Here is a 52,180-nt window from a genome sequence, read left to right as displayed (position 1 = left end):
CAAAAGAACATTGTGGTTGCCGGGGGGCCCATCAACAATCACCCCCCCCCCCCGGGGGCCCCGGCGCCGGGGGGGGGGCCCCCCCCCCCCCCCGGGGGCCCCCCACTGCCGTTGCGCTCCTCGGCCCCTCCTCCGCGGCCCCGGCAGGGGCGGAGGAGGGCGGTGCCGGACCCGGGGATCAGACCTCGGTGCGGTGGAAGTTCAGGTACGAGCGGGACGGCGTCGGGCCGCGCTGGCCCTGGTAGCGCGAGCCGTACCGCTCCGAGCCGTAGGGGTGCTCGGCCGGCGAGGACAGCCGGAACAGGCACAGCTGGCCGATCTTCATCCCCGGGTACAGCTTGATCGGCAGGGTGGCGACGTTCGACAGCTCCAGCGTGACGTGGCCGCTGAAACCGGGGTCGATGAAGCCGGCCGTGGAGTGCGTCAGCAGGCCGAGGCGGCCCAGGCTGGACTTGCCCTCCAGCCGCGAGGCGACGTCGTCCGGCAGCGTGATCACCTCGAACGTCGAGGCCAGCACGAACTCGCCCGGGTGCAGGATGAACGCCTCGTCGCCCTCCGGCTCGACCAGCCGGGTCAGGTCCGGCTGCTCCTCGGAGGGATCGATGTGCGGGTAGCGGTGGTTCTCGAACACCCGGAAGAAGCGGTCCAGCCGGACGTCGATGCTGGAGGGCTGGACCATCTTGGGGTCGAACGGGTCGATCACGACCCGGCCCTTGTCGATTTCGGTCCGGATGTCCTTGTCAGAGAGCAGCACGCAGTCGAGGTTAAAGGCAACGCGGGGCCCCGGACGAATCAGGTACCTGTCGTCCGGGGCCCGCGGCCGTGCCCGAACACCGTCAGGTGAGGAACTCCACGGCCTCCAGCCGCATCGCGCGTGCCAGTTGCGCCCCGGACAGCTCGCTCACGTCGGCCGGCACCGAACTCCGCAGGCGTCCGCACTGCGGACAGCGGATGAGTCTGCCCGGGCCGAGCCGGGCGGTGCCGAGATTCTGCATCGGGAACGTGGCCGTGCTGAACAGGTGCCCCTCGGCACAACGAACGACGGTGCGCTGCTCCATCGATCCCCTTCCCATACTTCCCCGTGGTCCCCGTCCGCCTCGCGCCCCCGGCACGGCCCGCCCGGTCCGTCCGGTCCGTCCGGTCCGTGCGGCGGGCCCGGGCGAAGGACTGCGCCGCGGACGCCAGCGTCACATTAGGGGATGTTCCGGACGTCACCCGCGGCGGCTCGCCGTCCCGCGCGGCCGGAACGGCCCACACAGTACGCCCCTCGGAGACCCCCTCGCACCGGGCCGGCGGCGCGTTCACGCCATGCCCCGTGCCGCTCCGCGGATGGGGTACAGTGGTGCTTGATCGGGCGACCCGTGACGGGCCGTCAGATGCGGGCGTAGTTTAATGGTAGAACATGAGCTTCCCAAGCTTAGAGCGCGAGTTCGATTCTCGTCGCCCGCTCCAACCGGAAACCCCAGGTCGCTGACCTGGGGTTTCTGCTGTGTCCGGGGTTCTCCGGGGCCGCGCACCCGGTCCTGGCCCGCACGGTACGGTTCGGCCGACGGCCACCGGGAGGGGGAGGGATGAAGGCCCGGATACGCGCGTGCCGGAACGTGCTCTGGAGGGTGATCTGCCTCGCCGGCTTGAGCGCCGAGGTCTTCGCCGGTCACGCTTGGTGGCGGCCGCTGGCGGCGGTGACCCTGCTCCTCGGCGTGGTGACCACGGTCGTCGAACTGCGGGACCACGTCGACGGGCGGCGGTCCGGGGCACGGCCGGGCGTCCGATGAGGCTCCGTCACGACGTCTCCCCGGGCAGGGCTACTGCTCGCTGCACCACTGGCTCGGACTGACGCCGAACTGGATGCGGAACCAGCGGGAGGACGCCCTTGCGGTGGTGAAGCCGAGGAGCGGGGCGATCTCCGCGAGCGGGCGCCGGGTGTCGGCGACGAACCTCGGTGCGAGGTCGACCCGGGTGGCGTTGAGGAGCGAGGTGAAGGTCCGGCCGGACTGCTCCAGGCGCCGGTGCAGGGTGCGGCGGTCGATCCCCATGCTGCGCGCCACCTGGCTCGCGGTGCACCGGCCGGCCGGCAGGAGGGCCTCCATGACCTTCTGCCGCACTCCCGTGACCCGCTCCGGCCCCGCGTCGCCGGGTGGGCGGCTCAGTCGCGGGTCGCGCGGTCGACGGTCGGGCGGCGGCCTCCGTACGAGGCGAGCAGGGCGTCGGCGACGGCCGCCGCGTCCGCGTCGGCCGCCTCGGCCGGGTACTCCGGCAGCAGGTCGTCCCAGACCGGCAGCCACGACCCGTAGAGCTGGGCCTGCCCCGCGGGCCGGGCGAAGAACCAGATGTGCAGGTGGGCGGCGCCGTCCCCGATCCGGTACACGTGGGCGCGGGAGACGTGCGGCAAGGCCTGCACGTGGCGGACGACGTGCGTGGTGAGCACCCCGAGTTCGGCGGCCAGTCCGTCGGGCAGGTCCGCCATGTCGTGGTGGTCGCGGGGGTACAGCATCAGGACCAGTGGCACGCCGACGCCCGGGATCCGGGCCAGCCGCCAGTGGTCGTCGAGCCAGATGCCCTCGTTCCGGTCGCGGCACATGTCGCAGTCCGCCGGGTCCTCGCCGTGCCGCGGCGGCTCGGGCAGGACGGGCGGGCGCAGCGGCGCGACCCGGAGCCCGTCCTGCTCGAACGGGCTGATGTCCCAGCCGGTCATCCGTGCCAGCGGAAGGCGCTGGTCACCGTCGGTGGCGGCACGTGCGTGCTCGTAGAACTCGTCAGGTCGCAGGGCCATGATCGAAAGACTAGACCCGCCCGCCCGGCCCCTGCGCCCCGGGGTGACGCGGGAGGTGGCGCGAAGTCAGCAACGGATCCGGTGTCGGGCGCCTCGTCCGCGAGGGATGCAGCGCGGGCCCCGAGGCGAGGAGGGCGCGTGGAGAACCCGTTCCGGGACGGCGGTCCGCTGGACAAGCCATGCCGTACTGCCAGTTGGTCGTGTCCGTGGCCCTGCTGGACGACGGTCTGTCCCGGTGGCGCCACGGCGGCTCCGTGCTCTGGGTTCTGCTCGGGGGTCTCCTGGCGGCGGCCGCCTGTTTCGAGATCTACAAGCAGTTGCGGTCGCGCTTCCGTCGGTAGGGCGGCGCGGGCCCGGGTACTGAGCACCGGGGCGCTGGAGTTGATCGAATGGTGCTCGCATGCGAGCGACACGGACCGTGTCGATCTCGTGACGGTGCGTGTGTTGGGTTCCGTGCGAACCGGCACAGATGACCCCGGCGGTGCGGCAACACCCCGGGGCACGGCACCAGGAGCGAACACTCCCCATGCACATCCATCGTACCGAACCGGCAGTGAACTTCACGGTATTGCCGAATGTCACCCTGCAGGACCGGCGGCTGAGTTACGCCGCACGAGGGCTGCTTGGCGACCTCCTCTCGCGGAAGGACGGCTGGCGCGAGGACGGCCGGAGCATGGCCGACAACTGCGTGGAGGGCCGGATCGCCGTCGCCAAGGCGCTTCGCGAGCTGACCGCGGCGGGCTACTACTGGGTCGTCAAGTGCCAGGGTGCCGACGGCAGGTGGTACAGCACCGTCCACGTCTACGACACGCCGCAGCAGGTCGCACCGGCTGCCGATGTTCCGGGGTCCGGTCGGCGGGGCAGGGGTGGACCTGGCGCTCCTTTAAAGAACCTGGACAAAGAACCCACCCTCCCTGTCCCGCCGTTGGAACCGGAACCGGTGGAGGAGGGTCCGGTCGAGGCCGAGCCTGCACCGACGGAGTCCGGGCCTTCGCCGACAGAGGCCGAGCCCGTACTCGCGGAGCCCGGGCCGACGACCCGCAGGCGGGCCGTCGTGCGGTCGGACGACCGCACGGACGAGGCCGTGTCGGTGCTGTTCCGGGTGATCCGGCCGGAGCCCCGGCTCCGCCTCGGCCGGGCCGAGGCCCTGCGGCTGGCGCCGCTGGTCGCCGGCTGGCTGGAACGGGGCAGCAGCCCCGCCGACCTCGCCCAGGCGCTGCTCCAGTGCCTGCCCGCCACGATCCACTCGGCGTTCGGCGTGCTGCGGCACCGCCTCACCCGCAAGATGCCCCCGGTGCCGGAGGCCCGGCCGCCCGCGGTCGCCCGGTACGCGGAGTGCGACAGGTGCCACGACCCGGTGCCGCGGCCCGGGATCTGCCGCGCCTGCGCCGGTCTCGGCACCAGAACGGTCGCGGTCGGCACCGGTGAGGCGGCCACCCGGCGGGGCGCGGCCCTGGTCCGTGCCGCCATGCGGAGCGCGAGCGGTGCGGCAGCCGCGACCGGCTGGGGCGATGCCTCGACGGTGACGCCCCTCGCGCCCCTGGGGTGACCATCCGGGCGCCTGCGACGACGGACGTCGGACGACAGGCGTCAGACGCGGGGGTGGAGCTGGACGAGGGCGTGGGTGCCTGCGGTGCGCCAGGCGGGGTCGGTGGTGTCGAGACGGGTGACGGTGGCCTGCGACAGGCCCGTCACCACGTCGGACTTGAGGGTGCGCAGGGCGGCGACGGGGGAGGGGAAGTGACCCGCCACATCGGCGAAGGGCGTGGTCGGCGGCCAGTGGCGGTCGCCCACCAGACGGCGGTAGTTGAGATCGCCCTTGAGGACGGTCAGGGCGGCGACGGAGAGTTCGGCGCGCAGGTCGGCCGGCATGTCCCGGTAGGGCAGCGGCGCGCAGGAGAACGGGTGGGCCGCCACCCGCAGGGTGCCGCGCTCCACGGCCCGCCAGAGGCGCTCGCCGACCGCCCGGGCCGCGGCCCCGTCCGCCGCACGGAGGCGGTCGACCGCGGCGAGGACGTCCGCCATGGTGGCGTCGGAGACGAAGTACGGCTGCGGCTTCACGTGCAGCACGACCCGGGTGGCCGCGTCCGCGGCCAGCAGGTGGTCGATCAGGACGAGGTCGGGCAGCAGCTCCCGGGCGGCGTTGTCGGCGATCAGGCAGACCGTGCCGCCCCGGGCCCGGGCCAGTGCGGCCAGCAGCGGTTCGCTGTCGTCGGCGACCGGGGCGGGGACGGCCGCGCCCTCCGTCCCGGCGGCCATCCGGAAGCCGAGGTCGGCGCGGTTGCCCCAGAGGGCGGAGGAGAGCAGGGCCCGGGTGCGTTCCTCCTCGGGCAGGTCGGCGAGCGCGTCGAGGGCGGCGAGTTCGCCGTCCACGGCCTCGCCGGCCAGTTCGGCGTCCTTGAAGGGCGCGTAGGGGTCGATGCCGTGCCAGGGTCCGGGCCGGAAGTACCCGGTGGCGTCGAGCAGCCGTCGGTGGAACCAGCTCTCCGCCCACAGGAAGGGCGCCTCGCTCCACGGCCGGCCCCAGAGCCCCACGCCCCGGGCGAGCCACGCCTCGCGGTCGTGGAGCCAGGGGCCGGGCGGCTCCAGCAGGCCGTCGGTGCTCTCGGCGAGCAGCGCTTCGACCGCCGCCCGTTCGGCCGGCCCGTACGGCCGCGCCGCCAGCACCTGCCGGACGAGCTCGGGGTGCCGTTCGTGGAAGACGCCCCACGGGAAGGAGCCGGGGACGTCGATGCGGATCACGGGCGCGGTCGGCACGGCGGGCCTGTCTCTCGGCGGTCGGACGGCGGTCCTCCCCGACCCTAGGGCAGCCGCGCCCGCAGCGCCGGGACGGCGCCGTGCACCGGGTGCCCGTGCCGCGTACGGTGAGCCGGAGGAGCGACCGCACCGGCATCCGCACCCCGACGGGAGCAGCCCGGGATGACTCGGCAGTTGATCACCAGCGCGCTTCCGTACATCAACGGGATCAAGCACCTGGGCAACATGGCCGGGTCGATGCTCCCGGCGGACGTCTGCGCCCGGTACCTGCGCCAGCGCGGGCACGAGGTGCTGTACATCTGCGCCACCGACGAGCACGGCACCCCGGCCGAGCTGGCGGCCCAGGAGGCGGGCCTGCCGGTCGCGGAGTTCTGCGCGCGGGCCCACGAGCGGCAGAAGGAGGTCTACGAGGGGTTCGGCCTCTCCTTCGACCACTTCGGCCGCAGCTCCTCGCCGCAGAACCGCGGGATCACCCAGGAGATCGCCCGGCAGCTGCACGCCAACGGCTTCGTCGAGGAGCGGGCCGTCCGCCAGGTGTACTCCGTTGCGGACGGACGCTTCCTGCCGGACCGGTACATCGTCGGCACCTGCCCGCACTGCGGGTACGAGCGGGCCCGCGGCGACCAGTGCGAGAACTGCACCCGGGTGCTCGACCCGACGGACCTGCTGCGGCCGCGGTCGGCGATCAGCGGCAGCGCCGACCTGGAGGTCCGTACGACGAGGCACCTCTTCCTGCTCCAGTCCGCGCTGACCGGCGAGGTCGAGCGCTGGATCGACGACCGCGCCGACTCCTGGCCGGTGCTCGCCTCGTCGATCGCCCGCAAGTGGCTGGCCGAGGGCCTCCAGGACCGGTCGATCACCCGTGACCTGGAGTGGGGAGTGCCGGTGCCGGCCGACACCTGGCCGGCCCTGGCCGCCGAGGGCAAGGTCTTCTACGTCTGGTTCGACGCGCCGATCGAGTACATCGGCGCCACCGAGGAGTGGGCCGACGCCGCCCCGCCCGGCGAGGTCCGGGACTGGACGTCCTGGTGGTACGAGGCCGACGACACCGTCCGCTACACGCAGTTCATGGCGAAGGACAACGTCCCCTTCCACACCGTGATGTTCCCCGCCACGCTGCTCGGCTCGCGCCGCCCGTGGAAGAAGGTCGACCGGGTCAAGGCCTTCAACTGGCTGACGTACTACGGCGGGAAGTTCTCCACCAGCCGGAGGCTCGGCGTCTTCACCGACGCCGCGCTGGAGCTGCTGCCGGCCGACCACTGGCGGTGGTTCCTGATGGCGCACGCCCCCGAGTCGGACGACTCCAGCTTCACCTGGGAGCTCTTCGGGGCCGTGGTCAACAAGGACCTCGCGGACACCTTCGGCAACCTGGTCAACCGGGTGCTCTCCTTCTCCCACCGGCGGTTCGGCGACACCGTCCCGGCAGGCGGCACCCCGGGGGAGGCCGAGCGGCGGCTCGGCGAGCGGGCTGCGGAACTGCTCGCCGGGTACGAGTCCGCACTCGACGCGCTGGAGTTCCGCAAGGCCGTCCGCGCCCTGCGCACGCTGTGGAGCGCGGGCAACTCCTACCTCGACGCCGAGGCGCCCTGGCAGCAGGTGAGGACCGACCCGGAGGGCGCCGCGCTCACCCTGCGCACCGCGATGAACGTGATCCACCTCTGCGCGGTCGTCTCCGAGCCGTTCGTGCCGGCCGCCTGCCGGACGGTACGGGACTGCTTCGCCGCGCCGGGGGGCTCAGCCGCCCGGACCCGGCGCTGGATCGGCCCCGACGAGGCCCGCTCCCTCGACCTGCTGCCCGCGGGCACCGGCTTCACCGTCCCGCCCGTCCTCTTCGCCAAGGTCACCGACGAGCAACTGGCCGCTTGGACGGCCCGCTTCGGTGGCGGGGCCGTCGACGGACGCCCCTGACACGGCGACAGGACCCGGCCGGACGCACGGAAGGACGGTCGCGAACGGCCCGCCTCGGGTAGGGTGGCGGCACTCCAGCAAGGGACGGATCGAGGAGGTGGGACCCATCGACGCAGGTGCAGGCTGGGTGCTCTCCTCGTACGGCCGGACGGCACGACCGCGGTAGCGGTCGCGGGAGCGCCCCTCGGCGGTTCCCGAAAGGCTCCCGTTGTCCTCTCATTCCTCCCGCAGTACCGGTTCTTCCGACCTCCTCCGCTCGCTCCCCGGATTCCCGCCCGTGGTGGTGCGGCTGCGCGCCGCCGGCTGCGTCTTCGCCGAGGACGAGGCGGAGCTGATCCTCGCCACCGCCCGCTCGGCGGCCGAACTCGACACGATGGTGGCCGCCCGGGCCGCCGGCCGGCCGCTGGAGCACGTGCTCGGCTGGGCGGAGTTCTGCGGCCTGCGGATCGCCGTCGACCCGGGGCTGTTCGTCCCGCGGCGGCGCACCGAGTTCCTCGTCCGGCAGGCGGCGCTGCTGGCCGGCCCCTCCGCGGTGGTGCTCGACCTGTGCTGCGGCGTCGGAGCCCTGGGGGTGGCGCTCGCCGCCGCCGTCGGCCCCGGGGTCGAACTGCACGCCGCGGACGTCGACCCGGCGGCCGTCCGCTGTGCCCGCCGCAACGCCGCCGCGGTCGGCGGCACCGTCCACCTCGGCGACCTCTACGAGCCGCTGCCGGCCGACCTGCTCGGCCGGGTCGACGTGCTGCTCGCCAACGCGCCGTACGTGCCGACCACGGCGATCGGGCTGCTGCCCGCGGAGGCCCGCGAGCACGAGCCGCGGGTCGCCCTGGACGGCGGCGCGGACGGCCTGGACGTGCAGCGGCGGGTGATCGCGGACGCGCCGCGGTGGCTCGCGCCCGGCGGGCACCTGCTGGTGGAGACCAGCGAGCGGCAGGCCCCCACCACCCTGGCGGCCTGCACGGCGGCCGGGCTGACCGCCCGGACCGCCGTTTGCGGGGAGCTGGACGCCACCGTCGTGATCGGCACGCGGTGAGCCGTCCGGCGAGGGCTCAGGAGGAGCCGGTGATCAGGCCGAGCCGGCCGTCGAACCGCCGGTAGAGCACCCGGCCGCGGCCGTCGCCGGGGTGGGCGTAGAACAGGAAGGGCAGCTCGGCGCCGGCCAGCCGCTCCACGGCCTGCCGGTCGTCGAGCGTGGGCGCGCCGTGCGGGCTGACGGTCAGCGGGGCCGTGCAGCCGCGCGGCGGGGCGGCGGCGATCGTCCTGGCCAGCCGGTAGCCGGTCGGGCCGACCCGGTAGACGACGGCGTCGGTCTCGGTGGCCGGGTCGGTGAACAGGTGGATCCGGTAGTCCATCGCGTCCAGGGTGCGGGCCGCGGCGTCCGGCGAACACCACACCAGCGACGGCGACTTGACGCGGGCGATGACCTGCGGGCCGGCCGCGGCCGGGATCGGCGGCAGCGGCGACCGGGACGGCTGCGGCCAGGCCCGCGGCGTCCAGGTGCCGGTGACGGCGGTGATCCGGCGGCGCAGGCCCTCGGCCAGCCGGTCCAACGCCTCGCCGAGGCCGCGCGCGGTCTCCTGCACCCGGATCCGCCGGCCGTCGACCTCGGCGTTGACCTGCGCCAGCCCGGCGGGGGTCAGCCGGACCCGCAGCGACTCGACGAGCGCGTTGGCGCAGTCCGCGGCGGCCGCGATCCGGCCGCGGGCCTCGTCGAGGACCTCGCGCGGGACGCCGTCGAAGGCCTGAACAGTGATCGCCTCGGTCATGTGGACCGCTCCTCCTGCCACTGGTGTCGGACGACTGGACGCACCCCTGTCCTTACCCAACTCCGCGCCCCTGCCCTCCGAAAGGGCCGAACGACCCGGTCACGGGCTCGTCCGGCCGGTCCGGGGCCCGCCCTTCCGGGCCTGCCGGGGGACGGCCACCGGTGCGACGGCCGCCCAGGTCCGCTCCGCCTCGCGCAGTTCGGCCTCCCGCCGGATGCACCCGGCGAACCACAGGGCACCGCCCGCGACCGCGGCCGGAGCGAGCACGGCGAGCCCGAGGAGTCCGGGTGCCGGGGTGAACCAGAGCACGGCGGTGAGCGCGGTGCCGAGCCACCAGGTCAGGCAGCCGAGCGCGGCCGGGCGGGCGGAGCGCGGGCGGTCGTCGCCGGCCCGCAGGTCGGCCAGGGCGGGCAGCCACCAGACGTTGCCGGCCGCCGCGAGGGCGGCCGCGCCGATGGCCGGGACGATGTGGCTCACGGCTGCTCCTTGCTCGTACGGGGGACGGTGGTGGGACCGCCCCCGCCCCGACGGGGGAGGACGGGGCGGGGACGGGGACTTCGGGTCAGTCGCCCTGGCGGTGGCGCCGGCCGACCGGTGCGTCGTAGGCCGCCGGGGCGACACCGGCGAGGTGCTCGGCCGGCCTGCCGTGGTGCTCCAGGTGGTCGCGGGCGGCGATGTCGGGGTGGTGCAGGTCGAACGCCGGGGATTCGGAGCGGATCCGGGGCAGTGCGGTGAAGTTGTGCCGCGGCGGCGGGCAGGAGGTCGCCCACTCCAGCGAGCGGCCCCAGCCCCACGGGTCGTCCTCGGTGACCTTCTCGCCGTACTTGGCGGTCTTCCAGACGTTGTAGAGGAACGGCAGGATCGACAGGCCGAGCAGGAACGAGCCCACGGTGGAGACGGTGTTCAGCGTGGTGAAGCCGTCCGAGGCCAGGTAGTCGGCGTAGCGGCGGGGCATGCCCTCCGCGCCGAGCCAGTGCTGGACGAGGAAGGTGCTGTGGAAGCCCGCCGTCAGCGTCCAGAAGGTGATCTTCCCGAGCCGCTCGTCGAGCATCTTGCCGGTCATCTTCGGCCACCAGAAGTGGAATCCGGCGAACATCGCGTACACCACCGTGCCGAACAGCGTGTAGTGGAAGTGCGCGACGACGAAGTACGAGTCGGAGACGTGGAAGTCGATCGGCGGGGCGGCCAGCAGCACACCGGTGAGGCCGCCGAACAGGAAGGTGACCAGGAAGCCGGTCGTCCACAGCATCGGGGTCTCGAAGCTGAGCGAGCCCTTCCACATGGTGCCGACCCAGTTGAAGAACTTCACCCCGGTCGGCACCGCGATCAGGAAGGTCATGAAGGAGAAGAACGGCAGCAGCACCTGGCCGGTGACGTACATGTGGTGCGCCCACACCGTCACGGACAGACCGGCGATCGCGATGGTGGCCGCGATCAGGCCGGAGTAGCCGAACATCGGCTTGCGGCTGAAGACCGGGACGACCTCCGAGACGATGCCGAAGAACGGCAGCGCCAGGATGTAGACCTCGGGGTGCCCGAAGAACCAGAACAGGTGCTGCCACAGCATGGCGCCGCCGCCGGCCGGGTCGAAGACGTGCGAGCCGAACTTGCGGTCGCACTCCAGGGCGAGCAGGGCCGCCGCGAGCACCGGGAAGACGATCAGCACCAGGACGGCGGTGAGCAGCACGTTCCAGCAGAAGATCGACATCCGGAACATCGTCATGCCGGGGGCGCGCATGCAGATGATGGTGGTGATGAAGTTGACCGCGCCGAGGATGCTGCCGAAGCCGGACAGCGTGACACCCATGATCCACATGTCGGCGCCGACGCCGGGGGAGTGCACCGCGTCGGAGAGCGGCGCGTAGAGGAACCAGCCGAAGTCGGCGGCGCCCTGCGGGGTGGCGAAACCGGCCGCGGCCATCAGCGAGCCGAACATGAACAGCCAGTACGACAGCATGTTGAGCCGGGGGAAGGCGACGTCCGGGGCGCCGATCTGCAGCGGCATGATCCAGTTGGCGAAGCCGGTGAACAGCGGCATCGCGAACAGCAGCAGCATGATCGAGCCGTGCATGGTGAACGCCTGGTTGAACTGCTCGTTGGAGAGCAACTGCGTCCCGGGCCTCGCCAGTTCGGCCCGCATGACCAGGGCGAGCACGCCGCCGATCAGGAAGAAGCCGAACGCGGACCACAGGTACAGCGTGCCGATCGCCTTGTGGTCGGTGGTCGTCAGCCACCGCACCAGCCGGGCCCCCGGGCGCTGCCGCCCGCGGGCGGGCCCGCCGGCCGTCCCCTCCGTCGCCTCGATGGCAGCCACCGGACGCTCTCCTTCGCTCGCTCGCCGAACCCTTGACCGCCGCACGGCGGTTCGGAGCTGTGGCAAGCGGGTGCAGGGGCATCCGGGTGCGCTCCGGCCGGCGGCGCTCCATGCTCCGCCGCGGCCGGGCCGGCGTCCCAGGGCCGTTGGACCCCGCGGCCCCGGGCCCACCGTCCCCGGCGCGGTGACGTTCGGCTCCGCCGTCCGACCCAATGCTGCGCATGCGAACCCATAGGGGCGGGGGGAAGGTCAGCGGCGGTCGGCGGCCACCTGGGTGGCCAGGACGGCGGCCTGCACCCGACGTTCCACGCCCAGCTTGGCCAGCAGCCGCGAGACGTGGTTCTTGACGGTCTTCTCGGCCAGGTAGAGCCGCTCGCCGATCTGCCGGTTGGTCAGCCCCTCGCCGACCAGCTGGAGGATCTGCGTCTCGCGTTCGGTGAGCGCCGGCAGCGGGGACGGCTGCGGGGCGTCCGCCCGGCGGCGCAGCCGGGCCATCAGCCGGCCGGTCGCGCCCGGGTCGAGCAGCGACTGCCCGGCGGCCACCGTGCGCACGGCGGAGACCAGGTCGGTGCCGGAGATCTGCTTCAGCACGTACCCCGAGGCGCCGGCCATGATGGCGTCGAGCAGTGCCTCCTCGTCGTCGAAGCTGGTCAGCATCAGGCAGGCCAGCTCCGGCATCCGGGAGCGCAGCTCCCGGCAGACGGTGACGCCGTCGCCGTCCGGCAGGCGGACGTCGAGGACGGCCACGTCCGGGCGCAGCGCCGGGACGCGGGCGAGCGCCTGCTCGGCGGTGGCGGCCTCCCCCACGACGGTCAGCCCGGGGTCGGAGTCGAAGAGGTCCTGCACACCCCGGCGCACCACTTCGTGGTCGTCGAGCAGGAAGACCCGTACCGGACCCCCGGCACCCGTCCGTACCGTGCCGTCGAGCATGGCACCTCTCCTTCCCCGGCCCGTCCGCCGTGGAGGGGCCACCGCATTCTCCCCGGCCGCCCGCGCCCGCCGACAGGGCCGGACGGCCCTGCTTGCGGCACCCGGCGGGCGGGCGGAGATTGGAGGTCGGAGCACGCCGCAACCGGCGCGGCGGCAGCGAACCGAGGAGGACCGGAGATGGCGGTTCTCGTACAGGTCGACCTGCCCGGGGCGACCACCGAGGAGTACGAAGCGATCCACGCGCGGCTCGGCCGGGAGGACGGCATCTTCGCCGGCTGCCTGGCGCACGTGGCGGCCGTGACGGGGGACGGCATGCGGATCATCGACCTGTGGGACTCGGAGGCGTCGATGAACCGCTTCTCGGAGCGGATGCGGGAGCTGGGACTGGCCCGGCCCGGCGGATCCTGGTCGGCCGTCCCGGTGCACGGCTACGACCTGTCGCCCCAGGGCTGACCGGCCGCCGGGCCGCGCGCCGCGGCCCGCACGGCTCCGGTCCGATCAGGCCGGGCAGGTCAGCGCCAGCCGGATCGCGTCAGCCAGCCCCTGGCGGTGGCCCTCGCGGAACTCCTTGGTGCGGGAGGCCAGCAGGGAGACCGTCCACTGCATCCGCGGCACGCCGGGGATCGGCGCCAGACCCGCGCCGTACGGCTGGGCGGCCAGGCCGGTGGGCAGCATCGCGCAGCCGAGCCCGGCCGTCACGGTGGCGTGCACCCCGTCCATCGAGCCGAGTTCGAGGCTCTCCGGCGGCTCGCCGCCGCGCAGCCGGAGGAACTCCGGCAGCCAGCGCTGCGAGGGGCAGTCCGGGTCGGCGACCACGACCTGGTGGCAGGCGAGCGGCGGGCGCGCCCCGGCGCTGGTGCTGGGGGTGAACTCCAGGTCCTGGACGGGGATCTCGGTCGGCGCCTCGGGCCGCTCGCGGACGGCCGAGGCGCGCTCGGCGAGCACCGCGGTGCGGGCCCGGTCGGCCGCCCGGCCCGGGGCCCCGCTGAGGACCGGAACGGGCGCGGCCGGCGCCGGGCGGTGCTCGCGCCCGGTCAGCAGGATCGCGCCGTCCAGGCCGCCGGCCCGCAGGGCCGCGTGGATCTCCGCGGTGCCCATCACCCGCAGCGCGAGCTGCACGTCGGGCAGCAGGCGGCGGCCGAACTGGGCGATCCTGGCGAGTTGTTCGCCGTACGCCAGGGCCGGCACCAGGCCGACCCGCAGCCGCGGCGCGGTGGCCGAGGGGCCGCGCAGGGCCTCCTCCATCTCGCCCACCAGGGTGAGCAGTTGGCCGGCGTATCCGCGGAGGGTGGAGCCCGCCGGGGTGAGCCGCACCCCGTTGGGCAGCCGGTGGAAGACCGGAGCGCCGACCTGCCGCTCCAGGGCGCGCATCTGGGCCGTCACGCTCGACTGGGAGTAGCCCAGCCGGTGGGCGGCGCTGGTGAACGAGCCGGTTCTGATGACCTCGCAGAACGTTCTCAGGGTCTTGACGTCGATGTCCACTGCTGCTGCTCCCGCATGCCGCCCGTGTGGTGCCGGTGTGGTGGTGGAGGCGGCCGCCGGCGGGCGGCGGGGGCGCCGGAGTGCTGGCTCCGGCGCCCCGCGACCGCCGCGGCCGTCAGGCCAGGTCGTGGGCGTCGACCAGCGGGAAGTCGAGCTCCGGCTCGGCGACGTGGTTGAAGAAGTTGGACAGCACGTTCAGCGCGACGTGGCCGACGATCTCGGCGATCTCCGCGTCGGTGACGCCGGCCGCGCGGGCCTCGGCCAGCACGGTGTCGGAGACCCGGCCGCCGCTCGCCATGACCTCGCCGGTCAGCTTGAGCACCTGGTCCATGTGCGGGTCGGTGTCGGTGCCGCGGCGGGTGTCGAGCAGCTGCTCCTGGCTCAGGCCGACCTTGCCGCCGCGCATGGTGTGCGCGGAGACGCAGTAGGTGCAGCTGTTGCGCTGGGCGATGAACAGGGCGAGCTGCTCGCGCTGCTTGGTGCTGAAGGTGCCGCCGACCAGGGCCTCGCGCATCGCCAGGTAGCCGCGCAGGGCTGCCGGGCCGTTGGCGAGCGCCGCGTACAGGTTCGGGACCTTGCCGAGCTGCTTGAGCGTGCTCTCCAGCAGCTCGCGCTGCTCCTCGTTGGCGGTCTCGGTGGTGAGCAGGGGCAGACGGGACATGGCGTCTCCTCGGTTGCGGCGGAGATGGAACCGATCGGTACCAAACAGCTAGGACGGTACCGATCGGTACCGACTTTCGTCAACGTCCATCGGAAAATCAGAACCGAGTGGTACCGTTTGCGGATGCCGAGCAATGCGAGAGAACGACTCCTCACCGCCGCTGAGCGGCTGTTCTACGAGGAGGGCATCCGCGCGGTCGGGGTCGAGCGGATCCTGAGCGAGTCCGGCGTCGGCCGCGCGTCCTTCTACCGGCACTTCCCGAGCAAGGACGACCTGGTCGTCGAGGTGCTCCGGCGCCGCGACGCCGCCTGGCGGAGCTGGCTGACCGACACCGTCGAAGCCAGCCCGCGCGGCACCGACGACCTCGCGCTCGCACTCTTCGACGGACTCGCCGAACGCTTCGCCGCGGCCGACTTCCGCGGCTGCGCGTTCATCAACACCATGGTCGAGGAGGCCGACCCGGCCAGCCCCGCGCACCGGGTCGCCGCCGAGCACAAGGAGAAGGTCATCGAGTACCTCGACGGCCTGCTCGCCGCCGCCGGGTACCGCGGCCACCGCACCCTGGCCGGACAGCTCGCCCTGCTGGGCGACGGCGCGATCGTCGCCGCGCTCCGCGAACGCACCACCGACGCCGCACCGCGCGCCCGGGCCGTCGCCGAGGCGCTGCTCGCCACCGCCGAACGCGAGGAGCACCTGCCGTTGCCCGACTGCTGAACCGGGCCGGCCGCCGGGCGCACCGCGCGCCGGCGGCCGGAAGCCGCGGACGGCCGACCGGGACATCCCGGTCAGCCGTCCGCGAACCGCGCGGCCAGCTCCGCGCGGCGCACCTTGCCCGACCGGGTCCTCGGCAGCTCGGCCGCGAACTCCAGCCCGCGCGGCACGAACACCGGCGCCAGCCGCTCCGCCGCCCGCGCCAGCAGCTCGCCGCGCAGCCGGGCCGCCCCCGCACCGTGCGGCGGCTCGTGACGGGTCGTCACCACCGCGTACGGCACCAGTCCGCCGGCCGGATCGGGGCGCGGCACCACGGCCGCGTCCGCGACCTCCGGGTGCCCGCGCAGCACCGCCTCGATCTCCACCGGCGACACCCGGTGCCCGAACGACTTGAACACCTCGTCCAGCCGGCCGAGCAGCCGGATCGAGCCGTCCGCGCAGCGCTCGCCGACGTCGCCCGTCCGGTACAGGCCGTCGGCCAGCGCGGCGGCGGTGCGCTCCGGGTCGTCCGCGTAGCCGGCCATCAGACCGGCCGGGCGCTCGGCGAGGTCGAGGCAGACCTCGCCCGCCTCGCCCAGGGCACCGGTCGCCGGGTCGCGCAGCACCACCGTCCAGCCGGGCAACGGGTGCCCCAGCGGCGAGATCGGCGCCGGGTCGTCCGGGGTGCGGCCGATCAGTGCGGTGGCCTCGGTCTGCCCGTAGCCGTCCCGCACCTGCACCTGCCAGGCCGCGGCCACCGCCGCCGACACCTCCGCGGTCAGCTGCTCGCCCGCCGCGGTGGCCTCGCGCAGCCGCACGGCCGAGCGGGTGCGGTGCAGGTGCGGCAGCATCGCCCGCCAGGCGCTCGGCGGGGCGCAGAAGCTGTCCGCGCCGTGGTCGGCCAGCACCCCGGGCAGCACCTCGGGCGGCAGGCCGCCGTCCGGCGGCGCCAGCACCACGGCCTCGGCCGTCCACGGGACGAAGAAGCTGCTCCAGGAGTGCTTCGCCCAGCCCGGGGCGGACAGGTTGAGGTGCCGGTCGCCCGGCCGCAGCCCGTTCCAGTACAGGCTCGACAGGTGCCCGACCGGATAGCTGGCGTGGGTGTGCTCGACCAGCTTCGGCAGCGAGGTGGTGCCCGAGGTGAAGTAGCAGAACGCCGGATCGGCGGAGCGCGTCGGCCCGTCCGGCAGGAACGGCACCGGTGCGGAGCGGGTGTCCGGGTAGCGCGTCCAGCCGTCCGCCGGGCGGTCGGTGAGCGCGATCCGCAGCCCCGGCACCGGCAGGCCGTCCAGCAGCGCTGCCGCCTCCGCGGAGCAGAGCACGTGCCGGATCCGGCCGCGCCCGATCCGGTCCGCGGCCTCCTCCCGGGTCACGTCCTGGTACGAGGGCACCACCACCGCGCCCAGCTTCAGACAGCCGAGCAGGCTCTCCCACAGCTCGGCGCGGGTGCCGAGCAGCAGCAGGACGCGGTCGCCCCGGCGCACCCCGAGGCCGGCCAGCGCCGCCGCCAGGGTGTCCGAGCGGGCCGACAGCTCGGCGAAGGACAGCTCCTCGGCCACGGACGTGCGGCCCTCGGCGTCCGGCGGGGAGAGCAGTCGCAGCGCCGGCAGCGGATTGTCCGCGGCCACCACGTCGAACCACTCCAGCGCCCAGTTGAACTCCGCCGCGCGCGGCGGCCGGAAGGCGGCGCAGGCCGCCGCCCGGTCGCCGCGCAGCGCCAGCAGCAGGTCGCGGGCGGCCCGGTACTCCTCGTGCGCGGCCGTCCGGCGGTGCGTCCACCACGCCGCGGGGCGCCCGCTCACCGGGCGGCCCGCCCGGCCAGCGTCCCGGCGGGCTCGGCAGCGGTCTGCCGGGCCTGCGGCGCCGCCTCCGCCAGCAGAGCCTCGGCGATCGCGTCGGCGTCCCGGGTGAAGGCGCCCCACGGGCCCGGCCGGCCGCTGCCGACCTGGGTGAACCAGCGGGTGTGCTCGCTCGGGATGCCGAGGACGAACATCGTCCGCTCGATCCCGCCGTCCGCCCGCACCGGGTGGAAGGGGGTGTCGGTGGTGGCCAGGCCGCCGGTGTCGAACGCGCCGCCCGCCCAGGAGTTGACGAAGGTGCGGATCACCCCGTCGGCGAGCAGGCCGCGGATCAGCGGGTCGCGGTCCGAGCGCAGGTCGGTGCTCGGCACCCGGGCGTCGACCAGCGCGTCCAGCCGCACCCGGGAGTCCTCCACCTGGCCGGACTCGACGGTGAAGCAGCCCAGGTCGCGGTCGGCCCGGAAGCGGGCCGCCGGACCGACCGGCTCCAGCACGCCCGCCGCCAGCAGCGCCAGGAACTGCTCCGAGCGCTGCGCCGGCGGACCGGTGGAGATCACCGCCGCGACCGGGTTGAAGTCCGCCAGGAAGCGGCGGTGCGAGTCCGGGGTCAGCCCGCCGAAGTCCACCACCGAGCGGATGGTCGCCCGGACGTCCCGCAGCACGTCGCTCGCGGCCTTCACCGGGCCCTCGTAGTTGCCCAGGACGGCGTCCGCGAGGTCCTGGCGCAGCCAGTCGGCCAGCTCCTGCCGGTACTCCGCGGGGGAGGCGAACCGGCGTCCGGCGAACGGCCGGGCCAGGCGCCACAGCGCGTCCAGCGGCTCGCCGGCCGGCCCGAAGCCCTCCGCCAGCACGGCCAGCGCGGCCGGGCTCGGCGGCTCCTCCCGGTGGACGGCCGCCGCCGCCTCGCCGAACTCCCGCTCGGCGTCCGGCCCGACGGCGTGCCGCAGCCGGGTACCGAGCAGCACGACGTTCATCTCCGCGAGCAGCCACGGCAGCACCTGGGACTGGAAGTCCAGCGGCCCGGAGGCCCGCAGCGCGGCCATCCGCTCCGGGGTGAACAGCCGTGCCCGGTACCGGAACTCGGCGGTCTTCTGGTTCCGACCGCGGGTCAGCAGCGGAATACCGCTGCGGGAGGCCGGCACGATCCTCGGCTCCCGCCCGCTCGGCAGGTAGCGCAGGCCGCCGCCCTCCGCGGGCAGGAACCGGCCGCCGCGGCCCAGCGTCAGCGCCGAGACCACGTCGTAGAAGGTCAGTCCCATGCCCAGGACACCGACGGTGGCGCCCGGCGGTACGGCGTCCAGCGGCATCTCGGCGGCCGAGTCACCGACCACGTACCGCAGCGGCGGGTGCTCCTCGGCGAAGTTCAGCCACTCGCGCTGCTGCTCGTCCAGCTCGTTGGTGGGGTGGCCGGAGGCCAGCACCAGCCGGTCCACGGTGATCACGTCCCCGCGGTCCAGCCGGACCCGGTGCACCGGCTCGCCCGTGCCGCCCCCGGCCGGGCCGCGGTCGGTGGTCAGCGCCCTGGCCTTCACCGGACGGATCGTCAGCCCCGGCACCCGGGCGTCCAGCACCAGGCCCAGCACGAACCGCAGGTACCGGCCGTAGACGACGCGCGGCGCGTAGCCCTCCGGGTCGGCGTTCTCCGGATCGGCGACGGCCCACCACTCGGCGAGCGTCGGGCCGGCGCCCGGTCTCGCCGGGCCGCCGTCGGACGGCCCCGAGAACATCGTGACCTCGCGCGCCGGGGTGTTCATCAGGAACCACGGCGACTGCTCCGGCCGCCAGATCCGGCCGGCCCCGATGCAGTACGGGTCCACCGCGGTGACCTCCACCGGCCGGGCCGGCGGCCGCTCGGCGCACCGGGCGACCAGCCGCTCCAGGATCGACAGGCCGCGCGGCCCGCCGCCGATCAGCCCGATCCGCAGCGGCTCGGGCGCGGCCGGCGCGGCCACCGGTTCCGGCGCCTCGCGGGCAGCCTCCCGGTCGTGCTGCTCGGCGACCCGGCGCAGCATCAGCGACAGCCGGTTCGAGGTCATCGCCCCGGACCGGCCGACGGTGGCCAGCAGCGGCATCGCGCCGACCTCCGACCAGCGCAGCCGCCCGTCGTCGCCGATCGTGCCGCGGGCCGCACCCCGGTTGTCCGGGTGCAGGCAGTACGGGATGTCCAGGACGCCGCGGTGGAAGGCCCGCAGCAGCGCGGTGCCGACGTCGTCGGAGAGCGACAGCACCGCGGTGATCAGCGCCCGCGCCTCCAGCAGCACCTCGCCGGCCTCGCCGGAGCCCTCGCGCGGGGCGTCGGCCAGCTCACGGCGGGTGCGCCGGGCCTGCGCGGCGGCGGCCCGCAGCGCGGTCAGGTTCTCGGCCACCGTCGGGATCCGGTGCGCCTCGGTCTCGGTCTTGACGATGAGGCGCTCCGCACCGCCGCGGACGGCGAGGTCGGCGCTGCGCTTGAGCAGCAGGCCCGCCCCGGCCACGCTCCGCGGGAAGACGCCCATGTACGTGTAGAGGACGACGTGCCGGTCGACGGTCGGCGGCAGCAGCTCCTCGGCGAGCAGGCGGAGGGCGGCGAGCGCCTCGACGTCCTGCTGCGGGCTGGTCTGCTGCGCGTAGCTGAGCGAGACGCTGGTCATGCCGTTCTGGGCGAAGAACAGGCACTCCAGCACCGACATCGCGACCAGCAGCGACGGCGGGCAGAGCTGCCCGAGCAGACAGCCGCCGAAGGACTCCAGGTGCGCACGGATCCCGTTGGCGCGGCTCTCCTCGGCGAGGAAGCGGGTGGCCTCCCGCCAGGCGGCGACCGACTCGGCGAGCGGTGTGCGCCCGTACGGCAGGCAGTACGAGACCGGGCCGCCCTCACTGGTGCCCAGGCCCGCGGCGGCCATCGTGCGGAAGATCGCCCGCGGGTCGGCGGAGCCGTGCCGCACCTGCACCGGCGTGTGCCGGCCGGCAGCGGCGGCGACCTTGGCGGTGATCCGGGGGCCGTGCCCGACCAGCGGGAAGCCGTTCAGCGGCTTGCCGGCCCGCACGGCCGCGACGGCGGCGCTGTGGTCGCCGACCCGGGTGTAGCTGTCGAGGGTGATGGTGCCGACGGTGCGCTCCGAGAGCCCGGCCACCGCGGTCAGGCCGGCCGCCATCTCGCTGGGGACGGCCATGCCCATGCGGGGCTGGACGACGAGCTCGCCGGCGCCGGCGGCGGCGCGGACGTAGGCGCCGAGGTCCGGTGAAAAGGCGGGTGAGCGGGTCACGCGGCGGCCCGCTCGGTACAGGTGGCGGGCAGCTGGGCCAGGTACGACAGCAGCACGTCGGGCTTGGTGCCGTCGCTGTGCACCTGGTCGAAACCGGCCGCCAGGAGCTCGGCGGTGCGCTGCTCGGCGCCCTCCGGCGAGATGCCCAGCAGACCGCCGATCACCAGCGGGATGTCGCCGGTGCTGCGCTCGGCGCGCAGCGCCCGGGCCGCCCGCAGGCCGTCCAGGTGGCCGTGGCCGTTGACGGAGCTGAACACCACCAGGTCCGGGCGGGTCAGCTGCGCGGTGTCGACGAGCAGCTGCTCGGGCACGCACGGACCCAGGTTGAGCACCGAGTGGCCGTTCTCCTCCAGCAGCAGCTGCAGGTACACGAGGTTCCAGGTGTGCGCGTCGGAGGACCCGGTGGTGAGCAGCACGCGGCGGCTCTCGGCGGGCACCGGCGCGGCAGCGGCGGGGCGCAGCGGGTACGGCGTCAGGGTTCGGGTGGGCGACATGGCTACTCCTCGGGTGGCGACGGGGCTGTGCCGGGCGGGTACGGGCGCGGCCGCGGGTGGCGGGCGCCCGTCGTGCGGCGGCCGGGTACCGGGGCGCCGTGGTGGGCGGCTCCGGTACCCGGCAGCGGTTCGGACGACGGGTCAGGCGCCGGCGCCGACCCCGGTGGTGATCTCGTCCGCCTCGGGCGTGCGGGCCGAGGCCGGGCGGGCCCGGACGGCGAGCACCGTGCAGCCCTCGGCGCTGGACATCTGGTGCCGGGTGCCGGGCTCCTCCACGACGAGGTCGCCGCGGACGAAGCGGCGGCCGTCGCTGTGGTCGAGGACCCCGTCGAGGACGAGCATCAGCTCGTGGCCGAGGTGCTCGTGGAAGTCGCCGTGCGCGCCGGGCGGGAAGCGCAGCAGCAGGGCGGCGGAGTCCTCGCCCCGCTCCGCGTCCGGGCCCCACAGGACGACGAACTCCACGCCCACGCGGCCGGGTTCGGTCCACGGCACCCAGGGCAGGTCGGTCTGGTCGAAGCCGTTGCGCAGTACGTCGCGCATCACCGTCACGTCAGGCACGGGCCACCTCCGAGGTGCGGACGACGCCCCAGGGCAGCGGCCCGGAGACGATCGGGGCGCCCATCAGGGAGCCGAACTCCCGCCAGGCGCCGTCGTAGTTGGCGACGCCGGGGCGTCCGAGCAGCTCGCTCAGCACGAACCAGCTGTGCGCGGACCGCCAGCCGATCCGGCAGTAGACGACGGTCGGCGCGTCCTTGTCGAGCTGGCTGTAGAGCGCCTCCAGCTCCTCCGCGTCGCGGAAGGTGCCGTCCGGGCGGACGGTCGCGCTCCACGGGATGTGCTGCGCGGACTCGGCGTGGCCGGGTCGCACGCCCTGGTCGTCCGGGACGCCGGGCGGGGCGGTGCGCTGGCCGAGGTACTCCTCCAGCGAGCGGCAGTCCACCAGGTTGATCGCGCCGATGCCGCCGAGGACGGTGTCCCGGTGGGCGCGCAGCGACGCGTCGAGCGTCCGGACGGGGTACTCCACCGGCGTCCGGACGGGGGCCTCGACGGTCAGGTCGCCGCCGAGCGCCTCCCAGCGGGCGCGGCCGCCGTCCAGCAGCCGCAGTTCGCGGTGGCCGTGCAGCCGGAACTGCCAGTAGCCGGCCGCGGCCCACCAGTTGCTGTTGCCGCTGTAGAACACGACGGTGTCGTCCGGGCCGATGCCGTGCCGGCCGAGGAGGGCGGCGAACGCCTCCGGGCCGATCAGGTCGCGGCGGACGCGGTCCTGCAGGTCGGTCGTCCAGTCGAGGCTGACCGCCCCGGGTATCCGGCCGCCCGGGTTCGGGCCGCCGTCGGTGATCTCGACGAGGACGACGCCCCCGTCGGAGCCGTGGGTCCGGACCCAGTCGCAGTCGACCAGGACGCTCTCGCGGTCCATCGTTACTCCCTTCGGATCGCTGGGCCGGCCGGACCGGCGGCCGAGGGCCGCCGGTCCGCCGGGTGCGGTCACCACCAGTAGGTGGGGTACTTGCCGATCGCGCCGATCCGGGAGGCCAGCAGGCCGACGAGGATCAGCAGGACGCTGCCCGCTGCGAGCAGCAGCAGGAACCGTGCGGGGGCCGGGTGCTGGACGACCACCAGCACCGCGGTGGCGGCGGCCGGGGCGTGGACGGCCCGCAGCACGCCCATCAGGGCGACCGACAGGCCGGCCGCGACCGAGGCCGTCCACAGCGAGTGGCCGGCGACCGCGGCGGCCGCGTAGCCGATCACCGCGGAGCCGATCTGGCCGAGCAGCACGTTGCGCGGCTGGGCCGGCGGCAGGGCCGGACTGGCGCAGATGATCATCGCGGTCGCGGCGAGCGGCGCGATCAGCAGCAGCGAGTCGGTCGCCTTGCCGATCACGGCCAGCACCAGCAGCGACACGATGGTGGCGAGCGTGCCGGCCACGGTGGCCCGGGTGCCGGCGAAGGCCGGGGCGCGGCCGCCGAGGCCCCCGCCCGACCCGGCGGCCGGGGCGGGTGCGGAGGCCGGCCGGTTGGCGGTCTGGTTCGTCATGGTGTGTCAGCTCCCGTGGTGACGGCGTCAGTTGTGCGAGCCGTGGAGGAGGTCCATGGCCTTGCGGTGCACAACCCCGCCGATCTTGTGGCCCATCTCCAGGCCGGGACCGTTGTCGAAGCTCCAGTGCATGCCGCCGTAGATCCGGGAGATGCCGGCCTGCTCGGCGGCGGCGGTGAAGGTGGGCCACTGCAGCGTCACGTCCACGGCCGGGGTCAGCCCGGGCTCGACGGTCGAGGTGCCGGCCTTGAACAGGTAGGAGTCGCCGAACGAGTCGGTGCCGGTGAAGCGGCGGAGGAACTCGGCCGCGGCGCCGGAGAAGGTCGAGTGGCCGGAGACGGTGGCGGGGAAGCCCGGCACCGCCACGTAGGCCCGCCAGTGCACGCCGTCCATGGTGACGGTGCCCTGGCCGGGGCCGCCCCAGGCGCGGATCTGCTGACCGCGGCGGTCGTAGGGGACGAGCGTGGAGGGGCGGGCGAAGTCGTACTGCCGCTTGACCGCCCAGGAGCCGATCGCGGCGTCGCACTCGGCCATGTTGAGGCCGAAGAAGAGCACCGCGTCCTCGTCGATGCCGTAGCCGTCGCGGGCCGACACGAAGCGGGCCCAGGACTGCTGGGCGCCGGGCGGGGTGACGTCGTTGTCCAGCCAGAACTCGGCGATCGCCTTGTGCTCGTCGGTGAGGCCGGCGCTGATCTCCACCAGCTCCTCGATCGCGTCCGACATCCGGGTGGACGGGTAGGCCGGCGGGGCCGCCACGGTGAACTGGTCGGGCCGGCTCAGCGCGAACGGCGTCATCACGGAGAACTGCGGGGTCAGGAACTTCTGCGTCTTGCCGCCGACGATCAGCGGGGTCCAGTGCTCGGGTGCGGTGACCAGGGCGGGGTCGAAGGCGGCGATCGACTGCGGCTGGTTCGCCGCGGTGTAGCCGGTGGTGTCGGTGTAGCCGCCGGCCTGGTTGGCGCCGTCCTGGTGGCGGAAGTCGAGCACCGCCTGGGCCGTCCGGCGGCCGATGCCGGCCGGGGTGTTCGGGCCGGCCTGGGCGGCGGGGTCGTAGCCGAGGCTGCGGAGGAAGGAGTCGGCGGCGGCCGCCTGGTTCGGGAAGAGGTCGCGCATCGCGAGGTGCGCCGCGTAGCTGACGGCCTCGTTCTTGTTGGCGAGGGTGCGCTCGCGGCGCGGGCGGCGCAGCGAGCCGCCGAACCGGGTGCCCACCGCGCAGGAGTCGTAACAGGCCCAGGCGTCGTATATCGCGTTGTGGATGACGGCCAGCGCCCGCGCGTTGATGGTCGCCGGGCCGAACACCGTGCCGGCGAGCTTGTACTCGGCGAGGATGGCGTCCATCACGGCCTGGTTCCAGCGCACGATGACGCTGACCTGGTACGCGCCCGGCGCGCGGCGGCCCGTCCGGGTCTCGGAGGCCCACGCGGTGGCGGGCAGGGCCAGCGTGCCGGCCACGCCGAGTCCGGCGGCGATGACCCGGCGGCGGGTGGTGTTTCGGGTGGGGAGGGGAAGGGTCATCGGTGTCGTTCCTTCTCGCGTTCGGGCCGACGGCCGGGGAAGCGGCTTTGTGCGGAAGGTATGTGACGGTTCGTGGCATGAACGTTGCAGCCGCATTGCACCGTGTTGCACCGGAGCTGACGGTGTCTCGTCAAACATTTGTGCGGGCCGGAATCGCCGCTGCTCAGACGAACGGTGCCCGTCCGGAGGCCGATCGGCTTCTTCTATGGCTCCCATGCAATGCGGCGATGGCGCTCGCTGCGGCCGACCCGCGGTGGTTAGCGTGGAAATGAGGCCGCCCGACACCAGGGAGCGGAACCGACGAGCGGCACCGGGCACGGCACCGCAGCGCGGACGACACCGCGGCGAGGTGCCCGCCCCCGGCGCCGCGACGCCACGGACCGCCCCCGGGCGGACCACGGTGCGAACACGGGGGCAAGCCATGATCCAAGCACTTCCGGGCGGCGCCGGAATCCGCAGCGTCGCCACCGCCAGGGGCGGCCAGGCACGTCGGAGCGTCCCGGCCGATCCCGCTCCACCACCGCGCCCACGGGCCCTGCGGGCCGCCGACGGCACGGACGGCCACCGCCCGTGCCCGGTCACGGGCGTGCGGATCGACCTGCTGGGCGGCTTCGCCCTGCACCTCGACGGCGAGGAGGTCCAGCCGGGCATCGGCGCCCGCCGCCTGCTCGCCCTGCTCGCCGTCGAACCCGGCGGCCTCACCCGCGCCAGGGCCGCCGCCGTCCTCTGGCCGGGCCTCGAACCCGCCCGCGCCGGAGCGGCACTGCGCACCGCGCTGCACCGGCTCCCCGGCTGCCGCGCCGACCTGCTGCACGAAGGCCGGGAACGGCTCCGGCTCGCCCCGGACGTCGCCACCGACCTGGGCGAACTGCGCACCACCGCCACCCGGGTGCTCAACCTCGCGCTCCCCCTGGACGCCGAGGAACTCGGCCGGGCCGCCGCCTGCGACTTCGGCCACGACCTGCTGCCGGACTGGGAGGAGGACTGGCTCGACCACCACCGGATGCGCTGGCGCGAACAGCGCCTGCACACCCTGGAGGCACTCTCCTTCCGGCTCGTCCAGGCCGGCTGGGTGGGCGCCGCGGTCGACGCCGCACTGATCGCCATCCACGCCGACAACCTGCGCGAGAGCGCACACGAGACGCTGGTCGCCGCCTACCTGGCGGCCGGCAACCGGATCGCCGCCAACGCCTACCGGGCCACCTACCGGGAACAGCTCCGGCGGGAGCTCGGCGGCCGCGAGCCGGCAGCCCGCGACACGGGCGGCCGGCCCGGCGGGCCGCACGGCGGCGAGCAGGGCATCCGCAGCCTGCGAAGCCTGCACCGCCCTGCCACGGGCCGCCAGGACGCCCCCTAGGGCCTGTCTTCAAAGGCGTCCGGAGGTCGTTCAGGGGCGCGGGGAACTGCGCGATTCGGATGCGGGCCGCTGTGCGGACCAGGGGGCAGCCGGATTCCTCAGCTGCGCCACCCCCGGACCGCGCAGTTCCCCGCGCCCCTCCATCGACCTCCCGAGCGCACTTCGAAGAACTCCCAGGACCCGTCCGCGCGGCCACCCGCACCTCCGCCCCGCTGGACCGCGCGCCGCTGCGCCCTGCCCGCGCGGACCCGTCCCGACCCGTCATCCGCCGTGTTCTGGAGGCACTCCGTCGTGACCATGACCCCCGAGCTCAAGCCGCCGGGCCCGCTGCTGCCGGCCGCACCCGCGCCGCAGACCCTGACCACCCGGCTGCGCCCCGGCCTGCACCGCTGGGGCGTGACCCTGCTGCGGGCCGGACTCGGCGTGCTGTACGTGTGGTTCGGCATCCTGAAGATCATCGAGCGCAGCCCGGCCGGCGTCCTGGTGACCGGGACCATACCCGGTCACCCCGGCGGCTGGGTCGTCCCCGCCCTCGGCTGGGTCGAGGTGCTGCTCGGCCTCTGGCTGCTCTCCGGCCGCGGCCTGCTGCTCGCCCTGCCGGTGCTCGGCGCCCACCTCTGCGGCACCTTCGGCGTCCTGCTGTTCATGCCCGGCACGGCCTTCGACGACGGCAACCCGCTGCTGCTCACCCTGGTCGGCGAGTTCGTGGTGAAGAACCTGGTGCTGCTCGCCGCCGTCCTGGTGGTCACCACCGACTCCCGCCGGCGCCCGGACGGCGTCTAGTGCCGCGGACGGTCCGACCGGTGGCGTTGCCGTAAATGCTTTGCGGCGCGGACTCGGTGCTGCCTACGGTCGCCGGGCCGCCGTCCGCCCGCAGCGCCTGGAGCCGCCGTGCCGATCCGCCTCACCGCCCTCGCCGATCCCTCCGCCAGCCCGCACCGGAGCCGGACCGCCTGGCTCGCCGCCGACGACGGCGTGCCGGTGGGATCGGCCTTCCTGCGGCTGTCCGACCGGGACGAGCAGCGCCGGCTGGCCGAGGTGGAGATCACCGTGCACCCGGCCGAGCGTCGGCGCGGCACCGGCACCCTGCTGCTGGAGGCCGCCGCCGGGGCGGCCCGGACGGACGGCCGGGAGGTCCTGCTCGCCGTCGCCGAGGAGGGCGGGCCCGGTGAGGACTTCCTCGCCGCCCGCGGGCTGCGCCGGGTGCTCGTCCTGATCGAGGCCCGGCTGCCGTTGGCCGACGCGGACGAGGGGGCGCTCGCCGCCCGCGCCGAACGCGCGAACCCCGGCTACCGGTTGGTGGACTGGGACGGTGCCGTCCCGGACGACCTGCTGGAGCGCTACCTCGCCGCCCGCCCGGCGATGGACGACATGCCGCTCGGCGGTACGGGCCACGGCCCGGTCCGCTGGACGGCGGAGCGGCTGCGTGCCGCGGCCGACCAGGTCGCGGCACGCGGCGACCTCCTGCACACCGTCGCCGTGCTGTCCGAGGACGACGGCGCGATGGTGGCCTTCACCGAACTGGTGGTGCCGGGCGACGGCACCGGCGACGGCCAGCACTACGGCACGGGCGTGCTGCCCGGCCACCGCGGCCGCGGTCTGACCGGCTGGATGAAGGCGGCGTCGATCGGCACCGCCCGCCGCCGGCACCCGGCGCTGGAGGGACTGATGACCGACACGGCGGAGGAGAACACGCCGATGCGGCGCGCCAACGAAGCCCTCGGCTACCGTCCGACGCGCCGCCTCTGCCACTACCGGCTGGACCTGTAGGCCGGATCCGCCCGGCCCCGACGGGTCAGACGTTGACGCCGTAGTCCAGCGCGATGCCGCGCAGGCCCGAGGCGTAGCCCTGGCCGATCGCGCGGAACTTCCAGTCCGTGCCGTGCCGGTAGAGCTCGCCGAAGACCATCGCGGTCTCGCTGGAGGCGTCCTCGGAGAGGTCGTAGCGGGCGACCTCGCGGCCGGTGGCCCGGTCGACCACGCGGATGAAGGCGTTGCGGACCTGGCCGAAGTTCTGCAGCCGGCTCTCGGCGTCGTAGATCGACACCGGGAAGACGATCTTCGAGACGGCGAGCGGCACGGCGACCAGGTCGACCTTGATCTGCTCGTCGTCGCCGTCGCCGCCACCGGTCAGGTTGTCGCCGCTGTGCTCGACCGAACCGTCCGGGCTGGCCAGGTTGTTGTAGAAGACGAAGTGCTGGTCGGTCATCACCCGGCCGTTCTCGCCGCACAGCAGGGCGCTGGCGTCGAGGTCGAAGTCGGCGCCCGTGGTCGACCGGACGTCCCAGCCGAGTCCGACGATGACCGACGTCAGGCCCGGGGCCTCCTTGCTCAGCGAGACGTTGCCGCCCTTGGCCAGCGAGACTCCCATGGCTTCCCCTCCCGGAGTGCCGCACCGGGCCCGTCCGCCCGGCCGATCCGATCACTGTGAGCCATGAATCTACAGCACTGTAGAGGCCGAACGGGCCCTTCCCCGCGCCCTGACGCGGTCTCACCGGACGGCCCGGACCGGACCGCTCAGTAGGATGGCGGCGCCGTCGCACCCGCGGCGCGCAGCAGCGGGCGGGCGCAGGCCCTGCCGGGGACGCACGGGAGGCGCCGCCATGGTCCAGGAGCGCGAGCCCGACGCCGGCGGCTTCCGGGCCCGCCGCCGCGGCCAGGGCGAACTGGAGGCCCAGGTGCTGGAGCTGCTGCGGGGGGCGCCGGGGCCGGCCACCGCGGGCTGGGTCCAGGAGCGGCTGGACGGCGGACTCGCCTACACCACGGTCGTCACCATCCTCTCCCGGCTGCACGCCAAGAAGGCCGTCTCGCGCACCCGTTCCGGCCGCTCCTACCACTGGCAGGCCGCCGACGCGGCCGGGCTGGCCGCCCTGAAGATGCGCCGGGTGCTCGACAGCGAGGCCGACCGCGACGCCGTCCTCGCCAGCTTCGTCTCCGCGCTGCTGCCGCACGACGAGGTGCTGCTGCGGGCCCTGCTGGACAGCGCCTCGGACGGCACGGCACAGTCCGCGGGCACCGGGCGGGAGCACGACGGGCCGGCCCGCCGCGAGGGCTGAGCCGTGGCCGTCCTCGTCTTCCTCTTCCTGCCGCTCGTCCTGCCGCTGACCGCCCTGCCGATCTCCCGGCTGGCCGAACAGCACCTGCATCCGCGGGCGGCGACCCGGCTGCTCACCGGGTTCGGCCTGGCGATGGCCGGCTGCAGCGCGCTCTGCCTCGGCCTGCTCGGGGTGCTGGGGACGGCGCAGATCCCCGGCAACCCGCTGCCGGACAGCTGGTCCGATCCCGAGGTCCGCGACATGGTGCCGTTCCACGTCGAGGTGGGCGCGGCCTCGATCGCGATGCTCGCGGTGGTGCTCGGTGCGGTCGCCCGCACGCTCGCCGGCCGGTTGCGGGTCGCCGCCCGGGCGCGCCGTGCGGTCGCCGACCTCCCGGCGGAGGACGGGCCCGCGGTACTGCCCGACGACCGCCCGTACGCCTACGCCCTGCCCGGCGGGTCCGGCCGGATCGTGGTCTCCACCGGCATGCTGGCGCACCTGGCCGAGGACGAGCGGGCGGCCCTGCTCGCCCACGAGCAGGCCCACCTGACGCACCGGCACCACCGCTACCTGCTGGCGACCCGGCTGGCCGCCTGCGTGAACCCCTTCCTGCAACCGCTGCACCGGGCGGTGGCGTACTCCACCGAGCGGTGGGCCGACGAGGAGGCCGCCGGCGCCGTCGGCGACCGCCGGACGACGGCCCGTGCGGTCGCCCGGGCGGCCCTGGTCGCCCACCAGGGGGTGCTGCCGGGGGCCGCGGCCTTCGCCGATCCGGCGCCCGGTCCGGTGCCGCGCCGGGTGGCGGCGCTGCTCGGCCCCGTCCCGTCCGGCCGCGCCTGGCCGCCCGCGCACAGCCCGGCCGGTCCGGCCGCGATGCTGGCCGCCGCGGGCACCGCCGCCTCGGCGCTCTCCGCCCTGAACGCGGCCACCGCGCTGCTGCTGGTGCTGAAGGCCGCCACGCCGCTGTGACGGCGTGCCGCGGCGGTGTGCCGGGTCGGGGCCGTCCGGGTCAAGCGCGGGCAAAGTACGATCGGCCCCCTCACCACCCGAACCGGTAAGGAGAGCACCGATGGTGTTCAAGCGGCTTCTCGGCGCGCTGGGCGTCGGCGGACCCACCGTGGACACGGTCCTGTCCACGCCGACCGTGCACCCCGGCGGCACCGTCCACGGCCAGGTCAACCTGGTCGGCGGCGAGCGGGACGCGGAGATCAACGGCATCACCCTCGCGCTGGTCGCCCGGGTCGAGGTCGAGTACGAGGACCACGAGGGGCACACCAACAAGACCTTCGCCTCCGCGGTGGTCAGCGGCCCGCTGCGGCTGGCGGCGGGCGAGCACCGCGCGGTGCCGTTCGCCCTCCCGGTGCCGTTCGAGACCCCGGCGACCTCGATCGCCGGCCAGCACCTGTCGGGCATGGCGCTCGGCGTGCGCACCGAGGTGGACATCGCGGGCCAGCTGGACAAGGGCGACGCCGACCCGCTGGCGGTCGAGGCCCTGCCGGTGCAGCAGCGGGTGCTGGACGCCCTGCTCGCGCTGGGCTTCCGCTTCACCCGTGCCGACCTGGAGGCCGGCCACATCCGCGGCACCCGGCAGACGCTGCCCTTCTACCAGGAGATCGAGTTCCGGGCGGCGCCGCAGTACGCGCACCGCTGCAACGAGATCGAGGTGACCTTCATCGCCGACGCGTACGGCGTCGAGGTCGTCCTGGAGTTCGACAAGCGCGGCTTCCTGCACGGCGGCGACTCGGTGCGCACCTACCACCTCGACCACGCGGCGGCCCAGCAGGACCTGGCCCCCGTGGTGGACGGCTGGATCCGCGCCGCGCTGTAGCGGCACCCGCAACGGGAACGGCGGACCGCCGGGGCGCTCTCCCCGCCCCTGCGGTCCGCCGTTCCCGTTTCCCCCGTCGCCCCCGTTCCCCCCGTTCGCGCCCCGCGGCGGTTACTCGACGATCAGCTCGACCGGGATGTTGCCGCGGGTGGCCTTGGAGTACGGGCAGACCTCGTGGGCCTGCTTGACCAGCAGCTCGGCGGTCTCGCCGGCGAGCGCCTCGGGCACCTCGACGCGCAGCACCACGGAGAGGCCGAAGCCGGTGTCGTCCTTGCCGATGTTGACCTCGGCGGTCACCGAGATGTCGCCGGTGTCGACCTTGGACTGCCGGCCGACCAGGCCGAGGGCGCTGGCGAAGCAGGCCGCGTAGCCCGCCGCGAAGAGCTGCTCGGGGTTGGTGCCCTGGCCGTTGCCGCCGAGCGCCGGCGGCATCGCCAGCGCCAGGTCGATCTGTCCGTCGGAGCTCACGGCCCGACCCTCGCGGCCGTTGGCGGTGGCGACAGCGGTGTACAGCGCGTCCATGGACCCGTCCTCTTCCCACATCGGAGCGGCGGCCGGAGGTCCCGGCTGCCCTGTGACCACAAGTAGAGCACACAACTAAATTGCGCACAACTAAAATGTCGGCGACCCGGCTATCCTGGGAGGCATGACCGCACTGCCAGCGGTGCCCGAGGAGGACCTGCTCCGCCTCGACCGCCACATCTGCTTCTCGCTGCACGCGGCCTCGCGCGCCTTCGACAGCGTGTACCGGATCGTCCTCAAGGACCTCGGCCTCACCTACCCGCAGTACCTGGTGATGCTGGTGCTCTGGGAGCACGGCGACCTCCCGGTGAAGAAGATCGGCGAGCGGCTGCGGCTCGACTCCGGCACCCTCTCCCCGCTGATCAAGCGGCTGGAGGCGGCCGGCCGGGTGCGCCGCGAACGCAGTGCCGAGGACGAGCGCTCGGTCACCGTCCGCCTCACCGAGGAGGGCGCCGCCCTGCGCGAACAGGCCTTGGAGGCGGTGCCCCGCCGCATCCTGCGCTCCTCCTCGGTCACCGTCGAGGAGCTCGCCCAGCTGCAGCAGCTCCTCGGCCGGATCACCACCGCCCTGGACGAGGCCGCCGCCACGCTCTGAGCCGTCCCGGCCCGACCCGTCCGGGTGACGGCCCGTGTGTCGCCGCCGCGGCGCCCCGGGCCCGTGGTCGGCTGGGCGCCGTGCGCACCCCGCCGGCGGGCCTCGCCTGCCTCGCCGCCCTGACCCTCGCGGCCGTCCCCGGCCCGGCCTCCGCCTCCGCCCCCGCCGACACCGCGGTGGTGCGCGGCTTCCTGGCCGCGTACCGGGACGCCGTGCGCGGCACCGGCCCCGGCCTCACCCCCTCCGAGGTGCGCGCCGAGTGGCTGGCCCCGGAGCTGAACGCCCGCCTCGACGCGTGGCTGGCCGGCCACCCCGGCGCCGACCCGGTCTTCCGGGCGGCCACCGCCCCCGACTCCTGGACGGCCCGCCCCGCGGGCACGGCCGGCGGGCTCGTCCTGGTCGCCGTCGACGAACGGTGGGCGGGCGGCGCGGCGCTGCGGGTCCGGTACGCCGTGCGGAGTTCCGACCGGACGGTCGCCGACCTCCGGGAGACCGGCGGCTGATTCCCCGGCGGACGGGCTGGCGTTGACGTCCACGGCAAGGTCTACCGTCGGGGGCATGCGGATCGGCGAGCTGGCCCGGCGGGCGGGCACCACGACACGGACCCTGCGGTACTACGAGTCGCGCGGACTGCTGCCCGCCCGGCGCACCGGCAACGGCTACCGCGAGTACGACGAGGAGGACCTCCGGCTGCTCCGGCAGATCCGGATCCTGCAGGACTTCGGCTTCGGGCTGGAGGAGACCAGGCCGTTCGTCGAGTGCCTGCAGGCCGGACACCCCGCGGGCGACTCCTGCCCGGCCTCGCTGGACGTCTACCGGGCCAAGCTCGCCGAACTCGACGCCGTCGTCGCCCGGTTGCAGGCCGTCCGCGACGAGGTCGCCGCCCAGCTCGCCCGCGCCGAGTTCGAGGCCGCCGCCGACCTGCCAGGCGGTCCCGAACCGCGCTGCGAACTGGCCCCGCACTCCGGGCCCCGCCCGGGCCGTCCCGACCCGACGTAGAGAGGAACACCCATGGCGTTCGCAGGAATCGACGAGGTCACCGACACCACCTTCGCCACCGAGGTGCTCGCGGCCGACCGGCCGGTGCTGGTGGACTTCACCGCCGCCTGGTGCCCGCCCTGCCGCATGATCGCCCCGGTGCTGGCCGAGGTCGCCCGGGAGGAGGCGGACCGGCTGCGGGTCGTCCAGCTCGACGTGGACACCAACCCCGAGACGCAGGCCCGCTACGGGGTGCTCTCGATGCCGACCCTGATGGTCTTCCGCGGCGGCGAGCCGGTGAAGAGCATGGTCGGCGCCCGTGCCAAGGCCCGGCTGCTGCGCGAGCTCGCCGAGGTGCTCTGAGGCGCCCCGGCGCCGCCGGGGCGTGCGGGGGATGGGCGGCGGCTTGTCCAGGGCCGCCGCCCGCGAACCCGTCCGTACCGGAACGTACTCCTCCGGGCTTAGGTTGTAAAGCGCAACTTGGTGGCCGGTGCCGGACATCCCGCCCGCGCGCCGTACGGTGGTCCCGCCGTCCCCCACCGAAGGAGCACGCATGCCCGACCGCGACGCCGCCCTGGACGCCATCCAGCGCGAGCTCACCGCGTTCGCCCGCCGGGCCCGCCACAAGGCCGCGCAGATGCACCCCGACCTGTCGCTGGTCACCTACAGCATGCTCGACCTGATCAAGGAGCGCGGCAGCTGTCGCGCCGCCGACCTCGCCGCCCACTTCATGCTCGACAAGTCCACCGTCAGCCGACAGGTCACCGCCCTCGAGAAGCTCGGCCTGATCACCCGCGAACCCGATCCGGAGGACCAGCGCGGCCAGCTGCTGCGCCCGTCCGAGGACGGACTGCGGCTGCTCGCCGACGCCGCCGAGCGCCGCCGGCTCGCCTTCCGCGAGCGCTTCACCGACTGGACCGACGACGACATCGCGCGGTTCGCCGGCTACCTCACCCGGTACGGCGCCGGGGACTGACCGCCCGGGCCCGGGCGCACCCGGCCCCGGGCCGCCCGGCGCGACGGCGCGCCGCCCCGGGCCCTCCGGCCGCAGCCGCAAGGATGGCGCCATGACACGGATGACCGAGCCCGAATGGCGCGCCTTCCTCTCCCACGGCACCCGCACCGGCAAGCTCGCCACCACCCGCGCGGACGGCCGGCCGCACGTCACGCCCGTCTGGTTCGTGCTGGACGGCGGGGACGTGGTGCTCAACACCGGTGCGAGCAGCGTCAAGGGACGCAACCTCGCCCGCGACCCCCGCGCCATGCTGTGCGTCGACGACCAGCAGCCGCCGTACTCCTTCGTCCTGGTGCAGGGTCGCGCCGAACTCTCCGAGGACCCGGCCGAACTGCGGCACTGGGCCGGCCGGATCGGCGCCCGCTACATGGGCGAGGACCGGGCCGAGGAGTTCGCCGCCCGCAACGGCGTCCCCGGCGAACTCCTCGTCCGCCTCAGGATCGAGAAGGTCGACGCACAGGGCGCCATCTCCGCCTGAGCCCGTGCCGTAGCACCCGGCGTCCCGGCCCGCGGCGGGAAGAACCGCGGCGGGCCGGGTTGTTGCACGCCTCGGCCGGCCACCGCCGACCCGCGCCGCACGACGACACCCGGAGACCCGATGGCCGACCAGGCCCCGCGCCGCTTCCTCTTCCTGCTCGGCTCCACCCGCAGCGGCGGCAACGCCGAACTGCTCGCCAGGCGCGCCGCCGAACACCTCCCCGCCGGTACGCAGCAGCAGTGGCTCACCCTCGCCGACCTGCCGCTGCCCGCCTTCGCCGACCAGCGCCACGACGGCAGCTACCCGCCGCCCACCGGTCACGCCCGCACCCTGCTCGACGCCACCCTCGACGCCACCGACCTGGTGATCGTCTCGCCGCTGTACTGGTACAGCGTCAGCACGCCCGTCAAGCACTACCTCGACCACTGGTCCGGCTGGATGCGCGTACCCGGCACCGACTTCAAGGCCCGGATGGCCGGCCGCACCCTGTGGGCCGTCAGCGCCTACGCCGGCACCGACCCCGCCGACGCCGACCCGCTCGCCGGCATGCTCCGCCGCAGCGCCGACTACCTGTCGATGCGCTGGGGCGGCCTGCTGCTCGGCTCCGGCAGCCGGCCCGGCGACGTGCTCGCCGACGAGGACGCCCTGCTCGCCGCCAAGTCCTTCCTCGCCGCGCCCTGACCGCCCCGACCCGCTGCGGCGACCGGGCCGACCGGGCCCGCAGCGTTGTCCGGCGCGGCCGCCCGCGGGCCGAACAACAGCGCCACCAGCAGCAGCCCCGCGGCCGCACCCGCGCACTGCGCCAGCACGAACCCCGGCACCGAGCCGGGCGCGATCCCGGCCGTCCCGTCGGAGAGCGCCCGGCCCGCCGTCACCGCCGGATTGGCGAACGCCCCCGAGGACGTCCCCCAGCACGCCGCGACCGCCCACCCGGCCACCGCCACCGGCGCCCAGCGGCCCCGCCCCACGTGCCGCAGCCCGCACACCACCAGCAGCAGCACCCCGGTCGCCACCGCCTCCGCCAGCCAGAGCGGCCCCGCGGCCAGCCGCCGTCCGGAGACCTCCAGCAGCGGGCGCCCGAACATCGCGTTCGCCACCGCCGCACCCGCCACCGCACCGGCCAGCTGCGCCACCGGGTAGCAGACCAGCTCACGACCGGACGGGCCGCCGTCCCGCCGACCCGTCCACCAGACGGCGGCGGTGACCAGCGGGTTCAGGTGCGCCCCGGAGACCGGCGCCAGCACCGTGAGCAGCACCCCCAGGGCCAGCGCGGGGGCCAGCACCGCACCCACCGCGGCCGAACCGGCGGGCCCCGGCTGCGCCGCCCGCAGCCCCGAACCGATCAGCACCGCGGCCAGCACCGCCGTGCCGACCGCCTCCGCGGCCAGCCGCCTGAACAGGGCAGTCGTCATCATGCCGCCATCGTGTCCGGGCCGGCGGGCGGCGACAATTGTCCGGTGCGCCAGGCCGGACCCGGGCCCGCCCGGCGTCCGCTCGGAGACTCGCACGGCCGGGCCGCCGGAACCGGCTTGACCCTCACGCACCGTGAGGCCGGAGGCTGGGGGCAACGAGGAGGGAGCACCCGCGATGAGCAGCTACTCGGTCGGCCAGGTGGCCAGGACGGCCGGGGTCACCGTCCGCACCCTGCACCACTACGACGAGATCGGCCTGCTGTCACCCGGCGGCCGCACCCCGGCCGGCTACCGCCGCTACGAGGACGAGGACCTCGACCGGCTGCAGCAGGTGCTGTTCTACCGCGAACTCGGCTTCCCCCTCGATCAGATCGCGGACATCCTGGACGACCGCTCCGTCTCGCCGAACGAACACCTGCGCCGCCAGCGCAGGCTCATCGGCGACCGGATCCGGCACCTCCAGGAACTGGCCGCGGCGGTCGAACGAGCCATGGAGGCACAGAAGATGGGCATTCAGCTGACACCGGAGGAGAAGTTCGAGGTGTTCGGGAAGGACTACCAGGAGAGCTGGGAGGACGAGGCGGAGCAGCGCTGGGGCGGCACCGACGCCTGGAAGGAGTCCCAGCGGCGCACCGGCGGCTACGCCAAGGAGGACTGGGTGCGGATCAAGGCCGAGGCCGACGCGCTCAACACCCGCCTCGCCGAGGCCCTCGCCGCCGGCACCGCGCCCGACTCCGAGGAGGGCGCCGCCCTCGCCGAGGAGCACCGGCAGCACATCACCGGCAACTTCTACGAGTGCACCTACGCCATCCACCGCGGCCTCGGCGAGATGTACCTCGCCGACCCCCGGTTCACCGCCACCTACGAGAAGATCGCCCCCGGCCTCGCCCGGTGGCTGCGCGACGCCATCGTCGCCAACGCCGACCGCCGGGAGGCGTGAGCGGCCCGCGGCCCGGCCGTCAGGCCGCGCCGCGGCCGAAGGTGCGCCGGTAGGCGGTGGGGGAGACCCGCATGGTGCGGCCGAAGTGGTGCCGGAAGGTCGCGGCGCTCTCGAAGCCGACCGCCGCGGCGATCTCCTCCACCGTCCCCTCCGGGGACTCCAGCAGCGGCAGGCTGGCGGCGACCCGCTGCGCCGTCACCCAGCGCATCGGGCTGGTGCCGTTGCGGGCCGTGAAGTGCCGCAGGTACGAGCGCTCGGACATCCGCGCCGCACGGGCGAGCAGCGGCACGGTGAGGGGCCCCGCGAGCTGGTCGAGCGCCCACTGCATGGAGCGCGCGACGCCGTCGTCCTCGGCCGCGACCGGTGTCACCGCCGCCTCGATGAACTGCGCCTGGCCACCGTCCCGGTGCGGCGGGACGACGAAGCGCCGGGCCACCGTGTTGGCCACCCGGGCGCCGTGGTCGCGCCGCACCAGGTACAGGCAGAGGTCGATGCCGGCGGCGCTGCCCGCGCTGGTCAGCACCGTGCCGTTGTCGACGTACAGCACGTCCGGGTTGACCCGCACCGCCGGGTGCCGCTGCTGCAGCAGGTCGGCGTACCGCCAGTGGGTGGTCGCCTCCAGGCCGTCCAGCAGGCCGGCCGCGGCGAGCGCGAACGCCCCGGAGCAGATCGAGACGATCCGGGCGCCGCGCTCGTGCGCGGTGCGCAGCGCGGCGACCAGACCGGGTGAGACCGCGCCGCCGAACGGGTTCGGGACGGCGACCACCATCACCGTGTCCGCGGCGGCCAGGTCGCCGAGCCCGTGCCGGGCGGTGAGGGAGAACCCGCCCACCGCGTTCAGCGGCGTGCCGGGCTCGTCGGCGCAGACCCTGACGTCGTACCAGGGTGCGGCCAGCAGCCCGCTCAGCTCGGGCCGGGCCAGACCGAACACCTCGACCACCACGCCCAGTTCGAACGGCGCCATGCCGTCGAAGGCGTAGACGGCGACGGTGTGCACCGGCTCGGGCCGGCGGCCGACGGCCACGGGCACCGGGCCGCTCTGCGGGTGGACGGCCACGGCGGCCCCCTTCGTCCGGGCTGGCGGGATCTTGACGAGTGTAGTCGTCCCCGCCACTGTCGGGCCGCCCGGCCCGCCGCGAGGATCGATCCCGTCGCAGCAGACCGGCACCCGGACCGACAGGAGCCCGCCGATGACCGCCACCGCCTCGCCCGTGACCGAGATCCCCGCCCTCGCCCCCGAGCGCGCCTTCGCCTTCTTCGCCGAGCGCCTCGGCTGCCAGGCCGACCCGGCCGACGTCCACCACGCCATGCGTGACGGGCGGCAGGACTTCACCGTGGTCGACGTCCGCGCCGAGGGCGCCCACCGCAAGGCCCACCTGCCCGGGGCGATCAGCCTGCCGCTCGCGGAGATCACCGCCGAGCGGGTCGCCGCACTCCCGTCCGGGCTGCTGGTGGTGTACTGCTGGGGCCCCGCCTGCAACGGCTCCACCAAGGGCGCGATGCGGCTCGCCGCGTTCGGCCGCGAGGTCAAGGAGATGATCGGCGGCCTGGAGTACTGGGTCCGCGAGGGCTGGCCCACCGAGGGCCGCCGCCCGATCGACCCGCGCACCGCCGGCCCCGCCGACCTCGGGCTGGTCTGCTGACCGCACCGGCCGCGGCGGAGCGGTGGAGGCCTTGGCGCGGCCGGATTGTCAGTGCCCGGGCCTAATCTGAAGATGTGCCCGGGACCGGCGGCGGTTTCGGGGAAGCGCAGCGAAAAAAGCAGTGGGAGCCCGCCCCGTCCGTCGGGGAGGATGCTGCTTCGTCAGGACGAGGGCCCGGGGGACGGGGCCGGTGCGGCTGAGCCGACCGGTGGGCCTCGCCGTACACATCCACCACCACACCCGCAGCGATCTCATTGGGGGGTCACGCCATGAGCACGCCCGTTGTCGCCCGATTCACGAAGAATGTCCCTGCCCCGATCCGGATGTCCGGCTGGGGCCGCCGCGGCGCCCGCCGCTGATCCGCCGTTCAGGTGCCCGGCGCTGCCGCCGGGCACCTCCTCGTTTTCCCGGCGCGCTGGAGCGGTTCGACGGCAACCGCTGGACGAAGACCGGGCCGGGCCGGGGCAGCGATCCCAGCTGCGCCCTCCCGGGCAGAAGGCGGCCTTCGCGTTGGCACCGGGCAGAGCAGGACGATCCGCCACCGGACGAGCCTCATGACCGATGACGGTCCGGGAACCCCCGGCATGTCCGCCGAGCTGTACCTGCCGACCGAGCCGGCGAACTTCACCACGGTGGGCAGCACCACGGTGCCGGTTCAGCTGGCCCTCGGCTGAGACGGCGACGGCCGGGCACCCCGTGCGGGGGCCCGGCCGTCGTGCGTGCCGTGCGTGCCGGACCGGTCAGCGGGCCAGGCCGGACATCCAGGACTCGACCTCGTCCGCGGTGCGGGGCAGCCCGGCCGAGAGGTTCTCGTTGCCGTCGGCGGTGACCAGGATGTCGTCCTCGATCCGGACGCCGATGCCGCGGTACTCCTCCGGCACGGTCAGGTCGTCCAGCTGGAAGTACAGGCCGGGTTCGACGGTGAGCACCATGCCCGGCACCAGCTCCGCGTCCACGTACTCCTCGCGGCGGGCGTGCGCGCAGTCGTGCACGTCGAGGCCGAGCATGTGGCCGGTGCCGTGCAGCGTCCAGCGGCGCTGCAGGCCCAGCTCCAGCACCTTCTCCACGTCGTACACCGACGGGTCGAGCAGGCCCCAGGCCAGCAGGCGCTCGGCCAGCACCCGCTGCGCCGCGTCGTGGAAGTCGCGGAACCGGCCGCCCGGCCTCACCGCGGCGATGCCGGCCTCCTGGGCGTCGTACACCGCGTCGTAGATCTTGCGCTGCAGCGCGTCGAACCGGCCGTTGATCGGCAGCGTCCGGGTGACGTCCGCGGTGTACAGGGTGTTCGTCTCCACGCCGGCGTCGAGCAGCAGCAGCTCGCCGGGGCGGACCTCGCCGTCGTTGCGCACCCAGTGCAGGGTGGTGGCGTGCGGGCCGGCCGCGCAGATGGAGCCGTAGCCGACGTCGTTGCCCTCGACCCGGGCGCGGCGCCAGAAGGTGCCCTCGATCCAGCGCTCGGAGGTGGCGACGGCCTGGCCGAGCTCGCGGACGACGTCGGTGAAGCCCTTCACGGTGGCGTCGCAGGCGGCCCGCAGCTCGCCGACCTCCCACTCGTCCTTGACCAGGCGCAGCCCGGACAGGAAGACCTTCAGCTCGTCGTCGCGCTCCTCGTCGAGCACGCCGGCGAGCGCCTCCTCCAGGGCCGCGTCGTAGCCGCGGACGATCCGGGTGGGCACGCCCTCGACGGCGGCGAGCTCCTCGGCGGCCTTGCGGACGTCGCGGGCGGGCAGGCCGAGCAGGGCCTGCGCCTCCTCCAGGCTGTGCCGGCGGCCGACCCACAGCTCGCCCTGGCCGTCCAGCCAGAACTCGCCGTTCTCGCGGTTCGAGCGCGGCAGCAGGTACAGCACGAAGTCGTGGCCGTCCCCGGTGGGCTCGCCCACCAGGACGGCGTCCTCGGTCTGGTCGCCGGTCAGGTGCACGTACTCGCTGGCGGCGCGGAACGGGTAGTCGGTGTCGTTGGCGCGCACCCGCAGCCGGCCGGCCGGGACGACCAGCCGCTCGCCCGGGAACGCGGCGGACAGCTTCGCCCGGCGGCCGGCGGCGTACGGGGCCTGGGCGACCGGCTGCAGCCCGCGCAGCTCGGTGTCGGCCCAGCCCGACTTCATGGACGCGGCCAGCTCGTCGGTGACCTCCCCGTACAGGCCGTTCTTGCGGCCCTTGATCGGCTGGTCCTCCTCCTCGGCGGCCAGACCCTCGGGGTTGTCGGACACTGCCGGGGTGCGGTCCTCGGTCACGTACGTCGCCTCCTTGCGCGCGTCTCCCCGCCCGGGGCACGTCGGATCGCGACGTGGTCGGGCGGCCGTGCCCACCATGGTACGAGGACGGACCGAACGGGCGTCCGGGCCGGTCAGCAGAAGCGCAGCGCCATCAGGACCAGGTCGTCGGAGCCGGCGGCGTCGCCGCCGGTGGCCTCCAGCAGGTGCGCGCAGAGCCGGTCGGGGTCGAGCAGCACGTCCCGCGGGGCGTCGGCGGCCGCCCGCCGCAGCGCGGCCTGCCCGGCGTGCAGGCTCGGGCCGCAGCGGCGGGCGAGCCCCTCGGTGTACAGCAGCAGGAGGTCGCCGCGGTCGGCGGCGAGCTCCACGCCGGGCGCCTCCCAGCAGCTGAGCACGCCGAGCGGCGCGGAGAGCGAGGTCTCGACGAAGCGCGCCTCGTCGCGGGTGACCAGGATCGGCGGGCAGTGCCCGGCACCGGCCAGCGTGACCCGCCGCTCGGCGGGCTGCACCCAGGCGTAGACGGCGGTGGCGGTGCGGGCCGGCTCGGTGGTCCTGAGGAGCAGTTCGAGGTCGCCGAGGACGGAGACCGGGTCCTCGCCCTCCAGCACGGCGTAGGCGCGCAGCGCGGCCCGGATGCGCCCCATCGCGGCGGCCGCCCCGGGGGCGGAGGTCAGGCCCGCGCCGAGGCCGTCGCCGAAGACGCTGCCGACGGTCAGGGCGAGGGTGCCGTCGGGGAGCTCCACCGCGTCGTACCAGTCGCTGCCGGTGGCCTGCTCCAGGCCGGCGGTGACGCAGCGGGCGGCCAGCCGGACGCCGTCCAGCACGGGCAGCCGGTCCGGCAGCAGACCGCGGCGCAGGGCGTCGGTGGCCCGCCGGGACCGGTCGGCGGCGAGCTGGCCGGCCAGCACCGGCCCGGCGAACTCGCAGTAGCGGCGCAGGAGGTGACGGCGGCGCTCGCCCGGCTCGGCGGGCTCGTCGTAGAACCAGGCGGCGGCGCCGAGCGGGCCGTCCTCCGGGGTGCCGAGCGGCAGTGCGAAGCAGGCGCCGAGGCCGAGCTGGGCGGCGACCTCGCGGAATCGCGGGCCGGCCGCCGGGTCGGCGGCGAGGTCGGCGATCAGCAGCTGCCCGCCGCCGCCGGCCCGGCTGAGCAGCCCGGCGAACGGCCCGTGCTCGACCGGTACGGTCTCCAGCGCGCCGATGCCGGAGCGGTCGAGGCCGAGGCCGACGCTACGGCCGCTGCCGCGCGCGGTGGTGGTGATCAGTCCGCGCCGGGCGCCGAGCAGGGCCGCGCCGGACTCCAGGACGGCCGCCAGCGCGGCGTCCAGGCCCCGGGCGCGGGTGAGCAGTTCGGTGTGCTCGTGGAGGCTGGTGAAATCGGAGAGCCATCCGGCCAAACGGTCCTGCAGCCCGCCGTCGGCCCCGTCGGCGAACTCGTCGCCGAGGAGCGCCGGCAGCGGGAGGACCGGCGTCAGGACGGCCGCCGCGGGCGCCGTCCCGCAGGGTGCCGGGGCCGCTCCGCACGCTGCCGTGCCGGGCAGCGCCGCACCGCTCACGGCCAGTCCGCTCGGCTGGGCGTCGGTCATGTCGCAACTCCCCACATACTGGTACGTGTCACGCAGGACTCCCGAGACCGGACAGAACGAGTGCTATCTCACTGTTCGGCAGCAATCCACCACTTGTACACAGGCCGATCGGGGCATGTCCATAAGCGTGACGAGGTCTCTCCCGGGGGCCCGTGCGCGCGGTCGCGGGCGGTGCCGGGGCACGCCGGGGCGGGCCCGCGGCGGCGCCGTGCGGCCGCTCGGGCTGACGCTCGGTCAATCTGCGGTCCGGATCGTATGCTTCCGCCTCGCGGCCGCTCCCCGGCCGGCGGCCGACTCACTCGTACGGTGGAACCGGCGGGCCGCAGCGCGCGTCCATCCGGCCGTATGAGGGATTCTCGTTCCAGGGGCCGTGCGGCCGGGAACCTCCGGGTGCCCTCCCCCTCCCTCGTCTCACACCGCCCGCGCCCGCGCCGGCGGTCGTCCTGGTCCCCACGGTCGCGGAGAGGAACGAGCACCCATGCGTCGGATGCAGTTGCGGTGGCCGGGGAGCCGCCGGCGGGAGCAGGGCGCGCTGCTGTTGGCGGCGCTGGAGGCGGCGGACCGCGGCTGGCCGGTGGTGCCGGGCGCGCGTGCCGTCCGCGGGGCGTTCGGTCCGTGCAGCTGCGGCGAGCCGCGCTGTCCGCTGGCCGGCGCCCATCCGCACGACCCGCCGCTGGCGGCCGCCACCACGGACGGCCGCATGGTGCAGTGGTGGTGGGAGCACCGGGCGCCCGGCGCGCCGGTGCTGGTCGCCACCGGGCGGTCGGTGTGCGGGGTGAGCCTGCCCGCCGCGGCGGGCGAGCGGGTGCTGCGCTACTTCGCCGACCTGGGCGTGCCGGTAGGCCCGGTGCTGGCCGTGCCCGGGCGGCACGTGCTGCTGGTCGCGCCGTTCACGCTGGAGGAGCTGGGCGGGCTGCTGGCGGAGCGGCCCTGGGTGCCCGGTTCGCTGCGCTACCACGGGCCCGGCGGGTACGTCCTGCTGCCGCCCTCGCAGACCGGTGCGGGCGGGGTGCACTGGGTGTCACCGCCGGTCGGGAACGGGCTGTGGCTGCCTCAGGTCGGCACCCTGCTGGAGGGGTTGATCGCCGCGAGCGTGGCCGAGCCGGACAGCAGCCGGCTGGCGTACTGAGCCGGGCGCGGGGCGGCCGGAACGGGGCGCCTCCGCGGCGCCGCCAAGCGTCCCCGGGAATGGGAAATCCGGTCGCTGGCGACGGGGGATGCACCAGCGACCGGACTGTTTAAACAGTAACAAAGATCCGGCGGGGCGCCAATTTGTCCGCCCATGGCCGACCTGGCATTTTCGTCCCACCGGTGGAAATGTGACCGGAGTCACATTCCCCGTCAGTTCAGGGTGATCTGACGGCTCACCAGGTTGGCGCGGGCGCGGCGCTCCTCCGCGGACAGGGGTGCGGTCTCGGCCAGCGCGCCGGCCAGCCGCTCGGCGAACTCGGCGGCGGGCTGCTCGCAGTCCTTCGCGGAGAACTCGACCGGCAGGTCCCACACCGGCACGGTCAGGCCGTGCGCGCGGAACGAGCCGACCAGCTTGGTGTCCTCGCCGAGCGAGCTGCGGCCGGCCGCGGACAGCCGCGCCAGCGCGTCGAGCAGCTTCTCCTCGGGCACGGTCATGACCCAGCGCAGGTGGTTCTTGTCCGGGGTGCCGCACCAGTAGGCGGCGTCCACGGAGGTGACCTTCTCGGTCGGGATGGCCGAGGCGTTGGCCCGCTCCAGCGAGGCGGCGACCTCGCCGGTGGCCGACTCGGCGTCCTCCAGCCAGAACTCGAAGCCGGTGTGCACGGTCGGGGCGAAGCCGGCCGAGGTGTCCAGCAGGTCCTGCAGGCGGCGGCCGCCCGGCACCGTCCGGCGGGACGGCACCGGGGTGCCCGGCTCGGTGGCGAGCGCCAGCTCCAGCGCGTCGGCCAGGTCGCGGCTCAGGTCGCCCGAGCTCGACTGGGTCTGCAGGCCGAGCAGGATCGAGCCGTCCGTGCGGCGCAGCGCGGGCCAGGCCAGCGGCAGCACGGTGGCCAGGGTCACCGACGGCACCTCACCGACGGCGCCGTCCGCCACCCCGGCGGCCAGCGTCAGCGGCACGGTCGCGGCCGGCACCAGCTCGCGCAGCGCGACCCAGTCGGCCTCGCCCGGCAGGCCCTCGAACGGGCGGTGCACCAGCTCCTGCACGGCGTGCGCGGCCTCCCGGCCGTGGCAGGCCTTGTACCGGCGGCCGGAGCCGCACGGGCACTTCTCGCGCGCACCGACGACCGGGATCTCGCCGGTGGCGGTGGCGGTGCTGGGCTGCGACGAGGACTTTGCGGCCTTCTTGGCCATGGCGGGGCTCCCGGGAACGGCGACAGTGCACCCGCAGCCTACTGAGGTTCGTGCCGCCCACCGGTGCGGACGCACCCCCGCGGGGTCGCCACGGACTCGCCCACGCGCCCCTGTGTGGCATTCGTACGCCTTTGAAGGCACGTCCTAGGCGGCCGGATCGTCGCGCCGCTCCGGCCGCAGCGGCAGGGCGGCCCAGACCGTCACCTCGCCCGGCGCGTCGCGGACGCCCCAGGCGTCGGCCAGCTTGCCGACGATGCTCAGCCCGCGTCCGCCGCGCGCCGTCAGCGACGGGCTGGCCGGCCGCGGCCTGGTCGGCGCACCGCCGTCGGTGACCTCCACGACGATGCCGTCCGCGTGCGTCCACCAGCGGACCAGGATCCCGCCCGGATCGTTTTCCTCCGTCGTCTCCGCACCGCCGTGCCGGGAGGCCGTCACCGCCCGCACGAGGACCGCGTCCACCATGTCGGCGGTCGTCCGCCCGGCCAGTTCCGAGAACTTTCCGAGCGGCCGCGCGTAACGACAGGAATTGCTGAGCAGTTCGGAGAGGATCAGCACCGCGTCGTCGACGACCTGCTCCGGTACCGCCCGTTCACCGAGCTCCCGGCGCATCCTCCGGCGAGCCGCTCCGACGCCGGCCGGACCGTGCGGCACCGCCATGGTCGACGAAGTCGGCCCTGTCTTTTCGGGCACAGCACGCGCCACCATCAACGCCACCCCCGGGACCTCCTTCAGCGTCTGCCGAGGGATGGATGCCCCCTGGGAATGCGTCGGAAACGACCGTTCGGCGATCGCGCAGAGACATTCCCGGGGCCCGCGACCCACCGTATTCAACCACCGATAAACCGCTTACGGTCTGTTGTGAAAGTCCGAGGAATTGAGCGTTCTCTGAGCTCCTGTCAGAAGTCCGCGCCCCGCCGTGCGCCGTTCGCACACCGCTCCGCCCGGGTGGTGCGCTCAGCGGCCGAGCTGCGCCAGCACCTCGCGCGGCCGGTTGGTGATCAGCGCCTCCACGCCCAGCTCCAGGCAGAGCTCGACGTCCTCGGGCTCGTCGACCGTCCAGACGTGCACCCGGTGCCCGGCCCGGCGCAGCGCCGTCACCAGGCCCGGGTCCCGCCGCACCAGCTCGATGCCGGGCCCGGCGACGGCGGCGCCGCCGGGCAGCGACCGCGTCCGGCCGAGCACCGGCAGCCGGCGCTCCAGCAGGTACACCGTCGGCATCGCGGGCACCGCCCGGCGCACCCGGTGCAGCGACAGCTCGGAGAAGCTCATGACCCGGACGGTGGACTCCTCCGGGGTGCGCGGCAGCAGTCCGTAGTGGTCCAGCAGCCGCACCAGCTCGGCCTCCGTCCGGCCCGCGTACCGGGTCGGGTGCTTGGTCTCGATGGCCAGCTCCACCCGGCGTCCCGCCTCGGCGACCAGTTCCAGCAGGCCGGCCAGGGTCAGGATCGAGCTCGGCCGCGGGGTGTCCGGCGAGTGCCAGGAGCCGAAGTCGAGCTCCGAGAGCTGAGCCAGCGTCATCGCGGACACCGCGCCCCGGCCGTCCGAGGTGCGCCGCACGGTGCGGTCGTGCACGCACACCAGCCGGCCGTCGGCGGTCAGCCGGACGTCGCACTCCAGCCCGTCCGCCCCCTCCTCGATCGCCCGGGCGTACGCCTCCAGGGTGTGCTCGGGCAGGGCCGCGGAGGAGCCGCGGTGCGCGACGACCCGGACGGCCGTGCGGTCGGGCGCCGGGATGCCGGAGACCGCCGGAGCGGTGCGGCGGATCTTCTGAGTGTCCACATCAACACCCTACGAGTGCGTGGATGTCCGATCGGATTCGGCACGGGAAACCCGTGGTGAACACCTCCGTCCGGCGGCCGGCGGCACCGGACGGAGGCCGGCGGGCACCCGGCCGGGTGCCCGCCGCGGGCTCAGCCGTCGGCGCGGGCCGGGCGGCGCGAGGTCAGCGGGGTCAGCGCCCAGGTCGCCAGCGCCGGCACCAGGAAGCCGAACAGCGAGGCCGAGGTCCACGGCTGCGGGGTGAAGCCCACCGCCGACTGCAGCCCCTGCCAGAAGTCCGTCCACCAGCCGGCCACCGCGGTCGGCGCCAGGAACTGGTACGTGGCGAAGCCCAGCGCCCACGGCAGCAGCATCGGCCAGCGGGCCGGGGCGTCCTGGCCGGTGTCCCAGCCGTTCCGGCCGGCCCCGAAGAAGTAGTCCACCGCCAGCACCGCCAGCAGCGGCACGAAGACCGCGCCGATCAGGTAGAGGAAGCTCGCGTAGGTGTCGTTGAACTCGCCCTCCTCGACCCGCAGCGCCAGCAGCGTCACCAGGGCGCCGATGCCGCCGGTGAGCAGCCGCCGGTCCACCTTCGGCAGCAGGTTGTGCACCGACATCGCCGTCGAGTACACGTTCGCGAAGGACTGGTCGGTCTCGCGGACCACCAGCACCAGCAGGAAGGCCCAGCCGGCCGCGACGCCGGTGAACGAGGAGAAGATCTTCGAGGTGTCGCCGCCGGACTGCAGCAGCGCGATCAGGCCGAGCACGTAGCACCAGACCTGCGCCAGCGAGTAGCCGGCGAAGGTGCCCCAGTACGCCGAGCCGGGCGTGCGCGCGTGCCGGGTGTAGTCCGCGGCCAGCGGCACGAAGGAGATCGACACCGCGATGATCGCGTCGGTCGCCGGGAGGAAGCCGTCCCAGTTGCCCGCGCCCGGGTCGGGGAAGCCCTGCCGGCCCAGCTGGACGGTGAAGTAGACCATCGCCACGCCGACGGCGACGGCCACGTACTTGCGCAGCACCGCGATCGAGCCGAGCGGCCAGATGGTGAGCGCCGTGGTCAGCACGCCGGCCAGCAGCACGAACAGCCAGCGCCAGCCCTGGGTGCCCGCCACCGTCTGGGCGCCGCCCGCGATCACGATCAGCTCGAAGACGCCCCAGCCGATGCACTGCAGGATGTTCAGCACCGTCGGCAGGTACGACAGCCGGGTGCCGAACAGGCCGCGCAGCACCGCCATCGCGGGGGCGCCGGTGCGGGCGCCGATCAGCGCGGCGACGCCCAGCATCGCGGTGCCGATCACCGTGCCGGTGACGATCGCGGTGACCGCCGCCGCGAAGGACAGCTCGTGGCCGGCCGTGCCGAGCACGGTGGCGGCGCTCTGGAAGCCGATCAGGCTGACCCCGAGGTTGGCCCAGAGGGCGAACTGGGCGCGGAAGTCGAGCGTCCGCGGCGGGGCGGTGTCCAGCACGAGCGGCGCCTCGACGCGCCGGCCGGCCTCGACACCGGGAACAGGGGCAGGCGAAACAGCCGTCATGGCCGGTACTCCCTACGCCGGCATTACCCGGACAGGTTCAGGCGGTCAGCGCCCCCTCGTCCGGCCCGGACTCCGCCAGGCCGGTCGATCGGCGCACTCTCAGCCTGGAAGGTCCAAGCTCCCGCGTGTTCAGATGAGGACGACAGGCTAACGAACCCGGCCGCGCACGCCAAGGGCCGGAGGTTTCGGTTCCGCATCGCGGGACGGCGGGCCGCCGGTCGCGTGCCGCACCCCGCCTTTCGCGTTCCGCCACAGGTCGGACGCATCCTGTCAGGGACGGCTAAGGATTCTTAGCCGTTCTTCAGAAGGCTCCTTACGGCAACCGAATCAGCCATGCGAAACACTATGGGCCAAGGATCTGTCAGCTATGGAGGTCGTCCGTGAGCAACGAGCACGCGAGTGGGTCCACCGGGCCGCAGGAGGAGCAGCCGCCCTCCGGCGAGCCCCGTACGGTGGGTCCGGCTCCTGACACCGCGGCGGCCCCGCCGCCGCCGGTCGTCGAGTCCGCGCCCACGCTCGCTCTCTCCAAGCTGAGCGAGCCGGCCCCGGCCGCGACCTCGTACATCGACGCCCCGCCGCCGGTCGTGCCCGCGGCCCCGGCCGCCCCGGCCGCGCCGTCGTACCTGGACGCGCCGCCGCCGGCCGTCCCCGCCGGCTCCCCGTACGCCGACGTCCCGCCGCCGGCGGCGGCGGCCGCCCCGGGCCAGCCCCAGCCCCAGCCGCAGCCGCAGCCGCAGCCGGCCAACCCGTACGCGCCGCCCGCCGCGGCCACCGACCCGTACGGCACCCCGGCGGCCCCGCCGCCGGCCGGTCCCACGCCGCCCGGCGAGGCGCACCACCCGTTCGGCGCCGGCCACCCCGTCGGCGGCTGGGGCCACCCGGCCGGCGGCCCCGGCGGCACCGGCAACCCGGGCGAGCCCGGCGGCCCCGGGTACCCGTACCCGCCGGTCGGCGGCCCGGCCCCGCGCCGCAAGCGCGGCGGCCTCGTCGCCCTGATCGCCGCGGTCGCCCTGGTCGCCGGCGTGGCCGGCGGTGCCATCGGCGCCGCGGTCGGCGGTGACGACAGCTCGGGCGGCACCAGCCGGACGAGCACGACCGTCAGCGTCAGCGACAGCCGCAAGGTCACCGACCGCGCCCCGGACTCGGTCGCCGGCATCGCCGCCAAGGCGCTGCCCAGCACCGTCACCATCAAGGCGCAGGGCTCGCAGGAGTCCGGCACCGGCACCGGCTTCGTCTTCGACACCGAGGGCCACATCCTCACCAACAACCACGTGGTCGCCCCGGCGGCCTCGGGCGGCAAGCTCACCGTGAAGTTCTCCGACGGCTCGTCCTACACCGCCTCGGTGGTCGGCCGCGCCCAGGGCTACGACGTCGCGGTGATCAAGCTCGACAACCCGCCGAAGGACAAGCTCGTCCCGCTGCCGCTCGGCGACTCCGACAAGGTCGCGGTCGGCGACGCCACCATCGCCATCGGCGCCCCGTACGGCCTCGAGGGCACCGTCACCACCGGCATCATCAGCGCCAAGGACCGCCCGGTCGCCTCCGGCGACGAGACGGGTGCGCAGGCGTCCTACATGAACGCCCTGCAGACCGACGCCTCGATCAACCCGGGCAACTCCGGCGGCCCGCTGCTCAACGCCTCCGGCGCGGTGATCGGCATCAACTCGGCGATCCAGTCCAACACCAGCGGCAACGGCCGGGCCGGCTCCATCGGCCTCGGCTTCGCGATCCCGATCAACCAGGCCAAGTGGGTCGCCGAGACACTGATCAAGGACGGCCAGCCGGTCTACGCGATCCTCGGTGTGCTCCGCAACGACGACTACAAGGGCGACGGAGCCCAGATCCAGACCAATGCCGTCCAGGGCACCCCGGCCGTCACCCCGGGCGGTCCCGCCGACCAGGCGGGCCTCAAGCCCGGCGACGTCATCACCAAGCTCGGCGGCATCCCGATCGACAGCGGCCCGACCCTGGTCTCCGAGATCTGGACGCACAAGCCGGGCGAGAAGGTCGAGGTCGAGTACACCCGCGACGGCAAGGCCGCCAAGACCACCGTCGTCCTCGGCGAGCGCAAGGGCGACAACTGACCCCGCCCGGGGTCACCCGACCCCGGAAACGGAGTGCACCGAACCCGCTCCGACCCGTTAGGCTGACCTCCGCCAGGAGGGTTGCCCGAGCGGCCTAAGGGAACAGTCTTGAAAACTGTCGTGGCCTCTGGTCACCGTGGGTTCAAATCCCACACCCTCCGCGCAGGTGGGAGATAGTCCCAGCTCAGGGCGGGTACCGACACCAGTCGGTACCCGCCCTGAGGCGTTCCTGTCCCGGGCTGTCCCACCCGTGTACCGGGTCTGATCAGTGTGTGTGGGCCAGCTGTGGGCCAGGATCGACCGTCATCCGGCCAGGTCGTCGCCGTTCAGGTACCGCTCGATGAGGGCGTTCGAGTGGTCCTCTCGGTCGTTGATGACCTTGGCGTAGAACCGGAGCAGGACGGCGATGCTGTGCCCGGCTCGGCGGGCGACCTCAGCCTTGTCGACGCCAGCCGCCAGCCAGCCAGAGACCGCGGTGGCGCGGCACGAGTAGGGCACCTCCGCGAATGGACTGGCCACCTGTTCGGCCGTGAGTGCTCGCTTCCGGGCCTCCTTCCACACGGCAGCGGTCTCCTGGGTGAGGAGTCGGCCGCCTTCGGACGCTCGGAACAGCCTGCCGTCTGGTGCGACACCGAACTCTGCGATGTGTTCGCGGAGGAGCCGGACGAGAACGGGTGGAATCGGGACCGGTCGCGTGGCCTTCCGGGCCCGCCGCTTCAAGCCGCGCTCCTCATGCGACTGCCCGTCGTCGGTCCACCGGGAGCCGACCCGCGGCGAGCTTCCGTTCAGCAGCAGAAGCCCCCAACCCGTATCGGGCAGGGTGCAGTCGCTCGCTCGCAGGTTGGTCGCTTCAGCAGGCCGCGTGGCGGCGTACAGGATGCAGCCGTAGAACGCTCGCAGGTGGCGCCCTCGCCCGGAGACCTGCGCGGCGGCCTCAACCAGTGCATGACCGACCTGCGGGTTCGGCACCCAGCGAAAGTCGATCTCGTCGTCCGTCTGAGGCGGAGTCCAGTCCACGAACTGGAGCGGGTTGGATGGCAGCTTGCGGCGCTCCACCGCGTAGTTCAACGCATTGTTGAACACCATCCGCTTCCGGGCGATCGTGTTGTCTGCGGCAGACTCGCCGTTCAGCAAGCGAGAGAGGGCGTCCAGAGCGCGCCGGATGGTGTCGGAGTCCTCAAGTCGGCCCATCTTTACGGACTTCCGCTCCAGCCATTCGAGGGCTTCGGCGACCTCTTCGGGCTGCTCGGGCAGGTGCCTGGAGAAGTTGAACGCCCAGCAGGACAGCGCCTGGCGGAGCGTCCGCGGGGCGGGCGCGCCACGATGATCCGTCACCAGCGCTGAGGTGACGGTGGCGAGGGCATCAGCGCGGGTTGCCCGGCTCTTGGCCGATGAACTTGCCCACTTCATCTCGGCGAACTTCACGGCGTGGTCAAACCATGTGCCTTCGGTCTGCTTGCGCAGCTCGGACACCGGAAGACCGCTCTCCTGGTCGAACTCCTCACCGTTCTTCATGGCCGTGCGCAGTTCAGCGAGTCGACCGGTGGCCAGCGTCTTGGTGGCGTAGCTCTTGGAGTGAGGCTTTGAGCCGACCTTCCACCGCAGCTCGAATGGAAGGCGCCGTCCGGGGCGCTGGCGGATGGTGTAGAGCTTCACGTCGTAGGTCAGCAATGGGCGCTCCTGTGGCAGGGCCCCGGTCGAAACCGGGGCCCTCGGTTGGCGGAAGGTCAGGCGGCGGTGGAGTGCTCCCGCGCGGTCCACCAGGCGTCGAGGTCGGACCGGCGGACACGGATGTGGCCGTTGGGGAGCTTGATGATCTTGGGGCCGTGGCCGCGGGCGGCCATTCGGTAGAAGGCGGAGCGGGACATGTCGATCTCTTCGAGCACGGCGGCGAGCTTCAGCTTCGGGTCGGACTTGGACATGTGGCGACTCCCTGACTGGGCGACGGAGGCTTGCCGATGGGCGGGTATTCACCCGCCGCGGAAAGGGGGCGGCCGCAGGCTGCGGCCTTCCTTCCCAGGGATCCGTAACCTCCGTAACTGCCGTAACCGTGCAGGTCAGAGGCATGATCGAAGTTACGGATTGGGTTTCGGTTACGGATGGGTGCCGTTGCGGGGCCGCACTGGGCGGCGTCCGTGGCGGCTCAGGAGCGCTCTGCGACGGCGGCGGTCGCGGGCGTGACGTCAACGGATGTATCCGTAACCGTGCCCGTATCCGTAACCGGAAACAGGGGCCTGACCTGCGCGGTTACGGCGGTTACGGCAGTTACGGATTCCTGGGAAAGAGGCGGGCAGTAGCGGACCCAGCCGTCGGTGAGGTCGGAGGCGAGGTAGCCCTTGGCCGCGACGCCGTTGAACTTCATGGTGCGGGGCTTGATGGGGTCGTTGTCGGCGGTGACGTAGTCGCCGAGCATGCGGGCGAGCCCGCGGGTGGTGAGGGGGCGGCCGTCGAGGTCGGCCCAGGGTGCGTCGTCCATGGCGTTGAGCTGGTCGACCAGGACGGAGCTGGGCATGCGGTCGG

54 protein-coding genes, 2 tRNA genes and 1 riboswitch are annotated in these 52,180 nt (G+C 74.4%); of the genes, 25 read left to right on the top strand and 31 right to left on the bottom strand.

Translation table 11 applies throughout. The annotated features are described in order from the left end of the window. Positions 1-178 precede the first annotated feature (178 nt). Together dcd and AB0442_RS30435 are read right to left on the bottom strand one after the other, a co-directional pair. On the bottom strand, positions 179-754 hold the full coding sequence (gene dcd, locus AB0442_RS30440; RefSeq protein ID WP_344624586.1) for a dCTP deaminase: 576 nt from the start codon (positions 752-754) through the stop codon (positions 179-181). Between the two features lie 82 nt (positions 755-836). After that, positions 837-1,058, bottom strand: coding sequence for a hypothetical protein (locus tag AB0442_RS30435; protein ID WP_366166852.1), 222 nt, complete (start codon positions 1,056-1,058; stop codon positions 837-839). A 320-nt stretch (positions 1,059-1,378) separates the two neighbouring features. Between AB0442_RS30435 and AB0442_RS30430 the strand changes: the two genes are divergently transcribed. After that, a tRNA-Gly gene (locus AB0442_RS30430) sits at positions 1,379-1,452 on the top strand. Positions 1,453-1,631: 179 nt separating this feature from the next. Beyond that, positions 1,632-1,775 (top strand): hypothetical protein, encoded by a 144-nt coding sequence (locus AB0442_RS30425; protein WP_366166851.1) that lies wholly within the window; start codon positions 1,632-1,634, stop codon positions 1,773-1,775. 30 nt (positions 1,776-1,805) lie between these two features. Here the strand turns inward: AB0442_RS30425 and AB0442_RS30420 are convergent, their stop codons facing one another. Together AB0442_RS30420 and AB0442_RS30415 are read right to left on the bottom strand one after the other, a co-directional pair. Continuing rightward, a complete protein-coding gene (locus AB0442_RS30420; RefSeq protein ID WP_366166850.1) occupies positions 1,806-2,036 on the bottom strand; it encodes a helix-turn-helix domain-containing protein in 231 nt (76 codons plus the stop codon). Positions 2,037-2,146: 110 nt separating this feature from the next. Beyond that, positions 2,147-2,773 (bottom strand): hypothetical protein, encoded by a 627-nt coding sequence (locus AB0442_RS30415; RefSeq protein WP_366166849.1) that lies wholly within the window; start codon positions 2,771-2,773, stop codon positions 2,147-2,149. A gap of 568 nt (positions 2,774-3,341) precedes the next feature. Here AB0442_RS30415 and AB0442_RS30410 point away from each other — a divergent pair. Continuing rightward, on the top strand, positions 3,342-4,322 hold the full coding sequence (locus tag AB0442_RS30410) for a hypothetical protein (protein WP_366166848.1): 981 nt from the start codon (positions 3,342-3,344) through the stop codon (positions 4,320-4,322). A 41-nt stretch (positions 4,323-4,363) separates the two neighbouring features. On the opposite strand, the gene AB0442_RS30405 is transcribed toward AB0442_RS30410, so the two are convergent. Then, entirely contained in the window at positions 4,364-5,530 is a 1,167-nt protein-coding gene (locus AB0442_RS30405) for a damage-control phosphatase ARMT1 family protein (protein WP_366166847.1), read from the bottom strand. A gap of 162 nt (positions 5,531-5,692) precedes the next feature. Here AB0442_RS30405 and metG point away from each other — a divergent pair, with 162 nt between their 5' ends. Continuing rightward, complete coding sequence (gene metG, locus AB0442_RS30400; protein WP_366166846.1) at positions 5,693-7,438, top strand: methionine--tRNA ligase; 1,746 nt, start codon at positions 5,693-5,695, stop codon at positions 7,436-7,438. A 277-nt stretch (positions 7,439-7,715) separates the two neighbouring features. Further along, the gene (locus AB0442_RS30395) at positions 7,716-8,468 is read left to right on the top strand and encodes a putative protein N(5)-glutamine methyltransferase (RefSeq protein ID WP_366166845.1); all 753 of its coding nucleotides are present in this window, start codon (positions 7,716-7,718) and stop codon (positions 8,466-8,468) included. A 16-nt stretch (positions 8,469-8,484) separates the two neighbouring features. Here AB0442_RS30395 and AB0442_RS30390 read toward each other — a convergent pair whose 3' ends face one another. From AB0442_RS30390 to AB0442_RS30375, 4 genes are all read right to left on the bottom strand, one after another. After that, the gene (locus AB0442_RS30390; RefSeq protein WP_366166844.1) at positions 8,485-9,201 is read right to left on the bottom strand and encodes a sigma 54 modulation/S30EA ribosomal C-terminal domain-containing protein; all 717 of its coding nucleotides are present in this window, start codon (positions 9,199-9,201) and stop codon (positions 8,485-8,487) included. A gap of 99 nt (positions 9,202-9,300) precedes the next feature. After that, a complete protein-coding gene (locus AB0442_RS30385; RefSeq protein WP_366166843.1) occupies positions 9,301-9,678 on the bottom strand; it encodes a hypothetical protein in 378 nt (125 codons plus the stop codon). Between the two features lie 85 nt (positions 9,679-9,763). Continuing rightward, a complete protein-coding gene (ctaD, locus tag AB0442_RS30380; RefSeq protein ID WP_366166853.1) occupies positions 9,764-11,440 on the bottom strand; it encodes a cytochrome c oxidase subunit I in 1,677 nt (558 codons plus the stop codon). A 324-nt stretch (positions 11,441-11,764) separates the two neighbouring features. Beyond that, a complete protein-coding gene (locus AB0442_RS30375; protein WP_366166842.1) occupies positions 11,765-12,445 on the bottom strand; it encodes a response regulator transcription factor in 681 nt (226 codons plus the stop codon). Between the two features lie 177 nt (positions 12,446-12,622). Here AB0442_RS30375 and AB0442_RS30370 point away from each other — a divergent pair, with 177 nt between their 5' ends. Next, positions 12,623-12,898: a hypothetical protein gene (locus tag AB0442_RS30370; protein ID WP_363549489.1), complete on the top strand. Its 276-nt coding sequence runs from the start codon at positions 12,623-12,625 to the stop codon at positions 12,896-12,898. Between the two features lie 45 nt (positions 12,899-12,943). On the opposite strand, the gene AB0442_RS30365 is transcribed toward AB0442_RS30370, so the two are convergent. Then, positions 12,944-13,927 carry a LysR family transcriptional regulator gene (locus AB0442_RS30365; RefSeq protein ID WP_366166841.1) on the bottom strand — a complete coding sequence of 328 codons (984 nt, stop codon included), beginning with the start codon at positions 13,925-13,927 and terminating at the stop codon, positions 12,944-12,946. 115 nt (positions 13,928-14,042) lie between these two features. Further along, positions 14,043-14,588, bottom strand: a complete 546-nt coding sequence (locus AB0442_RS30360) for a carboxymuconolactone decarboxylase family protein (protein ID WP_030273068.1) — start codon at positions 14,586-14,588, stop codon at positions 14,043-14,045. A 123-nt stretch (positions 14,589-14,711) separates the two neighbouring features. Between AB0442_RS30360 and AB0442_RS30355 the strand changes: the two genes are divergently transcribed. Further along, entirely contained in the window at positions 14,712-15,302 is a 591-nt protein-coding gene (locus AB0442_RS30355) for a helix-turn-helix domain-containing protein (protein WP_344624568.1), read from the top strand. Between the two features lie 71 nt (positions 15,303-15,373). Here the strand turns inward: AB0442_RS30355 and AB0442_RS30350 are convergent, their stop codons facing one another. From AB0442_RS30350 to AB0442_RS30320, 7 genes are all read right to left on the bottom strand, one after another. Further along, complete coding sequence (locus tag AB0442_RS30350) at positions 15,374-17,080, bottom strand: AMP-binding protein (RefSeq protein WP_366166840.1); 1,707 nt, start codon at positions 17,078-17,080, stop codon at positions 15,374-15,376. Next, on the bottom strand, positions 17,077-20,322 hold the full coding sequence (locus AB0442_RS30345) for an FAD/NAD(P)-binding protein (protein WP_366166839.1): 3,246 nt from the start codon (positions 20,320-20,322) through the stop codon (positions 17,077-17,079). The genes AB0442_RS30350 and AB0442_RS30345 overlap by 4 nt, the downstream gene beginning before the upstream one ends. Then, on the bottom strand, positions 20,319-20,816 hold the full coding sequence (locus AB0442_RS30340) for a cobalamin-dependent protein (RefSeq protein WP_366166838.1): 498 nt from the start codon (positions 20,814-20,816) through the stop codon (positions 20,319-20,321). The genes AB0442_RS30345 and AB0442_RS30340 overlap by 4 nt, the downstream gene beginning before the upstream one ends. Positions 20,817-20,957: 141 nt before the next feature. Beyond that, positions 20,958-21,374: a cupin domain-containing protein gene (locus AB0442_RS30335; RefSeq protein ID WP_344624564.1), complete on the bottom strand. Its 417-nt coding sequence runs from the start codon at positions 21,372-21,374 to the stop codon at positions 20,958-20,960. Further along, positions 21,367-22,233 (bottom strand): sulfurtransferase, encoded by an 867-nt coding sequence (locus AB0442_RS30330; protein WP_344624563.1) that lies wholly within the window; start codon positions 22,231-22,233, stop codon positions 21,367-21,369. Before AB0442_RS30330 ends, AB0442_RS30335 begins: the two co-directional genes overlap by 8 nt. Before the next feature lie 68 nt (positions 22,234-22,301). Then, a complete protein-coding gene (locus AB0442_RS30325) occupies positions 22,302-22,850 on the bottom strand; it encodes an HPP family protein (RefSeq protein WP_363549477.1) in 549 nt (182 codons plus the stop codon). A 27-nt stretch (positions 22,851-22,877) separates the two neighbouring features. Next, the gene (locus AB0442_RS30320; RefSeq protein ID WP_366166837.1) at positions 22,878-24,365 is read right to left on the bottom strand and encodes a vanadium-dependent haloperoxidase; all 1,488 of its coding nucleotides are present in this window, start codon (positions 24,363-24,365) and stop codon (positions 22,878-22,880) included. Between the two features lie 421 nt (positions 24,366-24,786). Between AB0442_RS30320 and AB0442_RS30315 the strand changes: the two genes are divergently transcribed. The 3 genes from AB0442_RS30315 to AB0442_RS30305 all read left to right on the top strand — a co-directional run bounded on the left by AB0442_RS30315 (position 24,787) and on the right by AB0442_RS30305 (position 27,492). Further along, positions 24,787-25,722, top strand: coding sequence for a BTAD domain-containing putative transcriptional regulator (locus tag AB0442_RS30315; RefSeq protein WP_366166836.1), 936 nt, complete (start codon positions 24,787-24,789; stop codon positions 25,720-25,722). A gap of 291 nt (positions 25,723-26,013) precedes the next feature. Further along, positions 26,014-26,505: a hypothetical protein gene (locus AB0442_RS30310; protein ID WP_363549468.1), complete on the top strand. Its 492-nt coding sequence runs from the start codon at positions 26,014-26,016 to the stop codon at positions 26,503-26,505. A 108-nt stretch (positions 26,506-26,613) separates the two neighbouring features. Continuing rightward, a complete protein-coding gene (locus AB0442_RS30305) occupies positions 26,614-27,492 on the top strand; it encodes a GNAT family N-acetyltransferase (protein WP_366166835.1) in 879 nt (292 codons plus the stop codon). Positions 27,493-27,517: 25 nt separating this feature from the next. Here AB0442_RS30305 and AB0442_RS30300 read toward each other — a convergent pair whose 3' ends face one another. Beyond that, the gene (locus AB0442_RS30300) at positions 27,518-28,093 is read right to left on the bottom strand and encodes a TerD family protein (RefSeq protein WP_366166834.1); all 576 of its coding nucleotides are present in this window, start codon (positions 28,091-28,093) and stop codon (positions 27,518-27,520) included. A gap of 232 nt (positions 28,094-28,325) precedes the next feature. Between AB0442_RS30300 and AB0442_RS30295 the strand changes: the two genes are divergently transcribed. The 3 genes from AB0442_RS30295 (at position 28,326) to AB0442_RS30285 (ending at position 30,585) form a co-directional block, all read left to right on the top strand. After that, positions 28,326-28,778, top strand: coding sequence for a BlaI/MecI/CopY family transcriptional regulator (locus AB0442_RS30295; RefSeq protein WP_366166833.1), 453 nt, complete (start codon positions 28,326-28,328; stop codon positions 28,776-28,778). A gap of 3 nt (positions 28,779-28,781) precedes the next feature. Further along, positions 28,782-29,726 (top strand): M56 family metallopeptidase, encoded by a 945-nt coding sequence (locus AB0442_RS30290; protein ID WP_366166832.1) that lies wholly within the window; start codon positions 28,782-28,784, stop codon positions 29,724-29,726. Positions 29,727-29,826: 100 nt separating this feature from the next. Next, a complete protein-coding gene (locus AB0442_RS30285) occupies positions 29,827-30,585 on the top strand; it encodes a sporulation protein (RefSeq protein ID WP_366166831.1) in 759 nt (252 codons plus the stop codon). A 111-nt stretch (positions 30,586-30,696) separates the two neighbouring features. On the opposite strand, the gene AB0442_RS30280 is transcribed toward AB0442_RS30285, so the two are convergent. Then, positions 30,697-31,107, bottom strand: coding sequence for an organic hydroperoxide resistance protein (locus AB0442_RS30280; protein WP_263104544.1), 411 nt, complete (start codon positions 31,105-31,107; stop codon positions 30,697-30,699). Positions 31,108-31,231: 124 nt separating this feature from the next. Between AB0442_RS30280 and AB0442_RS30275 the strand changes: the two genes are divergently transcribed. The 7 genes from AB0442_RS30275 to AB0442_RS30245 all read left to right on the top strand — a co-directional run bounded on the left by AB0442_RS30275 (position 31,232) and on the right by AB0442_RS30245 (position 34,854). Beyond that, complete coding sequence (locus AB0442_RS30275) at positions 31,232-31,702, top strand: MarR family transcriptional regulator (RefSeq protein ID WP_263104545.1); 471 nt, start codon at positions 31,232-31,234, stop codon at positions 31,700-31,702. Between the two features lie 80 nt (positions 31,703-31,782). After that, a complete protein-coding gene (locus AB0442_RS30270; RefSeq protein WP_366166830.1) occupies positions 31,783-32,205 on the top strand; it encodes a hypothetical protein in 423 nt (140 codons plus the stop codon). Positions 32,206-32,260: 55 nt separating this feature from the next. After that, entirely contained in the window at positions 32,261-32,701 is a 441-nt protein-coding gene (locus tag AB0442_RS30265) for a MerR family transcriptional regulator (protein ID WP_366166829.1), read from the top strand. A 12-nt stretch (positions 32,702-32,713) separates the two neighbouring features. Then, on the top strand, positions 32,714-33,043 hold the full coding sequence (gene trxA, locus AB0442_RS30260; protein WP_344624549.1) for a thioredoxin: 330 nt from the start codon (positions 32,714-32,716) through the stop codon (positions 33,041-33,043). Between the two features lie 190 nt (positions 33,044-33,233). Beyond that, positions 33,234-33,656: a MarR family transcriptional regulator gene (locus tag AB0442_RS30255; protein ID WP_366166828.1), complete on the top strand. Its 423-nt coding sequence runs from the start codon at positions 33,234-33,236 to the stop codon at positions 33,654-33,656. A gap of 91 nt (positions 33,657-33,747) precedes the next feature. Then, positions 33,748-34,173: a PPOX class F420-dependent oxidoreductase gene (locus tag AB0442_RS30250; protein WP_344624547.1), complete on the top strand. Its 426-nt coding sequence runs from the start codon at positions 33,748-33,750 to the stop codon at positions 34,171-34,173. A 120-nt stretch (positions 34,174-34,293) separates the two neighbouring features. Next, entirely contained in the window at positions 34,294-34,854 is a 561-nt protein-coding gene (locus AB0442_RS30245; RefSeq protein WP_366166827.1) for an NAD(P)H-dependent oxidoreductase, read from the top strand. Here AB0442_RS30245 and AB0442_RS30240 read toward each other — a convergent pair. After that, positions 34,740-35,588: an aquaporin gene (locus tag AB0442_RS30240; protein ID WP_366166826.1), complete on the bottom strand. Its 849-nt coding sequence runs from the start codon at positions 35,586-35,588 to the stop codon at positions 34,740-34,742. The genes AB0442_RS30245 and AB0442_RS30240 overlap by 115 nt on opposite strands. Before the next feature lie 172 nt (positions 35,589-35,760). Between AB0442_RS30240 and AB0442_RS30235 the strand changes: the two genes are divergently transcribed. After that, a complete protein-coding gene (locus AB0442_RS30235; RefSeq protein ID WP_366166825.1) occupies positions 35,761-36,525 on the top strand; it encodes a MerR family transcriptional regulator in 765 nt (254 codons plus the stop codon). Between the two features lie 19 nt (positions 36,526-36,544). Here the strand turns inward: AB0442_RS30235 and AB0442_RS30230 are convergent, their stop codons facing one another. Further along, a complete protein-coding gene (locus tag AB0442_RS30230) occupies positions 36,545-37,582 on the bottom strand; it encodes a helix-turn-helix domain-containing protein (RefSeq protein ID WP_366166824.1) in 1,038 nt (345 codons plus the stop codon). Between the two features lie 133 nt (positions 37,583-37,715). Between AB0442_RS30230 and AB0442_RS30225 the strand changes: the two genes are divergently transcribed. Beyond that, complete coding sequence (locus AB0442_RS30225; RefSeq protein ID WP_366166823.1) at positions 37,716-38,168, top strand: rhodanese-like domain-containing protein; 453 nt, start codon at positions 37,716-37,718, stop codon at positions 38,166-38,168. A 740-nt stretch (positions 38,169-38,908) separates the two neighbouring features. Here AB0442_RS30225 and AB0442_RS30220 read toward each other — a convergent pair. After that, the gene (locus tag AB0442_RS30220; protein WP_363549360.1) at positions 38,909-40,402 is read right to left on the bottom strand and encodes an aminopeptidase P family protein; all 1,494 of its coding nucleotides are present in this window, start codon (positions 40,400-40,402) and stop codon (positions 38,909-38,911) included. A gap of 113 nt (positions 40,403-40,515) precedes the next feature. After that, on the bottom strand, positions 40,516-41,964 hold the full coding sequence (locus AB0442_RS30215; protein ID WP_366166822.1) for a PP2C family protein-serine/threonine phosphatase: 1,449 nt from the start codon (positions 41,962-41,964) through the stop codon (positions 40,516-40,518). Positions 41,965-42,442: 478 nt separating this feature from the next. Here AB0442_RS30215 and AB0442_RS30210 point away from each other — a divergent pair, with 478 nt between their 5' ends. Continuing rightward, positions 42,443-43,093, top strand: coding sequence for a bifunctional DNA primase/polymerase (locus AB0442_RS30210; protein WP_366166821.1), 651 nt, complete (start codon positions 42,443-42,445; stop codon positions 43,091-43,093). Between the two features lie 212 nt (positions 43,094-43,305). On the opposite strand, the gene AB0442_RS30205 is transcribed toward AB0442_RS30210, so the two are convergent. The 4 genes from AB0442_RS30205 to AB0442_RS30190 all read right to left on the bottom strand — a co-directional run bounded on the left by AB0442_RS30205 (position 43,306) and on the right by AB0442_RS30190 (position 47,576). Next, complete coding sequence (locus tag AB0442_RS30205) at positions 43,306-44,286, bottom strand: DUF5926 family protein (protein ID WP_366166820.1); 981 nt, start codon at positions 44,284-44,286, stop codon at positions 43,306-43,308. A gap of 144 nt (positions 44,287-44,430) precedes the next feature. After that, positions 44,431-45,000, bottom strand: coding sequence for an ATP-binding protein (locus tag AB0442_RS30200; RefSeq protein ID WP_366166819.1), 570 nt, complete (start codon positions 44,998-45,000; stop codon positions 44,431-44,433). A gap of 240 nt (positions 45,001-45,240) precedes the next feature. Beyond that, positions 45,241-46,020 carry a glycerophosphodiester phosphodiesterase gene (locus tag AB0442_RS30195; RefSeq protein WP_363549408.1) on the bottom strand — a complete coding sequence of 260 codons (780 nt, stop codon included), beginning with the start codon at positions 46,018-46,020 and terminating at the stop codon, positions 45,241-45,243. A 176-nt stretch (positions 46,021-46,196) separates the two neighbouring features. Next, entirely contained in the window at positions 46,197-47,576 is a 1,380-nt protein-coding gene (locus AB0442_RS30190) for a cytosine permease (protein WP_366166818.1), read from the bottom strand. Continuing rightward, positions 47,569-47,711, bottom strand: a riboswitch (TPP riboswitch). Its footprint overlaps the gene before it by 8 nt. 245 nt (positions 47,712-47,956) lie before the next feature. Between AB0442_RS30190 and AB0442_RS30185 the strand changes: the two genes are divergently transcribed. Continuing rightward, the gene (locus AB0442_RS30185) at positions 47,957-49,660 is read left to right on the top strand and encodes a trypsin-like peptidase domain-containing protein (protein ID WP_366166817.1); all 1,704 of its coding nucleotides are present in this window, start codon (positions 47,957-47,959) and stop codon (positions 49,658-49,660) included. A gap of 75 nt (positions 49,661-49,735) precedes the next feature. Then, positions 49,736-49,821, top strand: a tRNA-Ser gene (locus tag AB0442_RS30180). A 142-nt stretch (positions 49,822-49,963) separates the two neighbouring features. On the opposite strand, the gene AB0442_RS30175 is transcribed toward AB0442_RS30180, so the two are convergent. The 3 genes from AB0442_RS30175 to AB0442_RS30165 form a co-directional block, all read right to left on the bottom strand. Beyond that, entirely contained in the window at positions 49,964-51,331 is a 1,368-nt protein-coding gene (locus AB0442_RS30175) for a site-specific integrase (RefSeq protein WP_366166816.1), read from the bottom strand. Between the two features lie 56 nt (positions 51,332-51,387). Then, positions 51,388-51,582, bottom strand: a complete 195-nt coding sequence (locus AB0442_RS30170; protein ID WP_366166815.1) for a helix-turn-helix domain-containing protein — start codon at positions 51,580-51,582, stop codon at positions 51,388-51,390. Between the two features lie 221 nt (positions 51,583-51,803). Further along, positions 51,804-52,180: DUF3631 domain-containing protein (locus AB0442_RS30165; protein WP_366166814.1), on the bottom strand; the 377-nt coding region annotated here is incomplete at its 5' end.

The organism is Kitasatospora sp. NPDC085895 (genome assembly GCF_040702125.1).
Lineage (GTDB): Bacteria > Actinomycetota > Actinomycetes > Streptomycetales > Streptomycetaceae > Kitasatospora > Kitasatospora arboriphila.
The sequence above is the reverse complement of the archived record's forward strand: the minus strand, read 5'-3'. Positions and strand labels throughout refer to the sequence as shown.

What these genes read in the sequence shown, in the direction of transcription:
- AB0442_RS30435 (WP_366166852.1), bottom strand. Translation starts at nt 1,058, where the DNA reads ATGGAGCAGCGCACCGTCGTTCGTTGTGCCGAGGGGCACCTGTTCAGC.
- AB0442_RS30420 (WP_366166850.1), bottom strand. Translation starts at nt 2,036, where the DNA reads ATGGGGATCGACCGCCGCACCCTGCACCGGCGCCTGGAGCAGTCCGGC.
- AB0442_RS30415 (WP_366166849.1), bottom strand. Translation starts at nt 2,773, where the DNA reads ATGGCCCTGCGACCTGACGAGTTCTACGAGCACGCACGTGCCGCCACC.
- metG (WP_366166846.1), top strand. Translation starts at nt 5,693, where the DNA reads ATGACTCGGCAGTTGATCACCAGCGCGCTTCCGTACATCAACGGGATC.
- AB0442_RS30390 (WP_366166844.1), bottom strand. Translation starts at nt 9,201, where the DNA reads ATGACCGAGGCGATCACTGTTCAGGCCTTCGACGGCGTCCCGCGCGAG.
- AB0442_RS30375 (WP_366166842.1), bottom strand. Translation starts at nt 12,445, where the DNA reads ATGCTCGACGGCACGGTACGGACGGGTGCCGGGGGTCCGGTACGGGTC.
- AB0442_RS30370 (WP_363549489.1), top strand. Translation starts at nt 12,623, where the DNA reads ATGGCGGTTCTCGTACAGGTCGACCTGCCCGGGGCGACCACCGAGGAG.
- AB0442_RS30360 (WP_030273068.1), bottom strand. Translation starts at nt 14,588, where the DNA reads ATGTCCCGTCTGCCCCTGCTCACCACCGAGACCGCCAACGAGGAGCAG.
- AB0442_RS30355 (WP_344624568.1), top strand. Translation starts at nt 14,712, where the DNA reads ATGCCGAGCAATGCGAGAGAACGACTCCTCACCGCCGCTGAGCGGCTG.
- AB0442_RS30340 (WP_366166838.1), bottom strand. Translation starts at nt 20,816, where the DNA reads ATGTCGCCCACCCGAACCCTGACGCCGTACCCGCTGCGCCCCGCCGCT.
- AB0442_RS30330 (WP_344624563.1), bottom strand. Translation starts at nt 22,233, where the DNA reads ATGGACCGCGAGAGCGTCCTGGTCGACTGCGACTGGGTCCGGACCCAC.
- AB0442_RS30325 (WP_363549477.1), bottom strand. Translation starts at nt 22,850, where the DNA reads ATGACGAACCAGACCGCCAACCGGCCGGCCTCCGCACCCGCCCCGGCC.
- AB0442_RS30320 (WP_366166837.1), bottom strand. Translation starts at nt 24,365, where the DNA reads ATGACCCTTCCCCTCCCCACCCGAAACACCACCCGCCGCCGGGTCATC.
- AB0442_RS30315 (WP_366166836.1), top strand. Translation starts at nt 24,787, where the DNA reads ATGATCCAAGCACTTCCGGGCGGCGCCGGAATCCGCAGCGTCGCCACC.
- AB0442_RS30300 (WP_366166834.1), bottom strand. Translation starts at nt 28,093, where the DNA reads ATGGGAGTCTCGCTGGCCAAGGGCGGCAACGTCTCGCTGAGCAAGGAG.
- AB0442_RS30295 (WP_366166833.1), top strand. Translation starts at nt 28,326, where the DNA reads ATGGTCCAGGAGCGCGAGCCCGACGCCGGCGGCTTCCGGGCCCGCCGC.
- AB0442_RS30285 (WP_366166831.1), top strand. Translation starts at nt 29,827, where the DNA reads ATGGTGTTCAAGCGGCTTCTCGGCGCGCTGGGCGTCGGCGGACCCACC.
- AB0442_RS30280 (WP_263104544.1), bottom strand. Translation starts at nt 31,107, where the DNA reads ATGGACGCGCTGTACACCGCTGTCGCCACCGCCAACGGCCGCGAGGGT.
- AB0442_RS30275 (WP_263104545.1), top strand. Translation starts at nt 31,232, where the DNA reads ATGACCGCACTGCCAGCGGTGCCCGAGGAGGACCTGCTCCGCCTCGAC.
- AB0442_RS30265 (WP_366166829.1), top strand. Translation starts at nt 32,261, where the DNA reads ATGCGGATCGGCGAGCTGGCCCGGCGGGCGGGCACCACGACACGGACC.
- trxA (WP_344624549.1), top strand. Translation starts at nt 32,714, where the DNA reads ATGGCGTTCGCAGGAATCGACGAGGTCACCGACACCACCTTCGCCACC.
- AB0442_RS30255 (WP_366166828.1), top strand. Translation starts at nt 33,234, where the DNA reads ATGCCCGACCGCGACGCCGCCCTGGACGCCATCCAGCGCGAGCTCACC.
- AB0442_RS30250 (WP_344624547.1), top strand. Translation starts at nt 33,748, where the DNA reads ATGACACGGATGACCGAGCCCGAATGGCGCGCCTTCCTCTCCCACGGC.
- AB0442_RS30245 (WP_366166827.1), top strand. Translation starts at nt 34,294, where the DNA reads ATGGCCGACCAGGCCCCGCGCCGCTTCCTCTTCCTGCTCGGCTCCACC.
- AB0442_RS30240 (WP_366166826.1), bottom strand. Translation starts at nt 35,588, where the DNA reads ATGATGACGACTGCCCTGTTCAGGCGGCTGGCCGCGGAGGCGGTCGGC.
- AB0442_RS30235 (WP_366166825.1), top strand. Translation starts at nt 35,761, where the DNA reads ATGAGCAGCTACTCGGTCGGCCAGGTGGCCAGGACGGCCGGGGTCACC.
- AB0442_RS30225 (WP_366166823.1), top strand. Translation starts at nt 37,716, where the DNA reads ATGACCGCCACCGCCTCGCCCGTGACCGAGATCCCCGCCCTCGCCCCC.
- AB0442_RS30215 (WP_366166822.1), bottom strand. Translation starts at nt 41,964, where the DNA reads ATGACCGACGCCCAGCCGAGCGGACTGGCCGTGAGCGGTGCGGCGCTG.
- AB0442_RS30210 (WP_366166821.1), top strand. Translation starts at nt 42,443, where the DNA reads ATGCGTCGGATGCAGTTGCGGTGGCCGGGGAGCCGCCGGCGGGAGCAG.
- AB0442_RS30205 (WP_366166820.1), bottom strand. Translation starts at nt 44,286, where the DNA reads ATGGCCAAGAAGGCCGCAAAGTCCTCGTCGCAGCCCAGCACCGCCACC.
- AB0442_RS30190 (WP_366166818.1), bottom strand. Translation starts at nt 47,576, where the DNA reads ATGACGGCTGTTTCGCCTGCCCCTGTTCCCGGTGTCGAGGCCGGCCGG.
- AB0442_RS30170 (WP_366166815.1), bottom strand. Translation starts at nt 51,582, where the DNA reads ATGTCCAAGTCCGACCCGAAGCTGAAGCTCGCCGCCGTGCTCGAAGAG.